Raw genomic sequence first — 55,951 nt, forward strand, 5'->3', positions numbered from 1 at the left:
CGCGGAAATGGACCGCGGTGATCAGTTCGGCGGTGTTGGAGGTGATCGTCACCGACTGCCGCCCCTTGGCCGCGCCCAGCACCTCGATACGATCGGTGAACGGCCGCTCGCCGACCGCCATCTGCGAGACGTTGGTCGCGCGCGCGCCGCCGCCGGCGCCCTTGGCCTCCTTGTTGGCGAAGGCCAGCTTCAGGCCGCCCACCACCAGCATCAGGACGACGGCGGTCAGGGCCACCACGAGGAAGAAGTGCCTACGGATCAAAGAAACGCTCCGGGCGCCGAGCAGAGTCGGCGAAGCTATAAGTGCGGCGAGATATGCACCGCAGCCTAAAGCGGCGTCCAGTGACACACGGATGACGGACTGTTGCAGTCCTGAAACAAGCTAGAGGCGCCGCCACAAGGCCAGCACGACGCCCTGATCGCGAGCGGTTTCGCGGCCCGAGACCGTATCGCGCCATCCACCCTGCACGCTCCAGTCGCCGAATGATCGAACGATCGAGATCTCGCTCTTCAGCCAGCGCGAACGGACCGGGCTGCGATCGGCTTGCCCCGCATAGGTTTGCGCCAGAACCAGCCAGTTCCTGGCCGGCCGCGCGCCCAGGGTCGCGTCCATCCGCGTCTCGTCGGCCAGCCCCTGGCGCTTCAGCCGCGCGACTTGCAGATCGACATAGACCTCGTGGCCCTTCCAGACCCCCGAGCGGCCGAAAAGCACCCGTGCTTCCAGGTCCAGACTGCCTTGGCCCGGCGCGGCGTAACCGGCGTTGCGCCCCGCGCCCGCTTCGCCGGCGCCCAGATAGACGGCAAGCGATGAGCGCTCACCGCGCAGGACCGCCCACCGCAGACCCGCCTCGACGGGTCCCCGGCCCGAGTAGCTGACCCAGCGGTCGTGGCCGCGCGTGACGCCGGCCTTGGCCTGGAGGGTCAGGCGCGGGGTCAGGCCGCGCTCGACGAAGACCGACAGGCTCTCATCGCGGCGTGGGTCGATCTGGACAAGCACGGCGTCGGGATCGTAGCCCTGGTCGGCGGTCGTGCGCTCGTACTTGGCGATCAACTGGGCGCGGCCCGGCTCGAGCGGCCAGGCGCCGGCCAAAGCCGTGGACGCCGGGCACGAAAAAGCCGCCGTGATCGCCAGGACCACGACGGCTGTTCGGACGTCCGAAAGGGCGGCTAGTCCGCGTAGCCCGGCAGCTCGCGATCCAGCCTGCGCAGGCAGCCCGGCCACGCCAGGCCGCCAATCATGCCCATGCCCATGCCAGTCTGACGACGCACCTCTTCCTGGGCCGCGTCGGGCGCCAGGAGGACGTTGTCGCGTCCGATCGACAGAGCCATCACCTGCTGCGCGCACGCCCGCTCCAGGAAGAACATCCCCAACCAGCACTCCGCCGCCGAGGCGCCCACGGACAGGGTGCCGTGGTTGCGCAGCATCATCAGCTTCTTGTCGCCCAGGTCGGCCACCAGCCGCTCCCGCTCGTCCAAGTTGAGCGCAATACCTTCATAGTCGTGATAGGCGACCTGAGGCAAGACGATCAGCGAATGTTGCGTCAGCGGCAGCAGGCCTTCCTTGTGCGCCGACACCGCCGTGCCCTGGTCGCTGTGCAGGTGCATGACGTAGTGGGCGTCGTCGCGCGCGGCGTGGATGGCCGAGTGGATCGTGAAGCCCGCCGGATTGATGAAGTACGGCGTCTTGTCGACGATGGCGCCATCAAGATCGACTTTCACTAAGCACGAGGCGGTCATCTCGCCGAAGAACATGCCGTACGGATTGATCAGGAAGTGATGCTCGGGCCCCGGGATGCGGGCTGAGATGTGCGTGAAGATCATGTCGTCCCAGCCGTGCAGGGCCACAAGACGATAGAGGGCGGCGAGGTCGACCCGCGCCTGCCACTCGGCTTCGCTGACCTTGCCCTTGAGGGACGTGATGGGCATAGCGCCGTCGGCCATGGTGTGCCTCCCGTAGGTTATCATTGTTACCTTGAGGGTCGCGCCGAGGCGGAAAGCCGTCAAGAGGCCCGATTAAGTCGCCCTGCCCGCTTGCCAGCCTCGCGCGGGCGCCGGACCGTCCCTTCGAAGCGTGGGAGAGTCGCGGCGGATGCTGACCCTGTTGGGCGTCTTGGTGATCGTGCTGGGCTTCGCCCTGCGCTTCAATCCGCTGCTGGTCGTGATCGCCGCCGCCCTGACCTCGGGACTGGCCGCGGGCCTTACGCCGCTTGAGGTTCTGGCCGCCTTCGGCAAGGCCTTCAACACCAACCGCTATGTCAGCGTGGTCTGGCTCGTCCTGCCGGCCATTGGCCTCCTGGAGCGCGCCGGCCTGCAGCAGAGAGCCCGCAACGCCATACGCGGGATCCGCGCCGCCAGCGCCGGGCGAATACTTTTAGTCTATCTATTGATGCGCCAATTGACCGCCGCCCTGGGACTGGTCTCGGTCGCTGGCCAGGCCCAGACCGTTCGTCCGCTGGTCGCTCCCATGGCCGAGGCCGCCGCCGAGCCGCTGGACGACGACCAGCGTGAGACGGTCAAGGCGATGACCGCCGCCACCGACAATGTCGGTCTGTTCTTCGGCGAGGACATCTTCCTGGCCATCGGCTCGATCCTGCTGATCGTCGGCTTCCTGGATCAGAGCGGCGTCACGGTGGAGCCGCTGCGTCTGTCCATGTGGGCGATTCCGAGCGCCATCGCCGCGTTCGTCATCCATGGCGCACGCCTGCTGTTGTTCGATCGGCGGCTGAAAGCATGATCGGCCTGCCGCTCGTCTACCTGTTGGCCGGCCTGATGTTCGCGGCCTTCGCCGGGCTCAGCGCGCTCGACCGCGAGAACGCCAAGCGTTGGGGCAATGCTGGCTTCTGGGGCCTGGTCGCGATCAGCTTCCTGTTCGGCGACCGCCTGGGCGACCTTGGCAACGGCGTCCTGGTCCTGGCCCTGGCCGCGATCGCCGGGAGCGGTCGGCTAGGCGTCGGCGCGCCGCAGACCACCTCGCCCGCCGAGCGCGAGCGCCTCGCGGCGACCTACGGCGCACGCCTGTTCGTCCCGGCTCTGGTCATTCCGCTGTTGGTCCTGGCCGGTTCCTTGACCCTCAAGCGCCTTCCGTTCGTCGATCCCAAGCAGGCGACCCTGATCGCCCTGGCCTTCGCAGCCCTGATCGCGGCCATACTGGCCAAGATCATGTTCCACCAACCGGCCTCGGCGCCCTTGCAGGAAGGCCGCCGCCTGATGGATCTGGTCGGCTGGGCGGCGCTGCTGCCGCAGATGCTGGCGGCCTTGGGGGCGGTGTTCGCCCTGGCTGGCGTCGGCAAGACCATCGGCGAGATCGCCATTCAGCTGACCCCCGTCGACAGCCGCTTCGCCGCCATCGCGGCCTACTGCGTCGGCATGGCCGTCTTCACGGTGATGATGGGCAACGCTTTCGCGGCCTTTCCGGTGATGACTGGCGGCATCGCCCTGCCCCTGGTGATCGGCCATTTCGGCGGCGATCCAGCCGTGGTCTGCGCCATCGGCATGCTGTCGGGCTTCTGCGGGACGCTGTTGACGCCGCTGGCGGCCAATTTCAACCTTGTGCCGGCGGCGCTCCTACAGTTGAAGGACCGTTACGCCGTGATCCGCGCCCAGGCGCCGACCGCGGCCCTGATGCTGGTCGTCAACGTGGTCCTGATGAACGCCCTCGCCTTTCACCGATGAGCCTCGCCCGCGCCACCGCCTCGCGCTTCGCCAGGATCGCCCTGGGCCACCTGACCCGTGAGTATCCCAACAAGCTGGATCACGTGATGGCGGGTCCGGACGACGTCCGTTCGCCGCGCGACCTGCATCCGATCTTCTTCGGCAGCTTCGACTGGCACTCGTGCGTCCACGGCTACTGGCTGCTGGCCACCCTGCTGCGCCTGCGCCCGGAGATTCCGGAAGCCGAAGAGATCATCACCCTGTTCGACGACGCCTTCACCCAGGAGAAGGTTGCCGTCGAGGTCGCCTACCTGGCCCGCCCCGAAAGCCGGGGCTTCGAGCGCCCCTACGGCTGGGCCTGGAGCCTGATGCTGCAGGCCGAGCTGCTGCGTCACGACCGTCCCTGGGCCAAAGTTCACGCGCCTCTGGCCGCCACGTTCAAGGCGCGCTTCGAGGCCTTCCTGCCGATCGCCGACTATCCGGTCCGGGCCGGGACCCACTTCAACACCGCCTTCGCCCTGGTCCTGGCCTACGAATACGCCGAGATGACCGACGATCAGGCCTTCTTCGAACTGCTGCAGAACCGCGCTCTGGTCTGGTACGGCCAGGACGCGTCGTGCCCCGCCTGGGAGCCGTCGGGCGACGACTTCCTCTCGCCGGCCCTGATCGAGGCCGAGGCCATGCGCCGCCTCCTGCCCCGCGCCAGTTTCGAGCTGTGGTTCCCGCGCTTCCTGCCCGATCTCGCGCGCAAGCAGCCGGCGACGCTGTTCACGCCGGCCAAGGTCAGCGATCGCAGCGACGGCAAGATCGCCCACCTGGACGGCCTCAACCTGTCCCGCGCCTGGTGCTGGCGAACCCTGGCCGCGGCGATGCCCGAGGCCGATCCGGCCAAGCCGCTCGCGATCAACGCCGCCCTGAACCACTTGGCGGCCGCCATCCCGCACGTCTCGGGCGACTATATGGGCGAGCACTGGCTGGCCACCTTCGCCCTACTGGCGCTGGAGAACGGCTAGCGCCGGGGCGCGTCAGTCGCCCCGGTCGCCCTTCATCAGGCGGGCCTTGTCGCGGGCCCAATCGCGAGCGGCTTCGGTTTCGCGCTTGTCGTGGTTCTTCTTGCCCTTGGCCAGGCCGATCTCGAGCTTGGCCAGGCCCTTGTCGTTCCAATAGAGCTTCAGCGGGATCATGGTCCGGCCGTCGCGCTGCACGGCGCCGATCAGCTTGTCGATCTGCTTGCGATGCAGCAGCAGCTTCCGGTGGCGGCGCGGCTCGTGGTTGAAACGGTTGGCGTGGCCGTAGGGCGGGATGTCGGCGTTGATCAGCTTGATCTCGCGCCCTTCGACCGAAGCGTAGGACTCGGCGATATTGGCCCGGCCGACGCGCAACGACTTCACCTCGGTGCCGGTCAGCATGATACCGGCCTCGAAGACCTCCTCGATGAAGTAGTCGTACCGGGCGCGCCGGTTCTCCGCGATCGGCTTGGTCATTATTCGAGACCAGCCTCGCGCATGGCCTCCAGGATGGTCGGCCGGACGGCTTCGGCGCACGCGGTGATCGGCAGGCGGACGTCTTCCGCGCACAGGCCCAGGTGCGCCAGGGCGAACTTGGTCGGGGCCGGCGAGCTGTCCAGGAACAGGGCCTTGTGCAGGCGCACCAGGCGGTCCTGCCAGTACAGGCCGGTCTCCCACTGGCCGGCCATGCAGGCGTTCATGAAGGCGGCGGTGGCGTCCGGCGCGACATTGGCGGTGACCGAGATCACGCCGTGGCCCCCATGGGCCATGTAGCCCAGGGCCGTCGGATCGTCGCCCGACAGCAGGACCCAGTCCTCGCCGCACATCAGGCGCTGGAAGCTGATCCGGGTCAGGTCGCCGGTGGCGTCCTTGATGCCGATGATGTTCGGGAGCTTGGAGAGGCGCGCTAGGGTCTCGTTGGAGATGTCGACGCCCGAGCGGCCCGGCACGTTGTAGACGAACACCGGCAGCTGGACCGCGTCGTTGATCGCCTTGTAGTGCTGGTACATGCCCTCTTGGCTGGGACGGTTGTAGTACGGCGTGACGACCAGGGCGGCGTCGGCGCCGACGGCCTTGGCGTGCTGGGCCAGTTCGATGGCCTCGTCGGTCGAGTTGCTGCCCGCGCCGGCGATCACCGGCACGCGGCCGGCGGCGGTCTTCACGCACAGCTCGACGACGCGCTTGTGCTCCTCGTGCGACAGGGTCGAGGTCTCGCCGGTGGTGCCAACCGGCACCAGGCCATGAACGCCGCCCGAAATCTGGCGCTCCACCAGGGCCACGAACGCTTTTTCGTCCACCTCACCGTCCCGGAACGGCGTGACGAGGGCCGGAATGACGCCCTTGAACGGAGAATGGACCATGACTTGCAAATTGCCGTGAGGAGACGCCGCTTCGGTTGCGGCAGGATGATGGGGGCGGACAATATGTCGCTGCCCCGCCGTTCCGCAACCGGCGCGCCGACGCGGTTGGTGGGACAGGTGCGGATTTGATGGGGGAAGCCGACGCGGTCAAGCCCCGCCAACCGCTCTTAAACCTATTAGGGCCTGAATCGTCGCATAGGGCGTGGTTCGAGATTCGGATACAAGCTCTTCGAGGCTTGGTTAAGGAGAGTGTCTTGGCTTCAGTGGCGCGTCGGATTCTGCTTGGGGGAGCTTGCATCGTGGCCTTGGTCGTGGGCGCCGCCGACGCCCAGACGACGAGCTACGCGACGCAGCAGCCCGGCCTGATCACCACGCCGCCGACCGCCGCCTCGGCCTCGCTGTCGGACACCGACGCGGCCAACCTGCAGACCGCCCTGGCCGCCGCCAAGCGCGGCGACGTCTCGGGCGCGCGCATGGCCATGGACAGCCTGCAGGACCCGGTCGCCCGCAAGATCGCCCAATGGGCCATGGTCGACAGCAACGCCGAGGCCCTGAGCTTCTTCGAGCTGGACGCCGCCCGTCGCGATCTGGCCGGCTGGCCGCGCGGCGCCCGCCGCGACAACGCCGCCGAAAAGGCCCTCTCGACCTCGGGTCTGGACCCCGCTCGCGTCCTCGCCTGGTTCGGCGGCGCCCCGCCGGCGACCGCCGAGGGCGCCATGACCATGGCCAGCGCCTACCAGGCCCTGGGCCGCAACCAGGACGCCACCAACCTCATCCGCCGCACCTTCCGCGACAAGGTGTTCGAAGCCGACGCCCAGCGCGCCATGATCGCGCGCTTCGGCGCGATGCTGACGCCCGACGACTACAATCGCCGCGCCGATATCCTGCTGTACGGGCAACAGGGTCCGGCCGCCCGCGACATGGTCGCCCTGCTGTCCGACACCCAAGCGGCCGCCGCCCGTGTGCGCATGGCCTATCGCGCCAACTCGGCCAACGCCAACGACCTCTACAACGGCCTGACGCCCGACCTGCAGGCCTCGCCCGGCGTCGTGTTCGAGCGCGCCGCCTATCTGCGTCGCAAGGGCATGGACTCCCTGGCCCTGCCGATGGTCGTCAACTTCCCGGCCCCGCCGACGGAAGAAGCCTCGACCATCATCTGGAAGGAACGCAAGCAGCTGGTCGTGGCGGCCCTGAAGGCCGGCGACAGCGCCGGCGCCTACGCGGCCGCCGACAACGTCCAGGCCCTGGCCCCTGCCGACATCGCCGAGAGCGAGTTCTACGCCGGCTGGATCGCCCTGACCCGCCTGCGCAACCCCGACGCCGCCGCCGCTCACTTCGCCCAGATCGCCGCGGTCGGCGCCTCGCCGATCACCAAGGGCCGCGCCCTCTACTGGCAGGGCCGCGCGGCCCAAGCCCAGGGCGACCCGATCGCCGCCCAGGCCTTCTACGCCGAGGGCGCGCGCTACATCACCACCTTCTACGGCCAGCTTGCCGCCGAAAAGGCCGGGCTGACCGAACTGCGTCTGGATCGTGACCCGGTCATCACCCAGGCCGACCGCGCCCGCTTCTACGGCCGCGAGCAGGTCCGCGCCGCGCGGATCCTGGCCGATATCGGCCAGCGCGACCTGTTCCGCAGCCTGGTGCTCTATATCGACGACACCCTGCCCAACGCCGAGGAGTCAGCCCTGCTGGTCGACCTGGCGCGCGGCTACGGCGACCAGGACCTGGCCATGCGCGCGGTCCGCACCGCCGCCCAGCGCGGCATGACCCTGCCCGAGCGCGGCTACCCGCTGCTGGACCACCACTTCACGCCGGGCCCTGGCGCGGCCGAGACGGCCTTCGTCTATTCGATCTCGCGCCAGGAGAGCAATTTCGACCCGGCCGCCCGCTCTGGCGTCGGCGCGCGCGGCATGATGCAGCTGATGCCCGCCACGGCCTCGCTGGTGGCCCGCAAGCTGGGCGAGAACCACTCGGTCGATCGTCTGACGGACGCCCCGTACAACATGCGCCTGGGCTCGGTTTATCTGGGCGACATGGTCCGTGGGTTCAGCGGCTCGTACATCATGGCCGCCGCGGCCTATAACGCCGGCCCCGGGCGTCCGGCCCAATGGGCGGGTCTGTGCGGCGATCCGCGCGGCGCTCAGACCGACCCGCTCGACTTCATCGAGTGCATCCCGTTCTCCGAGACCCGCAACTACGTGATGCGGACCCTGGAGACGACCATGGTCTACCGGGCCCGCCTGGCTGGCGGCGTCGCCCCGCTGACCCTGTCCAGCGACCTCAAGCGCGGCGGCTACGTCTACACCCCGTCGGTCGCCTCGGCCGACACGGGAACGGTCCAGCCCTAGAGGCGTCGCGCCGCCAGCAAAGGCCCCGCCGACGTCTCGACGATCTCGCCGTCGAGACGGAAGACCTCGTTCAGGATGAAGCGCGACAGGGCTTCGCGCGGCGGGCCCTCGGCGACGATGCGGCCGTGGTCGACGACCAGGATGCGATCGCAGGATCGGGCCGCCAGGCCCAGGTCGTGCAGGGTCACCACCACCGCAGCCCCCGTCTTGCCTCGGCGCGCAGCAGATCCAGCGTCAGCAGCTGAGCGTCGGGATCCAGCCCCGCCACCGGTTCGTCCGCGACCAGCAGCGGCGCGCGGGTGGCCAGCAGGCGCGCCAGCAGCACGCGGGCTCGCTCGCCCCCGGACATGTCCAGCACGCCGCGCTCGGCCAGATCCGCCGCGCCGACACGAGCGAGGCTCTCCAGCGCCAGGGCGTCCGCCGCGTCGTCGGCCAGATCGACCGCGCCCAGCGCCGCGACCATGCGGGCGGGCAGGTTCCAGGCCAGGCGGCGGTCCTGCGGGAGATAGCCGACCAGCCTGGCGCGTTCGTCGGGCTTCAGGGCGGCCAGCGCGCGATCCGACAGCCTCGCCTCGCCGCCCGATAGCGGCAGCAGGCCCAGGCCCGCCCGCAGCAGGCTGGTCTTGCCCGCGCCGTTGGGGCCGACGACGCCCACGACCTCGCCGGCGACCACGGTCAGGGAAGCGGCCTCCAGCACCGTCTTGCGGCCCTGGCGAGCGGCGATCTCGATCAGCGTCCAGGCGCTCATGCCCGCCAACTCCGCGAGGCCCGCCAGGCCAGGACGGCGAAGGCGGGCGCCCCGAATAGGGCCGTGACGACGCCCAGCTTCAGCTCCTGGTCGGTGGGGATCAGGCGGCCGGCCAGATCGGCCAGCACCAGCAGCAGCGCCCCGGCCAGGGCCGAGGGCCACAGGATGCGCTGGGGATCATCCTTGACCAGGGCCCGCACCAGGTGCGGCGCGGCCAGGCCGACGAAGCCGATCACGCCGGCCGCCGCCACGGCCGCCCCGGTCAGCAGGGCCGAGCCCGCGACGGCGTAGACCCTCAAGGCGGACATTGGCAGGCCCGACATCCGCGCCGCCTCCTCGCCCAGGGTCAGCATGCGCAGTCCCCGCCCCGCCCGCAGGCACAGCGCCGCGCCGACGGCCATCGGGATCAGGGCCCGGAGAGCGTCGGTCCAGTCGCGGTTCTCGACCGAGCCCATCAGCCAGGCCAGGATCTCGGCCGTGGCCACCGGCGAGGGTGAGAGGTTGAAAACGAGGGCCGTCAGCGCTCCGCCGAACGCCGACAGCGCCACGCCGAACAGGATCAGCGCCTCGGGCTCGCGGAACCGCGCGGCCAGGGCCACGACCATGGCCCCGGCGACCAGGGCCCCGACCAGGGCCGACAGCTCGATCGCGCCGGGGACGACGGCCAGGCCCGCCGAGATGGCCAGGGCCGCGCCCAGGCCCGACACGGCCGAGACGCCCAGCACGCCGGGGTCGGCCAGCGGATTGCGCAGCAGGCCCTGCATGGCGGCGCCCGCCAGGCCCAGCGCCGCTCCGACCAGGGCCGCCACGGCCACGCGGGGGCCGCGGATCGTCCACAGCACCTCGCCCGGCGGCGAGGCCGGATGGCTCAGGGCCTGGACGTACTGGGACAGCGCGAACGGAGTCTCGCCCAGCGACACGGCCAGGAGCGCCGCGCCCGCCAGGACCAGCAGCATCAGGAGGCAGAGGCGGGACAGGCTCATCGCGCGGCCCTGGCCAGCATTTCGGCGCCCTCGGCGGCGAACCAGCCGGGACAGCCGACCACCGAAGCCGGCAGCGAGGCCGCCGTCCGGGTCTCGACCACCTTGCGCAGGGCCGCGTGGCGACCCGGTCCCCAGCGGTCCGCCCCGGCGCGCAGCGTGTCGAACAGGCCCAGCACCACCGCCGTCGGCGGCGCCATGACCATCCGCTCCAGCGACACCGGTGCGAAGTACGGCGCGGTGTTGGCGTTCGCGTAGCCCGCGCTCTTCAGCATGGCGTCGATCAGGGTCCCCGTCCCCGCCGTATAGCCGCCGGGGGTCAGATAGAGCGCCGGCCGCCCCTTGCCCGTCCCGGCCGCGCGGGTCAGCTGGGCGTCCATGCGCGCGATGATCGCCTCGCCCTCGGCGCGGCGGTCCAGGGCGGCGGCGACCTTGCGGACATTGGCGCGGACGCCGTCGAAATCAGCCGCGTCGTCGAGGGCCACGGTGGCGACGGCCTTCTTCTCCAGCGCCTTGGACAGCCGCGCGTCGCCGCCCCACAGGCGCACGACGACATCGGGCCGCGCGGCGACCAGGCTTTCGAACGTTGCGCGGCGCAGCGGCAGGCCGGCGGCGCGCTCGCGCATATAGCTGTCGCGGGCGATGGCCCGGTGCGAGAGGCCGACGATCGTCTCGCGCGGCGCCAGGGCCAGCACATACTGGTCGGCGCAGGAATCCAGCGACATCACGCGCGGCTGCGGCTCGCCTATGCCTTGCGCGGCTTGAGCCAGTCCCGGGACGAACGCCATCGCCGCCAGAACGGCGCGCAAGGCCTTGGCGGCGCTCATGAAATCAGTCCGTGACCAGGCCGTACAGCAGACCGTCCAGCATGACCTTCATCAACTGGTCGGCGTCCGACCAGCCGCGCTCGGGCTTGGTGATCAGCAGCGAGACCAGGCCATGGCAGCCGCTCCACAGCACCTCGGCCGCCTCCTTGGCCGCCCCCGAGCGCAGGCGGCCCTGGGCGGCGATCTGGTGCACCGGCTCGCTGAACTTCTCGAAGCAGCGGTCGCCCAGCGCCAGGACATCGGCGGTCTTGTCGACCGAGATGTGATCGCCGGTGCTGCAGAACACCAGCTGGTAGGTGTTCGGATTGTCGAGGGCGAACTTCATGTACGCCTCCAGCATGACCCGCACCCGCGAGACGGGGTCGATCGGCTGGGCGGCGATCTGGGTGTTCAGTTCCAGCAGACGCTCGATGGCGTCGTTGCTGATCTCCAGCAGGATCTGGTCCTTGTCGCGAAAGTGCATGTACAGCGCGGTCGACGACACGCCCACCGCGTCGGCGATCTTGCGGATCGTCGCGCCGGAATAGCCTTCGGCGATGAAGATCCTCTCGGCCGCCGCCAGGATCTCGCCCCGGCGCAAGTGCCCGTCGCCCTTGGGCTTTCGCGCGGACTTGTGAGGCTTCTTCAGAACGACCGTCACGGACTTGGCTTCCCCTGCATTTCCCCCGAAGGACACTAAACGGGAATCACCCAGCCGTCGCAAGAACATGCGTCAAAGGACGATTGCGCGCCCACGCGGGGTCGCGCGCGCGAGGCCAGGTCGCAAAACGCGCATTTTTCCATTTGACAGCCTTTGGTTGTGATTCCGTTATTCGCGCCGTTGGGGCGATCGCCAGTTGGGCAAAGGACGGCAGGGGCTTCCATGGCGCGCGAGGAAGGACGGCTGGACCTGGTGTCCACGCCGATGGGCGGACCTGCGTCCATCGAACAGCCGGCGACGCAGGCGAAGGGTGAGCGCGACGGCGCCCACCAGACCCTGTCGACGCCTCAAGCGGCGTTCGTCGCCTTAGCCGGCCTGCTCGCGGCGCTGGGCGTCGCGCTGAAGCCGGACGGCGTCGTCATGGCGATCCATCACCTGTTCTTCGGCGTCTTCCTGCTGGGCGGGCTCACGCGGCTCGCGGCAGCCTGCACGCCCTTGCCGCCGATCTCGGCGCCGCCGCTGGCCGATGAAGACCTGCCGACCTACACGATCATCGCCCCGCTCTATCGCGAGGCCGAGGTCGCGGCCGAGCTCGTCCAGAACCTGACGGCCCTGGACTATCCGCGCGACCGGCTGCAAGCCTTGATCGTGCTGGAGGCCGATGACGAGGCCACCAAGGCGGCGGTGCGGGCCATCGCCCTGCCCGCCTTCGTCCAGGTGTTGATCGCCCCGCCGGGAACGCCCAAGACCAAGCCCCGCGCCTGCAACCACGCGCTGGAGCGAGCGCGGGGCGAGTTGGTGGTGATCTACGACGCCGAGGACATGCCCGATCCCGGACAGCTTCGCGAAGCGGCGGCGCGGTTCGCGGCCGCCGATCCGCGCCTGGCCTGCCTGCAGGCGCCGCTGCGGATCGAGGACCCGGGGTTCTCGCTGTTCCTGCCCTCGCAGTTCCGGCTGGAATACGCCGCGCACTTCGAGGTTCTGCTGCCGGCCCTGGCGCGCTGGGGCCTGGCCTTTCCGCTGGGCGGCACCAGCAACCACTTCAAGACCGCGGCCCTGCGCGCGGTTGGCGGCTGGGATCCCTACAATGTCACCGAGGACGCCGATGTCGGCTTTCGCCTGGCCGCCGCCGGTCATCGGCTGGGCGTGATCAGCCGGCCCACCTGGGAGACCGCCCCCACCACAGCCGGCCAGTGGTTCCCGCAGCGCGCCCGCTGGATCAAGGGCCACATGCAGACCCTGGCGGTGCATGCGCGCGGTCCGGTCCCGCGCCAGCCGCGCAACGCCGCGGCCCTGATCCTGACCCTGGCCCAGTCGGTGGCCTCCTCGCACCTGCACGGCCCCGTGATGGCCGTGGCGATCGCGGCGGCGGCGATCGACTACCTGCCCGACGCGGCGTTCGCCATCCCGCCCTGGGACCTGATGCTCTATACCCTGGGCTGGAGCGCGGCGGCCCTGGCCGGGGCGCGCGGCGTGATGCGGGCCGGCGGCAAACCCAGGTTCCTGCACCTGTTCGGCATGGTCGGCTACTGGCTGCTGCAGAGCGCCGCGGCGACCACGGCGCTGCACCAGTTCGTCACCGCCCCGCATCGCTGGGACAAGACACGACATGTCCCACGCTCTGGACCTTCGGGGGGCTAAGGCGGTATTGGCCGGCGATGGCTCCGAAGATCGCTCCTGCCCCCATCGTCATGCGCACCACCGGCTGGGCGGACTACGCCTTGCTGGACAGCGGCCATGGCAAGAAGCTGGAACGCTACGGCCGCTACACCGTCGTACGCCCCGAACCGCAGTGCTTCTGGGCCCCGCGCCTGGACCAGAAGGTCTGGGACAACGCCGACGCGGTCTTCGATCCCACCGACGAGGACGAGGCCGGCCGCTGGCGTTTCAAGGGCAAGCCGATCGAGAAGTTCGACCTGGGCTGGGGCGAGGCCAGGTTCCACGGCCAGTTCACGCCCTTCCGGCATCTGGCCTTCTTTCCCGAGCAGGCCGCCAACTGGGCCTGGCAGGACGAGCGGGTGCGCGCGCTGCGTCAGGGTTCCGGACCTCAGCCCAAGATCTTGAATCTGTTCGGCTATACCGGCGTGGCCTCACTGGTCTGCGCCGCCGCAGGCGCGGCCGTCACCCACGTGGACGCTTCCAAGAAGTCGGTCGGCTTCGCGCGTGAGAACGCCGCCTTTGCGGGCCTGGCCGACAAGCCGATCCGCTGGATCGTCGAGGACGCCCGCAAGTTCGTGGCCCGCGAGGTCCGACGGGGCAACAAATACGACGGCATCATCCTGGACCCGCCGAAGTTCGGCCGCGGCGCCGACGGCGAGGTCTGGCGCCTGTTCGAGGACCTGGCGGCCCTGACCAAGGACTGCGCCGCCCTGCTCGGCGACGACGCCGCGTTCCTGTTGATGAACGCCTATGCCGCCCGCGTCTCGGGCGCGGCGATGTCGGGGCTGCTGGCCCAGGAGCTGCAGGGGCGCGGCGGCGTCATCGACTGGGGCGAGCTGTCCCTGGTCGAGGAGAAGGGCGACCGCCAGATCGGCCTGTCGTTCTTCGCCCGCTGGTCGTCTGAAGGGTAAGGGCGATGAACACCAAGACCGTCACCTCCCTGACCAACGGCACCGTCAAGGCCGTCCGCGCCCTGCACATGCGCAAGGAGCGGGAAGAGAGCGGCCTGTTCCTGGCCGAGGGCCTGAAGATCGTCATCGAGGCGATCGACTGCGGCCATGCGCCGAAGATCGTCATGTACGGCCCCGACGCGGCCGACCATCCGATGCTGAAGAAGGCCGTCGCCGCATGCGTGAAGGCCGGCGGCGAGGTCATCGAGGTCAATCGCGAGATCCTGGAAAAAGTCTCGCGCCGCGACAATCCCCAAGCCGTCGTGGCCGTCTTCAAGCAGGTGTTCACGCCGCTGTCGGCCATCGCGCCCGAGAGCGCCCCGTGCTGGGTGGCCATGCAGGCCGTCCGCGACCCGGGCAACCTGGGCACCGTGATCCGCACCGCCGACGCGGCCGGCTGCGGCGGGGTGATCCTGGTCGGTGACTGCGTCGATCCCTATTCGGTCGAGGGCGTGCGGGCGACCATGGGCTCGATCTTCGCGGTGAAGATCGCCAAGGCCACGGTGCAGGAATTCCTGGCCTGGCGCGAGACCTGGCCCGGCAGCGTGGTCGGCACGCTGCTGACCGCCACGGTCGACCACAAGAGCGCCGACTACGTGAAGCCGTCGCTGATCCTGATGGGCAACGAACAGCAGGGCCTGCCGCCCGAACTGGCCGCCGCCTGCGACGTCAACGTCAAGATCCCGATGCGCGGCCGCGCCGACAGCCTGAACCTGTCGGTGGCGACGGGGATCATGATCTACACGGTGACGGGGTAGGTTTCAGGACTGGCCCCCACCTGACCGCTCCGCGGTCGTCCGCCCCCGGAGGGGGCGGAAGGTGATCCTTCTTCCCCTCCGGGGGAGAAGGGCCGAAGGCCCGGAGGGGGCAAATGCTATGTCCCCCGCGGCTTCGCCCGCGTCACCGGCAGCGCGTTCGCCGGGTCGTCCGGCCAGACGTGCCTGGGATAGCGGCCCTTCATTTCGATCTTCACGTCGCGCCACGAGCCCTTCCAGAAGCCGGGCAGGTCCCTGGTGATCTGGATCGGGCGGTGGGCGGGCGACAGCAGGGCCAGGGTCAGCGGGACCTTGCCCCCGGCGACGCAGGGATGTTCGGACAGGCCGTAGAGCTCGCCGACCCGCACCTCGACGCGGGGACCGCCCTCGGCCGCGTAGTCGATGGCGAAGGTCGAGCCCGTGGGAGCCTCGAAGCGGGCCGGCAGCAGCGCGTCCATCCGGCGCTGCAGATCCCATGGGACCAAGATCTTCAGCGCGTCGTGCAGCGTCCCCTCGTCCAGGCTGGACAGCGACGAGCGGCCGGCCAGCAGCGGCGCCAGCCATTCGTCCAGGCGCGCGATCAGGGCGGCTTCCGACAGGTCCGGCCAAGCCTCGCCATCGACGTCGCGCAGGAAGGCCACGCGGTCGAGGAAGCCCTTGGCCCGCTCTCCCAGACGCAAGGCCGACAGGCCGTCGGTCCGCACCTGCTCCATCAGGGCGCCGGCGATCAGGGTCGGGTCGGGATTGTCGATCAGCCGCTCTTCCAGCACCAACCGCCCCAGGCGCAACAGGCGCTTGGCGCGGACCTTGCCGCCGGCGGTCTCCAGGCGGTCCTCGGCCACCAGACGGTCGGCGAAGGCCTCGCGCAGGTCGATCTCGTCGACGGCGGCGGCCAGCAGGATGCGATCGCGGGCCTCACCACCGCCCAGTTCGCCGACAGCCAGCCAGGCCTCGCGCGCCAGGGGATCGGTCGGTTCCAGATAGACGCCTCGGCCGCCGGCCAGCTGGAACTCGCCCGGCTTGCCGCGCGCCTTGGCCACCCGCTCGGGATAGGCCTCGGCCAGCATCAGGCCAATCTCCAGTTCCGGCGCCTTGGACGGCCTGCCGGCCGCGCGGCTCCAGCGCTCGACCAGGGCCATGGCGTCGCGGGCGCGCGGTGAGCGGTCGCGGTGCAGGTTTTCAAGCCGCCGACGAAGGTCGACATCCTTGCCGCCCAGCCCCTGCTCGGTCAGCACGGCGGCGATCTCGGCGGCCTCCCGGGCCTGGCCCGAGGCGGCGGCGCGCACGACCATATGGGCCAGACGCGGCGGCAGCGGCATCTCGGCCAAGGCCTTGCCGTGCGGGGTCAGGTCGCCCTGCCCGTCCAGCGCCTGGATGCGGCTCAGTAGGGTCCGCGCCTCGGCGAAGGCGGCCGCTGGCGGCGGGTCCAGGAAGGTCAAGCCCAAGGGATCGCGCGCCCCCCAACGGGCCAGATCCAGGGCCAGGCGCGAGAGGTCGGCCTCCAGGATCTCCGGCCGGGCGAAGGCGGGCAGCGCGCGGGTCTCGGGCTCGTCCCACAGGCGGTAGCAGACGCCAGGCTCGGTGCGGCCGGCGCGGCCTCGGCGCTGGTCGGCGGCGGCGCGGCTGACGCGGACGGTCTCCAGCCGAGTGATGCCCGAGGCCGGGTCGTAGCGCGGCACGCGGGCCAGGCCGGCGTCGATCACCACGCGCACGCCCTCGATGGTCAGGCTCGTCTCGGCGATCGAGGTGGCCAGCACCACCTTGCGGCGACCGGCGGGCGCGGGAGAGATGGCGCGGTCCTGGGCGGCGGGCTCCAGCGCGCCATACAGCGGCGCGATCTCGACGTCCGGCCGGCGCAGACGGTCGTTCAGCCAGCTCTCGGCCCGGCGGATCTCGCCCTGGCCGGGCAGGAAGACCAGGACCGAACCGCCCTCCTCCGCCAGGGCCCGCTCGACGGCGCGGCCCACGCGCTCTTCCAGACGCTGGCGCTCGTCGCGGCCCAGATAGCGGGTGTCGACCGGGAACATGCGGCCCTGGCTCTCGACGATCGGGGCGTCGGCCAGCAGCGAAGAGATCCGGGCCCCATCCAGGGTCGCCGACATCACCAGCAACCGCAGGTCGTCGCGCAGCACGCTCTGGACGTCGCGCGCGAAGGCCAGGCCGAGGTCCGCGTCCAGGCTGCGCTCGTGAAACTCGTCGAACAGCACGGCGGCGACGCCGTCCAGGCCCGGATCGTCGAGAATCATCCGTGTGAAGACGCCTTCGGTGACCACCTCGATGCGTGTCTTGGCCGAAACCTTGGACTGCAGGCGCACGCGGAAGCCGACGGTCTCGCCGACGGATTCGCTCAAGGTGGCGGCCATGCGCGAGGCGGCGGCGCGGGCGGCCAGGCGGCGTGGCTCCAGGACGATGATCTTGCGGCCCTCGACCCACGGCTCCTCAAGCAGGGCCAAGGGAACGGCCGTCGTCTTGCCCGCGCCCGGCGGCGCGACGAGAACGGCGGTCTCCCGGTCGCGCAGGGCGCCTTTCAGCGCGGGAAGGGCCTCGAAAATGGGCAACATCACGCCCGCTTTAGCGGCGCCGCTCCCGATCGCCAAGCAGGGCTGGACTAGCCACCCGCGCGGAGAACATTTACGCGCATCCACCGCTCGACCTTGACCCCATGCTCATAAACGGGTCACGGTCCGCAAAATTTTCCAAAGGCGACCCCTGGGGGGAGTCTTGCCTATCCAGGAGGAACTATGTGGCGCGTAAAATCGCTTGATGCGATCCTAGCGACGGCTGAGAAAAAATCCCTTCACCGTTCGCTCGGCGCCTTCCAGCTGACCATGCTGGGCATCGGCGGGATCATCGGCACCGGTATCTTCGTTCTGACGGCCGAGGCGGCCCAGAAGGCCGGTCCGGGCATGATGCTGGCCTTCGTCATCGCCGGTGTCGTCTGCGCCGTGGCCGCCCTGTGCTACGCCGAACTGGCCTCGATGGTTCCCGTCGCCGGTTCCGCCTACACCTACTCTTACGCCGTGCTGGGCGAATTCGTCGCTTGGCTGGTCGGCTGGGCCCTGATCTTGGAATACGCGGTGGCCGCCTCGGCCGTGGCCGTGGGCTGGTCGGGCTATGTCGTCGGCCTGATCGAGCACTCGCTGCATGTCACCCTGCCGGTGGCCCTGACCTCGGGCCCCTACATCGCGGGCGGCATCGTCAACCTTCCGGCCATCATCATCTCGCTGGCCGTCACCGGCCTGCTGATCCTGGGCACCACCGAGAGCGCCACCGTCAACGCCGTGCTCGTGACCATCAAGGTCGCGGCCCTGGTCGCCTTCATCGCCCTGGCCCTGCCGGTCATCAACGACAAGAACTTCCACCCCTTCGCGCCGCTGGGCACGCCGGGCGTGATCGGCGCCGCCGCCTCGATCTTCTTCGCCTATGTCGGCTTCGACGCCGTCTCCACGGCCGCCGAGGAGACCAAGAACCCGCAGCGCAACATCCCGATCGGCCTGATCGGCTCGCTGGTCATCTGCACCATCTTCTACCTGCTGGTCGCCGCCGGCGCGATCGGCGCCTATGGCGCGCAACCGGTCTTCGGCCCGGCGGGCGAGATCCTGGCGCCCGGCTCCAAGGCCCTGGCCGACCAGTGCTCCACCCTCAGCGCCGCCGGTGACATGCCGCTGGTCTGCTCGCGTGAGGCCCTGGCCCACGTCCTGCGCCAGATCGGCCACCCGGCCGTCGGTAACATGCTCGGCATCGCCGCCGGCATCGCCCTGCCCTCGGTCATACTGATGATGATCTACGGCCAGACCCGCATCTTCTTCGTGATGTCGCGCGACGGCCTGCTGCCGGGCGTCCTCTCGAAGGTCCACCCGAAGTTCAAGACGCCGCACATCGTGACCATGATCACGGGCGTGGGCGTCACCCTGGCCGCCGCCTTCCTACCGGTGGGCAAGCTGGCCGACATCTCTAACTCGGGCACCCTGTTCGCCTTCCTGATGGTGGCGATCGCGGTGATGATCCTGCGCGTCAAGCAGCCGAACCGTCCCCGTCCGTTCAGGACGCCGCTGGTCTGGATCATCGCGCCGATCGCGGCCGCCGGCACGATCGTGCTGTTCATGTTCCTGCCGCATGACGCCAAGGTGCTGTTCCCGATCTGGTCGGCGATCGGCCTGGTCGTCTACTTCTCGTTCGGCTTCTGGAACTCGGGCGTCCGCAAGGGCGTGGACGAGGTCCCCGAGCTCGACCCGAACGCGCCGGCCACCGGTGTTCCGCCGATGCCGGGTGCCCCGGCGCCGGGCTCCAAGGAAGAGCGTTCTTGATCTTCGGCGGATAGCCGTTAGGTCGGAAAGGGCGGGCGCTTCGGCTCCCGCCCTTTCTTTTGCCCGCCCTTTTCTTTGGGAGGTCGCCCCGATGACCCAAGCCCCCTCGCCGATGCCCATCGCCGCCGTGATCGCACCGGTCACCCCGCTGCAGCAGAACTGCACGATCGTCTGGTGCACCAAGACGATGAAGGCCGCGATCATCGATCCGGGCGGCGAGGTCGACCGCCTGCTCAAGGCCATCGCCGACAAGGGCCTGACGCTGGAGAAGATCTGGATCACCCATGGCCACATGGACCACGCCGGCGGCGCGGCCGAGCTGAAGGTCCGCACCGGCGTCCCGATCGAGGGCCCGCACGAGGACGACCAGTTCTGGATCGACCGCATCCAGCAGAGCGGCGAGCAGTACGGCATGCCCGAGGCCCGGATCTTCGTCACCGACCGCTGGCTGAAGGACGGCGACAAGGTCACCCTGGGCGAGACCGAATTCGAAGTGTTCCACTGCCCCGGCCACACGCCCGGCCACGTGGTGTTCTTCCATCGCGAGACCAAGTTCGCCCAGGTCGGCGACGTGCTGTTCCAGGGCTCAATCGGACGGACCGACTTCCCGCTGGGCAACCACCAGGACCTGATCGACTCGATCACCCAGAAGCTTTGGCCCCTGGGCGAGGACGTGCGCTTCGTGCCCGGCCACGGCGCGATGTCGACCTTCGGGGCCGAGCGGCGGAGCAATCCGTTCGTGGGGGACCGCGTGGTCGCGGCGATGCAGGCCCAGGGTTCGGCCTATCAGGCGCCGAAGAACCACTCGCCGGGCTGAGAAAGGCCCCATTCCGGGGTCATCGAGGCCCGATCGGCTCCAGGGGGCTGGAACAGACCGGACCTCACGCCAGCGACCCGCTCGGGTGGGGGAAAGCGGCCCGCCGGTGCGACATCGGATCGCACGACTGGGTTGCGTCGCTGTTTCAGAAGTGAAATCTGACCGTGACGGGGGCGTGACAGGAACATCGAATGGAAAATGTCCAGAACACCGTCCCAGGGACCACGGCCCAAGGCGACCTCGACACCCCGCGCGGCGCGGCTCCGCGTATCCTGATCGTCGATGACGATCCGGGCATCCGCGACGTCGTCTCCGACTTCCTCACGCGCCACGGCTACGCGGTGGAGACCGCCCAGGACGCCCGCACCATGGAGCAGGTCCTGGCGCGCGGCCCGATCGACCTGATCGTGCTGGACGTCATGCTGCCCGGCGAGGACGGCCTGGCCATCTGCCGCCGCCTGTCCGCCGCCAGCGACGGTCCGGCGATCATCATGCTCTCGGCCATGGGCGAGGAAACCGACCGCATCGTCGGCCTGGAGCTGGGCGCCGACGACTACCTGCCCAAGCCCTGCAATCCCCGCGAGCTGCTGGCCCGCGTCCGCGCCGTGCTGCGCCGCCGCCAGGAGCCCCGCGCCGTCGACGACGCCATGGGCGCGGCCTGCGAGTTCGCCGGCTGGCGCCTGGACTTGGTGCGCCGCGAACTGCGCTCGCCCCAGTCGGTGGTCGTCAATCTGTCCAGCGGCGAGTTCTCGTTGCTGCGCGCCTTCGTCGAGCGCCCGCAGCGGGTGCTGACCCGCGACCAGCTGCTGGACCTGGCCCGCGGTCGCGACAGCGACGCCTACGACCGCGCCATAGACGTCCAGATCAGCCGCCTGCGCCGCAAGCTGGACGATGGCGGCGGCAGCGAGCTGATCCGCACGATCCGCAGCGAAGGCTACATGTTCACCGCCAAGGTCGTCCGCACCCCATGACTCCGTTCCGGCGCGGCGCGCCGCTGTTCGTCCAGGCGCTGGGCCTCGTCATCGTCACCCTGGTGGCGGCCCAGCTGATCTCGATCGCGGTCATCTTCAACCTGCCGCCGCCGCCGCCCGAATTCTATCGCGCCAGCGAGATCGCGCGGGCCATCAAGTCGGGCCAGCCGGTGCAGCCGCGCGACGGTCGCCTGCTGGTGGTCAAGCGCCACGGCTCGGTCCGCGCCATCGGTCCCGACAGTCCGCGCCGGACGGATTTCAAGAGCGAGATCAGCCGGGCGATCGACGTCCCCATCGGCCGGGTGGAGCTGCAGATCGACAACGGTCCGCGCTTCTTCGTCCGCCGGACGCCAGTGACGCCGCCGAAAGCGCGCGACGATGGCCCGCGCACCGGGCCGCCGCGCGAACCCTTCGCCCGGGGTCCTGGCGGCCCCGACGGTCCGCCCCGGGGCAAGGACGAGCCGCTGATCTTCGGCGACTTCAAGCTGGGCGTACGCCAGAGCGACGGCCACTGGCTGGTGGTCGAGCCCAAGCCGACCTTCCGCTTCGACAGCTGGCAACAGCGCGTCCTGCTGATCCTCTTGCTTTCGGTCGCCGCCGTCACGCCGCTGGCGTGGCTGTTCGCCCGCCGCCTGGCCCAGCCGATCACGGCCTTCGCCGACGCCGCCGAGCGGCTGGGCAAGGATCCGCGCACGCCGCCGCTGAACATCTCGGGGTCCGGCGAGGTGGTGGCCGCCGCCACCGCCTTCAACAACATGCAGGAACGCCTGCGCCGCTACGTCGAGGACCGCACGGCCATGGTCGGGGCCATCGCCCATGACCTGCGCACGCCGCTGACCCGCCTGAAGTTCCGCATCGAGGCCACGCCCGACGACGTTCGCGCCAAGCTGGCCGCCGACATCGACCAGATGGAGGCGATGATCTCGGCGACCCTGGGTTTCGTGCGCGACACCAGCCGCCCGGCCGAACGCACCCGGCTGGAGCTGTCCTCTCTGCTGGAAAGCGTGATGGACGAAGCGGCGGAAACCGGTCGCGACGCCACCGTCGAACAGGCCGAGAAGGTGATCATCGAGGGCGACCCCATCGGCCTGAAGCGCATGGTCTCCAACCTGGTCGAAAACGCCCTGAAGTACGGCGGCGCGGCGCGTGGCCGGGTCTATGCCGAGGACGGCATGGCGATCGTCGAGATCGACGACAATGGTCCGGGCGTATCCACGGGGGAATTGGAGCGGGTGTTCGAGCCGTTCTATCGCGGCGAGCCCTCGCGCAACCGCGAGACGGGCGGCATCGGCCTGGGCCTGGCGGTCGTCCGCTCGCTGGCCCGCGCCCACGGCGGCGACGTCACGCTGCACAATCTCCCCAGCGGCGGCCTGCGCGCCTGCGTTCGGCTTCCGGCCTGATCCTGGCCGCGAGGCACGCCCGCGATATCCGACGGCAAGCTTCGGGCGGCCATTGCGGCGGAACGGCGGCGATTGTTGCCGCGCCGCAAGGCCCAGGGCCGCGCCTGACATCGCGCGGCAATCCGGCCACGCTTCAAAGCGGGACTGCTTGGAGATCCCCGCGCATGAAACTTCGCTCGCTCGGCCTGACCGCCGTCCTCTCCGCCACCCTCGCCGCCTGCGCCAGCGGGCCGCCGGACGGTCCTGGCGGGCCGGGTGGTCCCGGCGGACACGGCGGTCCTCCGGGCGAGCATGGCCCGGGCGCGATGGGCGGCGGTCCGCAGCTGTTCATCAGTCCCGCCGGCGAGCCGTTCCGCGCCGCGCCGGGCGCGCCCTACCCCGTCCGAGCCTGGTTCGACGGCGCCGACGCCAATCACGACGGCGCGCTGAGCCGCGACGAGTTCGTGGCCGACTCCCTGCGCTTCTTCGCCGTGGTCGACACCGACAAGAACGGCGTCATCGACGGCTTCGAGGTCTCGAACTACGAGACGCGCATCGCGCCCGAGATCATCGGCCTGCCGTCGCCGGGCGGCGCGATGCGGCGCGGCCCGATGGGTCAAGGTCCCGGTGGAGATGGGGGCGACGGTGACGACGCGGCCCCGCGCCGGCGCCAGCAGGTCACCAACGTCCTGCAGGGCGCTGCCCTGTTCGGCCTGATCGCCGAGCCAGAGCCGGTGATGGCCTCGGACGGCAATTTCGACCGCCGCATCACCAAGGACGAGGCGATCAAGGCCGCCAAGACCCGCTTCGCCCTGCTCGACACCGACAAGGACGGGTTTCTGAAGTTCGAGGAGTTGCCCAAGACCCCTGCCCAGACGGGCTTCCGCCCCGGCGGCCAGGGCAAGGGTAAGGGCGGCGGCATGGGTCGCGGACGACGCGGCGGCGGTCACGGCGGCGGGATGGGCGGCGGCCGTCCGGGCTAGGCTAGCCGCCGACCAGGCTGGCGATGATGTTGATGCCCAGCGCCAGGATGGCGGTGTTGTAGAAATAGGCCGTGGCCGCATGGGCGGTGACCAGTCGGCGCAGCTTGGACGTCAGGATGCTGTTGTCGGAGACCTGGAAAGTCGCCCCCACGCTGAACGCCAGATAGGCGAAGTCCATGTAGCTGTTGGGCTGCTCGCCGGGAAACTGGATGCCGCCCTTCCTCTTGCCGTCGCCAAAGTGGCGATGGGCGTAGTGCAGGACGAACACTGACTGCAGCACCAGCCACGACAGCACCAGGGTCACCCCGGCGCAGACGGCGATGAAGGCCTTGGCCTGGCTGCTGGCGCTGCGCGCGAAGATCATGGCGTCGACCACCGCCGCCAAACTGGCGAGGATGGCGGCCAGCACGATCAGCAGCAAAACGGGCACGCCCTCGTCCTCCCGCGCGGCGCGCGAACGGACCTCGGCCTCGTCGGCCTTCAAGAATAGCCGCCACGTGGTCAGCAAATAGACACTCGCGGCGCAGTCCCAGCCCAGCAACAGGTGCGCGCCACGCGGCGCGCCCAAACATTTCGCCGCGATCCAGGCGATGATCCCAGCCGCCAAACCGGCCGCCAGACGCCAATGCGAAGCGGCGCGATCGACCATCTGCTTGGTCTTACGGGTCATTCTCACACGACTCCTCGAAGGCCGGTCTATCCCGGTGCGGCGTAATTAGTGCGATCTCATGGTGAACCGAAAGCGACTTCACTGGTTACTTCACCGGAACGCGCAGGAAACGACGCCAGTGACCGACCCAGACGCCCCGCCGCCGCCCGAGCCCAAACCGCCCGAGTACGAGCCCGGTGTCACGCCCGTCGAGGAGCCCCCTCCCTCGTCGCCGGTCGATCCAGGGGACGACCGTCCCTATGACGCCTGATCTCGCTCGTACCGCTTTGTGACCTGTCCGACTAGGAGCCCCACATGGACATCGATAGCGAACGTCCCCGCGGTCGTCGCGGTTTCGCCGCCATGGACCCGGAACGCCGCCGCGAAATCGCCAGGAAGGGCGGAGCTAGCGTGCCCAGCGAAAAGCGCAGCTTCGCCAAGGATCGCGATTTGGCGGCGAATGCTGGCCGCAAGGGCGGTTCGTCCTCGCGCGGCGGTCGCCCCGGCGATCGCGCCCTTTAGGCGATCAACGGATTAAGATCCGAGAGGCGCGCCGGTCCCGAGGTTTCGGAACCGGCGCGTTTTCGTGTGTGTGCGTGACCGGCCCGGTCAGGCCGTGAGGGCGTAGATCGCGAAGGCCGGATCCTCGCTGACCCAGCGCTGGACCAGCGTCCAGCCGGCCCGCGCGGCGATCGTCTCGAAGGCCTCGGCCGGATACTTGTAAGAGTTCTCGGTGTGGATGGTCTCGCCGGCGGCGAACCGGAAGCCATGATCGCCGACCATGACGATCTGGTCGCGGGTGCTTTCCAGATGCATCTCGACCCGGCTTTCCTGGGCGTTCCATACCGCCTTGTGCGCGAAGGCCATGGGATCGAAGGTCCCGCCCAGTTCGCGGTTGATGTGGACGAGGACGTTGCGGTTGAAGGCCGCCGTCACGCCCTGCGCGTCGTCATAGGCCGGGATCAGCACGGCGGGATCCTTGGCCACGTCCGCGCCGACGATGAACAGCGAGCCCTCGCCCAGCAGGGTCCTGGCCTGACGCAGCAGCGCCTCGGCCTCGTCCGGCGCGAAGTTGCCGATCGTCGAGCCAGGGAAGAAGCCGACGGGCGTGTGGCCCTTGGCGCCTTCGGGCAGCGCGATCGCCTTGGTGAAATCCTCGACCAGCGGCGCGACGGCCAGATCGGGATAGTCCTGGCGCAGGCTGGCGGCGGCCTCGTCCAGCGCCGTCGGGCTGATGTCGATCGGGGCGTAGACGGCGATCTGAGGCGCGGCGTCCAGCACGATGCGGGTCTTGGTGCTGGCCCCGCTGCCGAACTCGACCAAGACCGCGTCGGCGGGAATGCGCTGGGCGATCTCCGGCGCGATCTGGCGCAGCAGCGCCGTCTCGGTGCGGGTCAGGTAGTATTCCGGCAGTTCGCAGATCGCCTCGAACAGGCGCGAGCCCTCGGCGTCGTAGAAGTACTTGGCCGGCAGGGTCTTGGGACTGGCCGACAGGCCGGCGATCACCTCGCCCAGGAAGGTGTTCTCGGGCGTCACCTCGGCCAGGCGGTCGTCGTCCGCGAGTCGCAGGCCGGCGAACATCCAGCGGCTGCCGGGATGGAAGAAGTTGCGATAGGTCGCCCGCGTGTGGCCTGGCGGCGTGGCCTCGCAGCCGCCGCGCAGCGTCATCTGGCTGACCATGAACTTGCCATTGTACTCGCCCAGCGCGCCCGGCCCCGGGCGGAAGCCTGGATAGGCGCCGTAGGCGCTGGCGGTCCATTGCCAGGCCGCGCCATAGAGTTGGCGAAGGGCCGTCATGCCGGTGGCCGTGGCCGCGGCCTCCCACTCCGCCTCGGTCGGCAGGCGGCGGCCCGCCCAGGCGGCGTAGGCGGCGGCCTCGTAATAGCTGAGATGGACGACCGGCGCGTTCGGGTCGACCGGATGGCGACCGCGCAGGGTCATGGTGGTCCACGCGCCGCTTTCGTCACGCCGCCAGTAGCCGGGCGCTTCCCAGCCCTCCTCCTTGACCTTGGCCCAGCCCTCGGAGAGCCAAAGATCGGCGCGGCCATAGCCGCCGGCCTCGATGAAGGCCAGCCACTCGCCGTTGGTCACCAGACGATCAGCCAGGCGGAACGGGGCGACGTAGGTCTTGTGGCGCGGACGCTCGTTGTCGAACGCGAAGATGCTGGCGCAGGCTCCGATCTCGACCAGGCCGCCGGCGAAGCGGTGAAAACGTTGCGGCCCCGCGTCCGGCCGCGGCGCAGCGGCGCCGGGCTGATAGGCCGGGCTCAGCGGCGACTGGGCGAACAGGTGCAGGATGTCCATCAGGATCAGCTCCTGGTGCTGCTCCTCATGCGCCAGCCCCAGGTCCATGCGCTCGCGGATTTCGGGCGTCAGCGGTCCTTCCAGGAGGCGCGCCATGGCCGCGTCGACATGGGCGCGATAGGCGCCCACGTCCTGCGTCGACGGCCGGGTCAGCAGCCCGCGTTGCGGACGCGGCTGCCGAGGACCCACGGCCTCGTAGTACGAGTTGAACAGATAGCCGTAGCTGGCGTCGTAGACCGCGTAGCCCGGCAGAAAGGGCGTCAGCAGGAAGGTCTCGAAGAACCAGGTCGTATGGCCCCGGTGCCATTTGGTCGGACTGGCGTCCGGCATGGACTGGGCCGCCTGGTCCTCGGGCGACAGGGGCGCGGCCAGGACCTCGGTCCGGCGCCGCACGCGGCGATAGCGGTCGGCCAGCGCGTCGACCGACGCGTCCAGGAGTTCCATTACGGGCAGATCGTCCGGGGTCATGGGCCCTCCTGGTCGAGCGGGACCGTGGTTCAGTCCGAGCGACGACAACGTCTCCGGAACTTCGGTGTTCCGATCCCCGGTTGCAAGCCGGGCCGTCACGCCTTGCTGCCACGTTGTGTCAGGAGCCCGCTCGCAAGGTTCGCGATCAAAATAACCCGATTTGAGTTTTCAGGCCCCGTCGCGCTGGAGGGCGGCCGTTCGCGACAACGTCTCACTATCGGAGGACGTCGGTTGCCCCTTACCGCCGACGGGCCTGCCGGTCGGAGAATTGAGCAGCTCCGACCGGCCATCCCACCCTTTTCCAGACCATCCAGGCCTTCAGATCCCCAGCCGCCTAGGCGCGCCATGCGGCGACGACGCTGGTCGCGTCGGTCAGGATCGCGGTGTTCAGGTCCAGCGTCTTCAGCGCCACCGCATGCAGATCGGGCTCATAGGCCGCGCAGGCGTCGACGGCGACGAAGACATGATAGTCGTGGTTGAACGCGTCTCGCGCCGTGCTGTCGACGCAGCACTCGGTGGTCAGGCCCGCCAGCAACAGGGTGTCGACGCCCATCCCCTTCAACACCGCATCGATGTCCGTGTCCCAGAAGGGGCTGTAGCGCGTCTTTCGAAAGACCGGCTCGCCCGGCGCGGGGCGAGGACCGACGAAGGCGCTGCCCGGCGAACCCGCACGACACAGCGCCGGCCCCTCGTCCGGATCGAGGCCTCGGCGACGGCTGCGCTCGTTCCAGACGGCGGAGTCGCTCTCGTCCGTGGTGAGGAGACCCACGAACACCACCGGAACCCCGCCCCCGCGCGCCGCCTCGACGAGCCGCTCGGCCGCCACCAAGGCCGCCGGCACGGTCGAGAGGTCCAGGCCCCATTGGCCGGACAGGCCTTCCGGCGAGGCGAAGTCGACCTGCATGTCGATGATCACAAGCGCCGTGCGCTGGGGCGCGATCCAGGTCTCCAGGCTCACGCGAACACCGACCGCAGCGCCGGCAGGATCTCGTCGCCGAACATCGCCAGGCCTTCCACATAGTCGGGGAAGATCAGCATCAGCCCGTCCAGCTCGCAGTCGGTCATGAACGCCTCGACCTTCTCGCGGCAGGTGGCCGGCGAGCCGACGATCGTCTCGGTCATGAACGCGCCCTGCTTCTCGGCCACGGCCTGCAGACGGTCGGCGGGCACGCCCCAGTTGGCCAGCATGGCCAGTATCGCGCCGATGTCCGCCCCCTCGGCGTAACGGCGCATCAGCGCCTCGGCCCCGGCGTCGCTCTCGGCGTGGACGATCGTGCACATGGCGTAGGTGCGGATCGTCTTGCCCAGGTCACGCGCCAGCGCCTTGGCCCGGCGGGAGGCTTCGCGGTGGTCTTCGCGCGAGCGGCCGCCGATGAAGCAGGCGTCGGCCTCGCGCACCGAAAACTGGAAGCCCCGATCGCTCATGCCCGCGCAGATCAGCTCCGGGCGGGGCCTGGACAGCGGCTTGGGCTTGGACTGGCAGTCCCTCATCGTGAAGTACTTGCCGGCGAAGTCGACGCTGTCCTCGGACCACAGGCGCTTGACGATGGTCGTCCACTCCTCGGCCAGGCCATAGCGGTCGTCGTGGGACAGCGAATCGTCCCAGGCGCTCATCTGGTCGAACTCGGCCTTGTAGGCGCCGGCCACGATGTTCAGCCCCGCCCGGCCGCCGCTGATATGGTCGAGGGTGGCGATCATCTTGGCCGCCACGGCCGGATTCTGCAGCAGCGGGTGCACCGTGGCCCAGATGCGGACGGTCTTGGTCGCTTCGGCGATGGCCGCCATCAGAGTCACCGACTCGAGCGAGGTTCCCCAGTGGTCGGTCTCGCCGCCGAAACCCCGGAACTTGCCCATCGACATCACGAAATCCATGCCGACCTGGTCGGCCTTGATCGCCGCCGCGCGGTTCTGGGCGTAGAGGCCATCCAGCGTGGGCGTGGTCCTGGAAACGATCCAGCCGCCGTTGGCCACGGGCAGAAAGACGCCGAAATCCTTGTGTTGCGAGGGTCTGTGGAACATGTCGCGGATCCTATCACGGCGCCAACGCGAGGATCACGCGCTTCGCGTGAGCGGACAACCGCACTTGAAGCGGCGTCAACCACCGCCATCTGCAAGCCACTTATCCGCGCCAGGATCCCGCACCGGAAAACAAAGGCCTTGGGCGAAAGGCGACGTAGGACTATCCATTCCCCAAATGCTCACCCAGACCGATGGCGTCTCCGCCGTCCCCCTCGTTGAAAGCGCCGCGGAACGGGCCCGCAATCGTCGCCGGGCGCCGGTCCGTCGACTGCGCCTGGTCCTGGCCGTCTTCGCGATCGGCATCGGCGTGGCCGTGGTCGGCCAGGCCTCGCTGCGCAGCTTCGCCTCGAACAAGACCCAGACCCAGGCGGCCAACACGCCCCTGCTGCTGAACAAGCCGCGCTTCACCGGCGTGCTGAAGGATGGCCGCGCGTTCCTGATCACCGCCGACAACGCCGAGCGCGACGCCAAGGACCAGAACCTGGTGCGCCTGACCACGCCCGTGCTGGTGCGCGGCTACGGCGCGCCCAATCCCAGCCAGGCGACGGCCAAGACGGGGATCTACCGCGAAGCCGAACACACGCTGCTGTTGACCGACGACGTGAAGATCACCAGCGCCGAGGGCTACGACTTCGACGCCCCCCGGGCCCTGATCGACATGCGCACGGGCGAGGTCAGCGGCGACTCCGGCATCGCGGGCAACGGCCCCAAGGGCAGCACCCAGGCCAACAGCTACAACGTCACCGACAAGGGCGACCGCGTCGTGCTGAACGGCCGCGTCCGCACCCGGCTGGAGCGGCAGCGCTGACGTGGCCGCCGCCAAACGCGTCTGCTTCCTCTATATCGCGCAACACCATCAGGTCTGGCACAGCCTGTCGGTGGCCGTCGCCATGGCTCGACGCTGGCCGGCCATCAAGGTCGAGATCGCCGCGACCACGCCTGAGCTGATCGACTATGTCGCCGGCCTGATCGCCGAGCTGGGCGGCGCGCCGATCACGCTGGTCCTGCTGCCTCCGGCCTGGCTGCGCCGCCTGGGTGGCGGCGGCGCTCCGCCCAAGACGCCGATGCTGATCGCCAACGCGCTGCGCCTGGCGCGTTACGACGCGGTGATCACACCCGAGCGGACCACCGCCCTGCTCCGTCGCATCGGCGTCCGCCATCCGCTGCTGGTCTACACCCAGCACGGCGCCGGCGACCGCGAGGGCCCGTTCGAGCCGCGCCTGAAGCTGTTCGACCTGGTCATGGCCGCCGGCCGCAAGCAGCGCGACCGGATGCTGAGCGAGGGCTGGGTCACCGAAGAGACCTGCGCCATGGTCGGCTACCCCAAGTTCGATCTGGTCGACGAGCTGCCGCCCCGGGCCCTGCCGCGCTTCGAGCGCCCGGGCCCTGTGGTGCTGTACAACCCCCACTTCCACGCCGAGCTCGGCTCCTGGCCCAAGTGGGGCAAGCAGGTGCTGGAGTTCTTCGCGGCCAACGACCGCTACAACCTGATCTTCGCCCCACACATCCGCCTGTTCGAAACCGCCACCATGGACGAACGCGCGGCCTTCAAGGTGTTCGCCGAGAACCCGCGCATCCATGTCGACCTGGGCGGGCCGGCGGCGGCGGACATGACCTATACCAAGGCCGCCGACCTCTATCTGGGCGACGTCTCCAGCCAGGTCTACGAGTTCCTGCGCACGCCCAAGCCGTGCCTCTTCCTCAACGCCAGCGGCGCCCGCTGGCGCGGCGATCCCAGCTTTCACCACTGGCTCTACGGTCCGGTGCTGGAGACGGTCGAAGCGCTGGGCGAAGGGCTGGACGGCGCCTTCGCCACCCATGGTGACTATCGCGAAGCCCAGGCCCAGGGCATCGCCGAAACCTTCGACGTCAGCAACATCCCCGCCTCGGTGCGCGCGGCCCGCGCCATCGTCGACAAGTTGGAAAGCGCGGCATGAGCGACGCCGCGCCGCCAGATCTCGCGCCCCCAGGGACCAAGCCCGTCTCGCCGCTCAAGAAGGTGCTGGCCAACGCCGGCCAACTGCTGAGCGGGCGCGTGGTCAACGCGGTGGTGGGGCTGGCCTATATCGCCCTCACCTACCGCAGCCTGGGCAAGGAAGCCGCCGGCGTGCTGGTGCTGATCAACGCCTTCGCCCAGTTCCTGGGGGAGGCCGCGCACTTCCAGTCGTGGCAGACCCTGATCACCTATGGCGCCGCGCCGCTGCTGGACGACGACAAGCGCCGCTTCCAGCAGGTGCTGCGCCTGTCGATGCTTCTGGACCTGATCAGCGGCGTGCTGGGCGTGATCCTGGGCGTGCTGGGAGCCTGGTTCTTCTGGCAGGAGCTACGCTGGCCCGAGGGCACGAACGGCTACGGCGCGCTGTACGCCCTGTCGATCGGCGTAATGACCTCGGCCACTGGCGTGGGCCTGCTGCGCCTGTTCGATCGCTTCCGTTTCCTGGCCGCCGAACAGGCGATCAGCTCGTTCGTGCGCATGGTCGGCTGCGCGATCTGCGCCTTCACCCACGCGCCCCTGCCCTATTTCCTGCTGGCCTGGGCGGCCGGGACCTTCGCCTCGTTCGCCTATATCGCCGCCATCGCCTTCTGGGACCTCAAGCGGCGCGGGTTGCTGCGGGGCTTCAGCCTGATCGGACCAACCAGCCAGGACCTGCCTGGCGTCTGGCGCTTCGCCCTGGCCACCAATTTCTCCGGCACGCTGGACGTCGGCTTCACCCACGTGCTGACCATGATCGTCGGCGCGATGCTGGGCCCGGCCCAGGCCGCCTCGTGGCGGATCGGCAAGCAAGTGGCCGACGGCATGGCCAAGCCCGCGCGGCTGATGGTGCCCGCCCTCTACCCCGAACTGGCCAAGATGCGCGCCGCCGGCAGCCAGCAGGCGATGAACAAGCTGGCCGTTCAGATCGCCCTGATCGGCGGCGCGGCGGCCGGCGTCCTGCTGCTGGTCAGCCTTCTGGCGGGCTACTGGATCCTGGAAAAGGTTGTCGGTCCGGGGTATGGCGCGGCCGCCGGGGTGATGAACTGGCAGGTCGCCGCCGCCGCCATCGGGGTGATGACCCTGCCGCTCGAACCCATGCTCGTGTCGATGCGCGCGGCGGGATCGGCCTTGACCGTGCGCCTTGTCGTGGTCATCGCCTATCTCGCGGCCCTGGGACCGCTGATCAACACCTTCGGCCTGACCGGCGCGGGCGCCGCGCTGGTCGCGGCCGCTTTGGGAATGGGGATCGGCATGTATTTCATGGCGCGCCGCAGGCTCGCCCGACTCGCGGCGGAGGAAGACTCCGCGCGCACGACCAAAGACGATGAAGGCCCAAGTTATGATCACGCCCACGGCGTCTGACCGCACCGTTCGGTTCGCCGACTTCCCGACCCTGACCCAGGCCCTCGACTTCGCCGCGACAGGCGAGACGGGGATCAACCTCTATTCGCTGCGCGGCGAGCTGGTCGAGGCCATCTCCTACGCCAAGCTGCGCGAGGACGCCCAGGTGCTGGCCCGCCGCCTGCTGGCCACGGGGGCCAAGGTCGGCGACAGCGTGGCCCTGCTGGCCGAGACCGACGGCGACTTCGTCCGCGCCTTCTTCGCCTGCCAGTACGCGGGCCTCTTGCCCGCGCCGCTGGCCCTGCCGACCCCGCTGGGCGGCCGTGCGGCCTATATCGAGCAGATCAAGAACCTGACCACCTCGGCCAAGGCCAGAATTCTGATCGGCCCCGTGGGCCTCAAGGACTGGGTGGCCGAGATCGGCGAGGCCGCGGGCCTGGACTTCGCCGGCGTCCTGGCCGACCTGCCGGAAGACGCCAATGAAAATGGCGGCGCGGCCCTGCCGGCCATCGCGCCGGAAAGCCCCTGTTACCTGCAGTTCTCGTCGGGCAGCACCCGCACGCCGACGGGCGTCCTCGTTTTGCACAAGGCCCTGATGGCCAACTGCGTGGCGATCACGCGCGACGGCCTGCAGGTCGTGCCCAGCGACCGCGCCATCTCGTGGCTGCCGCTCTATCACGACATGGGCCTGATCGGCTTCCTGCTGGCCCCGCTGAGCTGCCAGATGTCGGTCGACCTGCTGCCCACCGGCGCCTTCGTCCGCCGCCCGCTGCTGTGGATCGACCTGATCTCGCGCAACAAGGCCACCACCGCCTACAGCCCCACCTTCGGCTACGAGCTTTGCGCCCGCCGGGTTCAGGGCCAGTCGCTCGAGAGCTACGATCTCAGCCACTGGCGCCAGGCCGGCCTGGGCGGCGACATGATCCGCATGCCGCCGCTGAAGGCCTTCGTCGAGGCGTTCGGCCCGGCCGGCTTCTCGGACAAGGCCTTCGTGGCCAGCTACGGCATGGCCGAGGCGACCCTGGCCCTCTCCATGGCCCCGCTGGGCAAGGGTCTGCGGGCCGAGACCCTGGACGTCGAGCGCCTGGAGCGTGACAATCTGGCCGTCGATGCGCCTGAAGGTTCGGACCGCGCCCGCGACTTCGCCCGCTGCGGCCCGGCCCTGCCCCACCACTTCCTCGACGTGCGCGACGAGAGCGGCGCCGTCCTGCCCGAGCGCGGCGTCGGCCGCATCTTCGCTAAGGGCCCCTCGGTGATGAGCGGCTATTTCGCCAATCCGGAAGAGACGGCCCGCGTGCTGTCGGCCGACGGCTGGCTGGACACCGGCGACATCGGCTTCAAGATCGAGGGCGAGATCGTCATCACCGGCCGCGCCAAGGATCTGATCATCCTGAACGGCCGCAACATCTGGCCGCAAGACCTTGAATGGACGGCGGATCACGAGATCGACGGCCTGCGTAGCGGCGACGTCTGCGCCTTCGCCATCCCCGCCGAGCCGGAAGACCAGATCGTGGTCCTGGTCCAGGCGCGCGGCGGCGACGCCGACAGCCGCGCGGCCTTGGTCGAGCAGGTCACCACCCTGCTGCGCACCCGCCACGGGGTCGAGGCCAAGGTCAAGCTGGTGGGCGCCCACGCCCTGCCGCAGACCTCGTCCGGCAAGCTGAGCCGTTCGAAGGCCAAGACCGCCTATCTGGCCGGGACCTATGGCGACTAGACGGATCGTCGCGGTCACCGGGGCGACGGGCTTCCTGGGTCGTCATCTGGTCCAGGCCCTGGCCCGGGACGGCTGGACGCCCCGCGTCCTGGTGCGCCGCGATCCGATCCATCCCCTCTGGCGCGACCTCGAGGTCGAGGTCGTCACGGGCGATCTGAAGACCCCGGGCGCGCTGGACCGTCTCTGCGGGGGCGCGGAGGTCGTCGTCCATGTGGCCGGCCTGATCAAGGCCGCCTCACTCGAGGGCTTCAACGCCGTCAACCGTGACGGCGCCCGCGCCGCCGCCCTGGCCGCCAAGGCTTCCGAAGCGCGCTTCATCCTGGTCTCCAGCCTCGCCGCCCGCGAGCCGGCGCTCTCGAACTACGCCACCAGCAAGCGCGCCGGCGAGGACGCAACGCGCGAGGCTTTTCCCGAGGCGCTGATCGTGCGGCCGCCGGCCATCTATGGCCCCGGCGACACCGAAACCCTGGCCTTGTTCGAACTGGCGGCAAAAAGCCCGATTCTGCCCGTACTTTCCCCGGACGCGCGGGTCGCTATGATCCACGTCCATGACGCAGCAGCTCAGCTTGCGAACTTGTGCAAAAACCCTGTTTCGGGTCTGGTAGAGTTATCTGATGTGCGGCGCGACGGTTACACTTGGACGGAAATCATGAGCGCCGCTGGCGCGACCATGGGCGCGAAGCCGCGCCTAGTAAGGCTTCCGGACGGCGTCCTGACACTGGCCGGAACCCTAGCGGACGCTTGGTCTTTGGCCTCCCGAACCCCCCTGGTGTTCGGTTCAGGCAAGGCCAGGGAGTTGCTTCACGCGAATTGGTCACTATCTAGCGCTCCGATGTCGGAGGGAGTACCCAGCGTGTTCGGCTTGATCGACGGGTTCGCACATACCGTCGATTGGTATCGGACACAGGGTTGGTTGCCCAAAAATATCGGCGCCTAGTTTGAATATGGCGGAAATCTGACAGACTCGCCGTTACAGTAGTGTCACGGGTGGGGCTCCCCGGAGGTTTGATTTAGAATGGATACGGTGACGGATCTCAGCTTGCGCGAGATCGGGGTGGCTGCGAGCAAGGTTCTGGGACGGCCTGTAGAGGTGCGTTCCGAGTCGCATATCGGCCGTGACCTCGCCGTGGACTCCCTTGCCCTCATGAACATCATCATGGAGCTCGAAGACACCTTCGACATCTCCATACCACTCGATCGCCTCGCTTCCGTCGAAACCGTGGGCGACCTTTCCAAACTGATCAACGATCTCCGGACTAGGGCTTAACTAATGGGGCTGTTTGATAAGCACCTGGCCTATCGCGATGCGTACAAGGCCATCCAAGACGCCGGCGCCGACCCCTTCAAGGTTCGCTTCGACGCCGTGACCTCGCCGACCGAAGGCGTCGTGGAGGGTCGCCCGACCATCCTGCTGGGCACCAACAACTATCTGGGCCTGACCTTCGACGAAGAGGCCATCGCCGCCTCCGTCAAAGCCGTGCAGGAACGTGGCACCGGCACCACCGGTTCCCGCATCGCCAACGGCTCGTTCGAGGCTCACGTCGAGCTCGAACAGGAGCTGGCCAAGTTCTACGGCCGCAAGCACGCTATGGTCTTCACGACCGGCTACCAGGCCAATCTGGGCGTGCTGTCGACCCTGGTCGGTCGCGGCGACCACCTGATCCTCGACGCCGACAGCCACGCCTCGATCTACGACGGCTCGCGTCTCGGCCACGCCGAAGTCATCCGCTTCCGCCACAACGACCCCGAAGACCTGGCCAAGCGCCTGCGCCGCCTGGGCGACGCGCCCGGTGAGCGCCTGATCGTGGTCGAAGGCGTCTATTCGATGATCGGCGACGTCGCGCCGCTGAAGGAAATCGCCGCCGTGAAGCGCGAGCTGGGCGGCTACCTGCTGGTCGACGAGGCCCACTCGATGGGCGTCCTGGGCGCCACGGGCCGCGGCCTGGCCGAAGCGGCCGGCGTGGAAGACGACGTCGACTTCATCGTCGGCACCTTCTCCAAGAGCCTGGGCGCCATCGGCGGCTTCTGCGTCTCGAACCTGGACGACTTCGACGTCATGCGCGTCGTCTGCCGCCCCTACATGTTCACCGCCTCGCTGCCGCCGGCTGTGGTCGCCTCGACCATCACTGCCCTGCGTCGCATGATCGAGCAGCCGCAGCTGCGCGACCGCCTGAACCGCAACGCCAAGCGCCTGTACGACGGCCTGACGGCCATGGGCTTCCACACCGGCCCGACGGCCAGCCCGGTGGTCGCCACGACCATCCCGGACCAGGAACGCGCCATCGCCATGTGGAACGGCCTGCTGCAGGCCGGCGTCTACCTGAACCTGGCCCTGCCGCCCGCCACGCCCGACAGCCGTCCGCTGCTGCGCGCCAGCGTCAGCGCCGCTCACACCGACGAGCAGATCGACGCCGTCCTGGGCGCCTTCGCCGAAATCGGCGCGGCCCTGGGCGTGATCGAGCCGCTCAAGCGCGCCCGCGCCTGATAGCGCTCACTTTTCTGAACGAAGACGCCCGGGCTCATCGCCCGGGCGTTTTGGTTTGTCCGATCCTCGCCCTCTAGGGGGAGGATTGTCGGCGCCGGTTCTTCCAGACCTTCAGCAGCACCGCCGGAGCCGACAGGATCGGGTGCCGCTCGCGCCAGGGCGTGACCTCGACCGGCACGCCGGTATGACGCTCGATCTTCCAGGCCGCGTAGCGGGACGCGCCCTGGAAGGTGAAGGCCGCCTTCATCAGGCGCGCCACGTTCAGCGGCTTGCCCAGCAGCCTGCGCACGCTCCAGGCCTTCTTCAGACGGGCTCGCTCTTCCTCGGTCATGGCCCCGCCCTCGTCGGCCTGGACGGCCTCCATGACGTGGTCGTAGCGCAGCGGGTCGAAGGTCAGGATCGAGACCTCCCTGCCCGCCTTCTCGACGCGCAGTTCAGCCTTGTAGGTCTCGCGGAACAGCGCCGTCCACAGGGCGTGCGGCGAGCCCCTGACGGGGCCCAGGGCGATGGCGAAGCGGCCCGCCGTGCGGCAGGCGTCGGTGACGGCGTCGATCACCGCCTGACGCGCGTCCCGGTCGGCCCAGATGAGCGCGCAGGGCTGGACGAAACGAGCCCAGATGGTGGTGTCCTTGGTCGTCCCGGCGGCGGCGCGTTCGAACTGGCCCAGCGTCATCGAGGCGACCTTGGCCCGCAGGGTCCGCCCCTCGTGCGTCATCTCGTGATAGCTGACGTCCGGCCACAGGATCCGCGTGAAGAATCCCCGCCAGCCGGCCGGCGGCCGTTCGGTCAGCACGTAATAGTCCAGCACCCCCGACAGATCGCCGGTGCGCAGGATCGAGCCATAGAACAGGACGGCCCGCGCGCTTGGAAAGACCGTCGTCAGGTGCTCGGCGAAGGCGGTGATCGGCGCGGGGGTCGACGTGGACAGCTCGGCCGCGACCAGGTCGCGCAGGCGGCTCATCCGACCAGGAACCTCAGGGCCGGCCCGAGACCGATCGTCAGCTCGCCGCCCTCGAACACCTCGCCGTCCAGGACGAACGGCGCGCCGCCGTCCAGGCCAACGACGTTGGGATCGCGCCGGCGATAGCCCAGGCCTTCGAGCTGGGGCTCGGCCTTGCCGCTCAGGACCAGAGGCAGAGCTTTCAGCAGCCGCCGGGGCGGCGCGTCGACGTCCAGGATCTTCAACCCCTCGCGCGGCGGGCCGAACGGCTTGAGGCCGAACGGCAGACGCTTCAGCGCCGTGGCCACGATCGCGAAGCGCTCCTCGCCCGGCTGGGCCTCGCCGTCGAAGGTCAGCCTGGCCGGGACGCCTTCGCGCCACTCGTCGCGGGTTCCGCCGAACAGCGCCCCCAGGGTGGCGGTGGCGATCGTCACGCCGACAGCCAGATTGTGGAAGAAGCCGACCTTGTGGACCTTCTGGGACAGGTTCGTCGCCTTCACCAGCGCGCCCACGCCAAAGAAGAAGCCCTGCAGGCACGGGCGATGGCCGTCGACCCAGCTGATGCGTAGCGGCGGGCGCGACTTGATGCGCGGTTCGGTCCGACGGGCGGCCAGCAGGGCCTCCTCCAGCCGCCAGTCACTGGGCGTGCCCAGATCGATGGCCAGCACGTTGGTCTTGCCCGACGGCAGCACCGCCAGCAGCGGCAGGTCCTCGCCGAAGGTATGGGGCAGCAGGCTGATGACGTCGCGCACCGTGCCGTCGCCGCCGTCGATGACCAGCAGGTCCAGGCCGTCGCGGGCGAACTCTTCCAAGTCGGTCCTCAGGGCGTCGCGTCCGAAGGGCTCAACCAGGCGCACGCCCTCGGGCGGCGGACCAGGCGGGTTGGCCCGGTTGCCATGGCTCTTCGGATTGCGGACGACCCCTATGCGCGTCATTTCGCCAGCCAGGATGTGATGGAGCCCTTGGGCGCGGCCAGGCCCTGCAGGATCTGGACGGCGTGCACGATGAAGCACAGCGCGGTCCAGACCGCCACCAGGGTGAAGCCGACGTCCGGACGTCCCACGAGCACGCAGGCGGTCATCAGGATCAGGTTCGGGTTTCGGCGGGCCGTGATCAGCCGGAAGAAGCTGTCGAACGGCCGCCAGGCGTGCATCTCCAGCTTGAACAGGGACAGGAAGATCCCCTCCTCCACCCGCTGGGCGACATAGCCGCCGATGACGATGGCCAGGCTGAGGCCGGCATAGGGAATCGACTGGCCGACCGCATAGACGCCCATGAACCAGGCCCACCACCAGAACGGCGGATGCAGCAGGTCGATGCCGTGGTCGAAGACGTTGCCCCACTTGGACGAGGTCAGGGTCACGCGGGCCAGCTTGCCATCGACGGTGTCAAGGAAGGTCATGATCCAGGCGCAGACCAGGCCCCAGCCGAACTGGCCCTGCCAGAACAGCCAGGTGGCGGCCAGGGTCAGCAGGAAGCCGATGAAGGTCACCTGGTTCGGCGTCATCCTGGCGATCGCCGCCCAGCGGGTGACGATCCGCGCCGGCGTCGGCCAGACGTATTTGGTGACGAGGTCGGTGACGCCCTTGTACGAGCCCTGGAACAGGCGCGCCTCGACCGCGCGGACGGTTTCCGGCGTCAGGCGTTCCAGCACCGGCGGCTCGCGCTTGCGCAGGGCGCTGTTGTAGGCCGAGCCCAACTCCAGCGCGGTCAGGCGCGTCAGGCGCGGATCCAGGCCCGTCGGGTCCTGGCCGGCCGCCAGGGCCTCGGAAGCGGCATAGGCGATATCGGCCGGAGCGTGCACGGCCACGGCGCGACCGGTCTCGTCGACCAGCACCGCGCCCTGGCGGCCCGCCAGCGCCTTGATCAGCGACTCGTCGAACACCCAGCCGGCGTCGACGGCCACCACGGCGTTCGACAGGTCCACGGCCGGCGTTTCGATCAGGCCCAGGCGCCGATAGATCCGCGAGAGACGCTCGGCGGAGGTCATGCCCCAGATGCGCCCGCCGGCCTGCCCCACGGTCAGGGCCCGCGGCCCCGGCGCGGCTCCAGTTTGTGTTTCAGCGCTCAAAGGAAGATATACCTTTTGAAATCCGAGGCGATTGATAAGCAGCTTCGCCCGTTTCGACCAGAACGACCCGAACCGTCTTGTCCATATATCGCATCGCACACCTTTCGGACCCCCACCTGCCGCCGCCGCCGGGCGCGTTCGGGTGGAAGGACGTCTTCACCAAGCGCCTGCTCAGCCGCATCGCCTGGCGTCGCAAGCGCAAGGTCCATCGGCCCGAGATCTTGGCCGCTCTGGTCGCCGACGTACGGGCCGCCGCCCCCGATCATGTGGTGATCAGCGGCGATCTCACCAACTTTGCTTCGCGTACGGAAATCGCGGCGGCGCGGACCTGGCTGGAATCGTTGGGAAAGCCCGCGGACTTCACCGTCAGTCCCGGAAACCATGACGCCTTGGCCGGCCCGGATGAAGACGAGCGCTTCGCGGTCTGGACGCCCTGGTTGGGCGACACGGACGAGACCCGTTTCCCGCAGGTGCGGGTGCGCGGCCCCGTGGCGATCTTCAATCTGTGCTCGGCCGTTCGCACCGCGCCGCACCTGGCCACCGGCCGGCTGGGCGAGCAGCAACTCCAGCGCCTGGACGCCCTGTTGGCCGATCCCGCCTATGCGGGCCTCTTCCGCCTGATCGTGCTGCACCATCCGCCGCACAAGGGCGCGGTGTCCAAGCGCAAGGCGCTGGAGGACCAGGAGGCCCTGCGGGCCATCCTCGCCAGGCGCGGCGCGGATCTCGTGCTGCACGGCCACGCCCACGAATCGCTGGTCGGCTCCGTGCCTGGCCCCCAGGGGTCGGTCATCCCGGTGCTGGGCGTTCCATCCGCCTCGGCGCGGCCGGGCGGCCATTCACCGGCCCGCTGGCACACCATCGAGATCGAGGACAGGCCCGAGGGCGAGCGTCAGGTCCGAATCGTGGCGCGGGGCCTCGAGCCCGGGCGCGAAGGCATGATGGAACTGGGCCGCTACCGCCTGGCGGACGTCACTTCGTAGGGTAGCGCACCTTGACCCGGATGGTCGTCTCGCCCACCGGCTTGACGCCAAAGCGCACCGCGTCGAACGACGGCGCGCCGAACTTGGTTGGCGCATCGTTCGAGAAGCCATAGCCCTCGATCGGCATGCCCGCCGGGCTGCGATCCAAATCACCATCGCCATCGGCGTCGTGATAGACGACCACCGCATAGGCGTCGGCCGGCGATGGCAGGAAGAAGCAGGCCTGGCTCATCGGGGCCGAGGTCTTGATCTTGGCGCGCGCCAGCTTGCCGCGCGGCGCCATGAAGCGGCTGGGATCGCCGGGATAGACCGTGATCACGACATTGCCGGCGTCGGAGCGCAGGGCGCCGACCTGCACGTTGAGCCGGGTGGCGGTCTTGCGTCCCACGCACTCCTTGTCCGTCAGCGCGCGCGCCGCGCCCTGGGCGTGGGCGGTTCCCGCCATCGCCAGTCCCGCGAACACCATGCCGATCAGGACGGATCGTGCTTCCATGTAAAAGGCCGTATCCCTATTGTTACTGTTCCGCGCAGGCGACATCAGCCTAGAGTTCCGGCTTTCTCATGACCAATCCCACCGCCCTGGCGTTCGGCTATCCCGGTTCCAAGATCGCGGAGACCGATCACTGGCTGATTCTCGTCCGTCCGAAGCAACCGACATTTGGGTCTTTGGTCCTGGTGTGCAAGGAAGCCGTCCAGGCGTTCTCCGAAGTGAGTCCCGCCGCCTTCGCCGACCTGCAGACCGCCGTGTCCGGCGTCGAGCGTCTGCTGAAGGCGCGGGTCGGCTATGAGAAGATCAATTACCTGATGCTGATGATGGTCGACAAAGACGTCCATTTCCATGTGCTACCGCGCTACGAGGGCGCGCGCGAGCATGAAGGCCAGGCCTTCCCCGACGCCGGCTGGCCCGCCGCGCCCGCCCTGGGCTCGGCCGTCGAGCTGGCGCCGGACGCCGTCGAGCGCCTCGCGCGGGATTTCGCGCAAGCCTGGGTCCAAGCGTGAGCGCCAAGGATATGACCGCCGGCCCACTGAGGCTGCTCGACCGCTACCTGCTGCGCCTGCTGTTCTGGCCGCTGGTCGGGTGCCTGGGCGTCACCGTCGTGGCCTTGCTGCTGGAGCGGGTCCTGCGCCTGCTGGACGTGCTGTCCCAAAGCAGCGCCCGCTTCGGCTACGTCACCCAGCTGGCCGCCAACCTGGTGCCGCACTATCTGGGCCTGGCCCTGCCGGTGGCCTTCTTCGTGGCGCTGTTCATCGTCATCGTGAAGCTGTCGGACGGCTCGGAAATCGACGCCCTGCTGGCCACCGGCCAGTCGCTGGAGCGCATCGCCGCGCCGTTCCTGATCGTGGGCGTGCTGCTCAGCGTCTTCAGCGTGGGCGTGTTCGGCTACATGCAGCCCTACAGCCGCTACACCTACCGCGCCGTCATGCACGCGGCGATCAACGCCGGCTGGAACGGACGCCTGGCCGGCGGGGCGTTCATCGACGACAAGGGCTCGCTGCTGACCGCCGACAGCGCCGACATGGCCGGCCAGCGCCTGACCCGGGTCTTCATCCGCCGCCTGGACGCCCACGGCCAGGAAGAGATCATCACCGCCGCGTCGGCCGATCTGAAGATGGATCCCGGCGGCAAGACCATCACCATGGACCTGAAGAACGGCCGCCGCATCGGCCACGACGCCGACGGCTCCTATCGCAACCTGGCCTTTAGCAGCCTGACCACCCAGACGCCGCTGGCCGCCGCCGCGGCGCTGCTGCGCGACCGGGGCAGCGACGAGCGCGAGCTGACCATGGGCGAGCTGGCCAGACAGGCCAAGTCCAGCAATCCCGTCGTGCCGAAGGCGACCCTGCTAAGCGAACTCTACGGCCGCTGGGCGCGGGCGGTCTTCCTGCCGTTCCTGCCACTGCTGGCCTTCCCGCTGGGCCTGGCGTCCAAGCGCGGCAATCGCGCGCCGGGCCTGGTGATGGCGGGCCTGCTGCTGCTGGCCTTCCAGCACTCGCTGCTGCTGGGCCAAGGCCTGGCCAAGGCCGGCAAGATCGCGCCCTTCCCGGCCATCTGGGTTCCTTTCAGCCTGTTCGCGGCCCTCGCCGTCTGGCTGTTCGTCGGCAGCCGCACGCGGCCGGGCGACACGCCGGTCTCGCGCCTGGTGCGCCGGATCAACAATCTGGTCGCGCGCGTGATCCGCGCCCTGCCCCTGCCGAAGAAGCGACAAGCCGCATGAGACTGCAGCTCTATGTCCTGAAGACGGTCGCGACCCGCATTCTCGGCGCGGCCCTGATCCTGATGTCCATCCTGCAGATCCTGGACCTGCTGGACGTGACCACCGACATCCTCGACCGAGGCCTGGGCGTCGCCGGCGTGGCCTACTACGCCGCCCTGCGCCTGCCGCGGCTGTTCGAACAGATCGCGCCGATCGCCGTGCTGGCCGGGGGCCTGTTCGCCTTCTCGCAGCTGGCCCGCGAGAGCGCGGTCGTGGCCATGCGCGCCAGCGGCGTCTCGGGCTATCGCATCGTCGGCATGGCCGTCCCCGCCGCCGTGGCGGTGATGCTGCTGGACGCCCTGTGCGGCCAGGTGCTGGCCCCGCGCGCCGATCCGACCCTGGCCGACTGGTGGAAGAACACCACCCCCGCCGCCGAGCGCAAGGCTCCAGACCCGCGCACCTTCCGCGCTGGCCCGGACCTGGTCATCGGGGCCAACGCCTCGGCGGACGGCCGCCAGATCAACAACATCATCGTCTTCCGACGCGACGCCAAGGGCATCCTGATCGAGAAGGTCGAGGCGCCCATGGCCCGCTACCAAGGCGGCGCCTGGACCCTGGACCAGCCCAAGACGACCCGGCTCACCGGCGACCTGGCCCAGACCTCGACGGCGGCCACCACCACCTGGCCCACCGCGCTGAAGCCGCAGGACGTTCAAGGCCTGTTCGGCGAAGACGCCATGCCCACCGCCGCCTCGGCCCGCCGGGCGCTGGAGAACGGCGGCTCGGACAGGCCCGAGAGCTTCTACGCCACCCACCTGCAGGCGGCCTTCGCCAGCCCGTTCGTGTCGCTGGTCATGCTGCTGCTGAGCGCGCCGGTGGCGCTGGCGAACTTCCGCAGCGGCCAGGGCGCGGTGCTGCTGACCACCGGCCTCGCCGCCGGCCTGCTGTTCCTGGTGGCCAATGGCATGCTGACCGCCCTGGGCGAATCCGGCGCCCTGTCCCCGCTTCTGGCCGTCTGGGCCGCCCCCGCGATCTTCGGCGCCCTCGCCGTCCGCACCTTCTTGGCCCTGGAGGGGTGATGCCTTTCGACTCCACGAACGCCGACCTTCAGGTCATTCCGGTCAAGACGCCGGACGAGCTGAAGCGCTTCATCGCCCTGCCCGCGCGGCTGAACGCCAAGGATCCGAACTGGATCACGCCGCTGTTCATGGAGCGCACCGACGCCCTGACGCCGAAGACCAACCCGTTCTTCGCCCACGCCGAGGTTCAGCTGTTTCTGGCCACGCGCGGCGGCCGCGACGTCGGGCGGATCAGCGCCCAGATCGACCAATTGACGCCGCAGCCCGCGCCCGGCCGCCTGGACGGCCATTTCGGCATGATCGCGGCCGAGGACGACGCGGCCGTGTTCCAGATCCTGTTCCGCACGGCCGAGGACTGGCTGCGCGCTCGCGGCCGCACCCATGCGGTCGGGCCGTTCAACCTGTCGGTCAACGAAGAGCTGGGCCTGCTGGTGCATGGGTTCGACACCCCGCCGATGGTCATGATGGGCCACGACCCGGCCTACGCCGGCAAGCGCGTCGAGGAGCAGGGCTACGCCAAGGCCAAGGACATCTTCGCCTATCGCGCGGACGAGACCGGCGACATCCCCGAGATCGCCCAGCGCCGCGTCAAGCGCGGCCTGCCCGCGGGCGTGGTCCTGCGCCAACTGGACATGAAGCGCTACGACGAGGAGGTCCAGACGCTGACGGACATCCTCAACGACGCCTGGAAGGACAATTGGGGCTTCACCGCCACCACGGAGGCCGAGACCGCCCAACTGGGCAAGGCCCTCAAGCAGGTCATCGACAAGCGCCTGATCTGGTTCGCCGAGATCGACGGCGAGGCCGCCGGCGTGGTGGTCTTCCTGCCCAACGTCAACGAGGCGATCGCCGACCTGAAGGGCAAACTGCTGCCGTTCGGCTGGGCCAAGCTGCTATGGCGCTTGAAGGTCAAGGGCGTGAAGTCGGCCCGCATCCCGCTGATGGGCGTGAAGCGCAAGTTCTCGACCACCCAGCGCGGCCGCATGCTGCCGTTCTGGATGATGAAGGCCAGCCGCGATATGGCGATGAGCCTCGGCTACAATCGCTACGAAATCTCGTGGGTCCTCGAGGACAACAAGGCCATGTGCCACATCGCCGAGAACGTCGGCGGCACGCACTACAAGACCTACCGGATCTACGAGAAGGCGCTTTGACCGCTTTCAAAGCGCTGATCCTTGCGGGCTCGCGCGGCGGCGAGGTCGATCCGGCCGCCGCCTACGCGGGCGTCGGCCACAAGGGCCTGATCGTGCTGCAAGGCCGGACCCTGCTGGCCCGCGTGCTGGGCGCGGTCGAGGCCGCCGGCGCCGAGACGATCGGCGTCTCGGCCAATGACGCGGCGATCCGTTCGGCCTTGGCGGGGTCTCGAGCCGTGATCCTGCCGCCCTCGGCCGGTCCCAGCCAGAGCGTCGCCGATGGCGCGTCCACCCTGGGCTTCCCGCTGATCGTCACCACGGTCGACCACGCCCTGCTGCAGCCCGAGTGGATCACGCGGTTCCTGGCCGACACGCCCGCCTCTGCCGACGTCGCCGTGCTGCTGGCGTCGGAGGATCGCGTGCGGGCCGCCGCGCCGCAGACCAAGCGGACGTATCTCAAGTTCCGCGACGGCCGCTATTCGGGCTGCAACCTCTTCCTGCTGCGCAACGAGAACGCCCTGAAGGTCATCGCCGTCTGGCGCAAGGTCGAGGCCCTGCGCAAGCAACCCTGGAAGATCGCGGCGATGCTGGGGCCCGGCTTCCTGATCCGCTACGCCCTGGGCCTGCTGACCCTGGACCAGGCCGTGGCGCGCCTGGGCCGGCTGGCCGGCGTCGAGGCCGCGGCGGTGCGGGCGCACGACGGCCTGGCGGCCGTGGACGTGGATAAGCCGTCGGACCTGGACCTGGTCAGAGATCTGGTCGGAGAGACCATCCCCCAATAGCGCTCATCCCCGCGAAAGCGGGGACCCAAGCGGCGCGTCAGTATGGGTCCCCGCTTTCGCGGGGATGAGCGGATGAGGGGTTAAGCGGAGATCGCTTCTTTTTCCGCCCACTGCGCCGTCAGCGCGCGGTTGCGGACCAGGTCTTCCGGGAAGTCCATTTCGGCCCAGTCCAGGCCCTGGATCGAGCGCACGCGCACGACGTCGTGGTTCTGGGCGATCTCGTTGATCACGCTGAGGTACCAGCGCTTCAGGCCTTCCGGCGTGCGCATGATCGCTTCCAGGGTCTGCACGAACAGGGCCGAACCCTCCTCGTCGAAGCGCAGGAAGCCGATCGACTCGGCGTCGTACTGCGTGATCGTCTTGCCGATGGCCCGCAGGGCGTCGCCGTCGGTCAGCACCTTCATGTCGTCGCTGTCGTAGACGCCGTCGTCCTTGCGGTCGACCGTCACCGTGATCGGCGCGGCCGGGGCGCTGATCAGGCGTTCGGCGATCGCCGGCTCGAACAGGGTGTCGCCGTTCAGGATCATGAAGGGACCGCCCTTCATCTCCTCACGCGCCAGCCAACAGGTCGCGAGGTTGTCGGTGACGCTGTAGAACGGGTTGTAGAGCGTGCGGATCGTCATGCCCGGCAGCGACAGACCCGCCACCTCGGCCTCGACCAGATCAGCGCGGAAGCCGGTGACCACCACCGCCTCGGTCACGCCCGCCTGGTGCAGGTGGCGCAACTGCCACTCCAGCACCGAGCGTCCGGCCAGTTCGACCAGGCACTTGGGGCGATCGTCGGTCAGCGGCGACAGCCGCTTGCCCTGGCCGGCGCTGAGAATGAGGGTCTTGACCGGCTGCATGACGTTTCGAAATCTCGCTGGGTTCGGGGCGACTTCGCCCCGACTAGGAATCGTTGGACCGCGACCCTGGCGGTCGCGAGCGCATAACTGAGCACGAACCGGCCTCTCGGCAAGTCCGCGTGGACCGTCAAAAGCCGGTCATGACGCCGCGGCGCAAGCCCCCGCCGCGCTTTTTCGACGAGCGCGTCCAATCGGTAACGTCGAGGGCGCGCAAAACTCGGCTGCTCGCCATGGTTCAGCTTGGGTTCAGCTTGACCTGAAGATTGTCCGCCTAACGACCGAGGCGCCCCTTCCGGAAACTGAACCATTCCACCATATGCCCATTGTCATGTGGAGGATTGGGCGGGGGCCTCGGAGTGCAATTTACGGAGGCGTCGTGCAGCTCGCGGAAAGATCCATTCGTCAGCCCGCTGAAGGAAAGCCAGCCGAAGGTCTGCGCCTGGCCTTGTTCTCCGGGAACTACAACTACACCCGCGATGGCTCCAACCAGGCCCTCAATCGCCTGGCGGCGTATCTGATCGACGAAGGCGCCGAGGTCCGCGTCTATTCGCCCACGACCGACACGCCGGCCTTCGAGCCCGCGGGAGACCTCGTCTCGGCGCCGTCGATCGCGATCCCCGGCCGCGGCGAGTACCGGCTGGCTCTGGGCCTGACCCGCGCCTTGCGCGCCGACCTCGCCCAGTTCAAGCCGACGGCGGTCCACCTGTCCGCGCCCGACCTGCTGGGCGCGCAAGCCGGCAAGTGGGCGCGCCGTCAGGGCCTGCCGCTGGTCGCCAGCCTGCATACGCGGTTCGAGACCTACCTTTCCTACTACGGCCTCGACTGGCTGCGTCCCAGCGCCGAGCGCTATCTAGACGCCTTCTATCGCCGCTGCGACCGGGTGCTGGCGCCCAACGCCCCGATCGCCGACCTGCTGCGCCAGCAAGGCCTCAGTGGTGAGGGCATGGGCGAGCGGGTCGCGGTCTGGGGCCGGGGCGTCGATCGCGAGCGCTTCTCGCCGGCCCGCCGCGACAGCGCCTGGCGCCAGGCGATGGGGATCGCCGACAACGAGATCGTCGTCGCCTTCCTGGGTCGCCTGGTCATGGAAAAGGGCTTGGACGTCCTGTCAGAAACCATGACCTGCCTGCGCGGCCAGCCGATCCGCCCGCTGATCATCGGCGACGGCCCGGCGCGCGCCTTCGTGGAGGAACGGCTGCCCGAGGCGATCTTCACCGGCCATCTGGACGGCGAGGCCCTGGGCCGCGCGGTGTCCAGCGCGGACATCCTGTTCAATCCCAGTCTGACCGAGGCCTTCGGCAACGCCACGTTGGAAGGCATGGCCGCCGGCCTGGCGGTGCTATGCCCCCGCGCCCCCAGCACCAGCGCCCTGATCGCCGACGGCCAGGACGGGGTTCTGGCCCCTCGGCCTGACGCGGAGGCCTATGCGGCCGGCATCCAGGCGCTGATCAACGAGCCGATGCGCCGTCTGCGCCTGGGTCGCGCCGCCCGCGCGTCCAGCGCCCGCTACGACTGGAGCGCCATCTGCGCCTCGGTGCTGGACGTCTATCGCGACCTCGGCGCGGCTCCGGCCCTGCGGACGCGCTCGGCGGCATGACGGCAGATAGCGGCATGGCGACGGCGGCCGGCGCGAAGCCATCGCCCTGGCGGGGTTGGCTGTTGACGGCCGGCATCGGCCTGCTGGCGGTGTTCCTGGCCACGCACGGGGTCGGCGCCGTGCGCGAGATCGTGGCCCAGGTCGGCTGGCAGGCGGTGCTGGTCGTCCTGGCTCACCTGCCCGTGACCTTCCTGGCCATGGTCGGCTGGCAGGTGCTGCTGCCCCCGGATCGCCGGCCGTCGATGGGTTTCCTGTTCCGCGTCCGCCTGATCAAGGAGGCCGTCAACGCCCTCCTCCCCGTCGCCCAGGTCGGCGGCGATGTGGTGCGGGCCAAGCTGTCGGTCCGCAACGGCCTGACCCTGGCCGAGGCCACCGCCAGCTGCGTCGTCGACGTGCTGACCGGCACGGTCGGCCTGGTCCTGTTCGTCCTGACCAGCCTTGTGGTGGCCATGGTCACGCTGCATGACCCGCGCCTGGCCCAGGCGGGCCTGGCCTTGGTGGGGATCGTCGCGGCCATCGCCGCCGCGCTGTACGTCGCCCACAAGGCGGGCGTCGGCCGTCGGGTCGGCCAGTTCTCGCAGCGCTGGACAGCCATAGCCGGCCGCGTCGGCGAGTTGGGCGACGCCTTCCGGGGCATCGGCCGCCAGCGCGCCAACCTGTTCGCTTCCTGGGCCTGGCACATGGCCGCCTGGATCGCCGGGGCGTTCGAGACCTATGTCTCGATGTGGGCCCTGGGCCTCAACCCCACCCTGATGCAGGCCCTGATCGTCGAGGGCCTGGCCCAGACGGCCAAGGTCGTCGGCTTCGCGATTCCCGGCGCCCTGGGCGTGCAGGAAGGCGGCTACCTGCTGCTGGGCGGGGCCTTGGGCCTGACGCCCGACCAGGCGCTGGCCCTGTCGCTGCTACGGCGCCTGCGCGAACTCACCTTGGGCGCCGTCGGCCTGGTGCTCTGGCGCGCGACGCGGCCCGAACCCGTTACGGCGTCTCCAGAGCCGGCCAAGGCTTAAATCCCATATTGCAGGATATTATCCTGTATTTTGGCATTGAACCCCTCCCCTGGCGGCGCTACCAAGTTCCTCGGACTCTGCACGCGAAAGGGAGGCGGCATGATCCTGGATCGGCGCACGCTGCTGGCTGGCCTGGTTCTCGCGCCCAGCGCCGCGCTCGCCAGGGAGGACGCCCCCGTGTGGGCCTTCGATTTCACCACATCCACGATCGGCCCCTATGACCCGGCCATCGGCCACGGCTTCGAGCCGGGTCCCGGTCGTCTGTTCTCGGTGAAGGTTCCGGAGGGCGACTATCGCGTCACCCTCGACCTGGGTGGCGACAAGGCCTCAGAGACCACGGTCAAGGCCGAGTCCCGGCGGTTGATGCTGGAGACCGTCCGCGTCGGCGCCCGCAAGACCGAGACCCGGACCATCGTCGTCAATGTCCGCCGGCCCGAGCTGGCCCCGCCGCCGGTCAATGCGCCGGGCGGCAAGCGGGTGGCGCTGAACGCTCGCGAAGACGGCGCCTATGACTGGGACGACAAGCTGACCCTGGAGTTCTGCGGCCCGACCGCCGCCGTACGACGGCTGAAGATCGAGCCCGTCACCGTCCCAACCGTGTTCCTGGCCGGCGATTCCACCGTCACCGACCAGCGCTTCGAGCCCGCCGCCGGCTGGGGCCAGATGCTGCCGCGCTTCTTCAAGCCCGACCTGTCGGTGTCCAACGAGGCCGAGTCCGGCGAGACCCTGAAGGCCTTCCTGGTCGAGCGGCGGCTGGACAAGATCCTCAGCCGGATCAAGCGCGGCGACTGGCTGCTGATCCAGTTCGGCCACAACGACCAGAAGGCCAACTGGCCCCAGACCTATGTCGAGGCCGCCACCACCTATCGCGACTATCTGCGCGCCTATGTCGGCGAGGCCCGGCTGCGCGGCGCGACGCCGGTGCTGGTGACCTCCATGCATCGCCGCAAGTTCGACGCGGCCGGCAAGATCGTGAACACCCACGGCGACTATCCGCAGGCCGTGCGCGAGACGGCCCAGGCCCTGGGCGTCCCGCTGATCGACCTGCACGCGATGAGCGCGGCCTTCTACGAGGCCCTCGGCCCCGACAACGCCTGGAAGGCCTTCAACGACGGCGGCAAGGACGCCACCCACCACAACAACTACGGCGCCTATCAGCTGGCGCGATGCGTGGTCGAAGGCATCCGGGCCCATGTCCCCGATCTCGCGGCCCACCTCGCGACCGACCTGCCCCCGTTCGATCCGGCCAAGCCACCCGCGCCCGAGACCTTCGCCGTGCCCGCCAGCGCCGCCTCCAGCCAGGAGATCCCCCGTGGGAACTAGAGTGGAAACCGACCGCCGCGCCCTGCTGGGCCTGGCCGCCGGCCTGATGGCCGCGCCCGCCCTGGCTCGCGCCGCCGAAGCCGCCGCCTCGCCCGTCGAGACGGTCGACCTGTGGCCTGGGGCCGCGCCGGGCGGCGAAAAGGTCACCGTCACCGAGCAGGTCATCCTGCGCACGCCGGGCGGCGATCCCAACGACACCGCCTTCCTGAACGTGACCAAGCCCTGGCTGACCATGCGCCGGCCGGCCAAGCCCAATGGCGCGGCGGTGCTGATGATCCCGGGCGGCGGCTATGTCCGCGTGGCCGTGGGCAAGAACGGCGGGCCGATCGACGCCTGGCTGGCCAGCCTGGGGATCACCGCCTTCGTCATGGACTACCGCCTGCCCGCCGACGGCTGGGCGGCCGGGCCGGACGTCGCCCTGCAGGACGCCCAGCGGGCCATGCGCCTGATCCGCGCCCGCGCCCCGTCCCTGGGCGTCGATCCCGCCAAGGTGGCGGCGATCGGCTTCTCGGCGGGCGGTCACGTCGCGGCGCGCCTCTCCACCCAGTTCGGCCGCGAGACCTACGCGCCGGTGGACGAGGCCGACCAACTGCCGACCCGGCCCTTCGCGGCCGGCCTGTTCTATCCGGTGATCACGGGAACCCTGCCCTATGCGCATGGCCAGTCGGTGAAGCAACTGGTGGGCGCCAACCCAACCGAGGCCCAGCGCCAAGCCGTATCGGCCGAGCAGCACGTGCCCGCCGACACGCCGCCGACCTTCATCGCCGCTGCCGCCGACGACAAGGTCGTGCCGGTCGAGAACAGCGTCCTGATGTGGCAGGCCCTGCGCGCCCGGAAGATCCCGGTCGAGATGCACCTGCAGGAGGTCGGCGGCCACGGATTCGGGCTCAAGGACCGCGAGGGCAATCTGGCTCCATCGATGATCGCCCTGGACGCCTTCTTCAAGCGCCACGGCCTCTACGCGTGACCGAAGCGCTGGCCACCGACGCGATCAACGCCGCCATCGTCCATGCCCACGGACGCGGCGGCGGCGAGGTCGTGCTGCCGGCTGGTCGCCACTTGTCGTTCTCGATCCGCCTGCTCAGCGGCGTGACCCTGCGGCTGGAGGAAGGCTGCGTGCTGGAGGCCGCCGCCCCGGCCATCCACGGCGGCGCCTACGACCCAGCCGAACCCAATCCGCACGACCTCTGGCAGGACTTCGGCCACAGCCATTGGCATAACAGCCTGATCTGGGCCGAAGACGCCGAGGACATCGCCATCGTCGGCCCTGGCCGCATCGATGGCCTTGGCCTGACCCGCGAGGGGCCCGGCTCGCGCTGGAAGAAGCAGGCCGGCGAGTTTCCGCTCAGCATGGCCGGCCTCTCGGCCGAGGCGATGGCCGAGCTGTCGCCTCAGGTGGAGGCCATGGCGGGCCTGGGCAACAAGGCTATCGCCATGAAGCGCGTGAAGCGGGCCCGGATCGAGGGTCTGACCATCTTCCGGGGCGGCCATTTCGCGGTGCTGGCGACGGGATGCGAGGATCTGATCCTGCGCGACCTGATCGTCGATACCAACCGCGACGGCCTGGATATCGACGCCTGCCGCCGGGTGCTGGTCAGCGGCTGCCGGGTGAACACGCCCAATGACGACGCCATCGTGCTGAAAAGCTCCCTGGCCCTGGGCGAACGCATTCCCATTCAGGACGTGACCATCGAGCACTGCGAGGTCAGCGGCTTCGATCCCGGCGCCATGCTGGACGGGACCTTCGGCCGGACCCAGCTGGTCTCGCCCGATCAGGACCGCGTCACCGGCCGCATCAAGCTGGGCACCGAGTCCAATGGCGGCTTCCAGAACGTGACGATCCGCGACTGCCGCTTCGTCCGCTCGCGGGGCCTAGCCCTGGAAGTCGTCGACGGCGGGACGATGGAGAATATCGTCTGCGAGCGGCTGCACCTGTCCGAAGTCACCACCGCTCCAATCTTCCTGCGGGTCGGCGACCGACGTCGGGGGCCGGAAGGCACGCCGCTGGGGGCGATGCGGAACATCGTGCTGCGCGACATCGAGGCCTTCGACATCCTGCCCGACTACGCGGCCACCATCGCGGGCCTGCCGGACTCGCCGATCCAGAACGTGACCCTGGAGAACATCCGCCTGTCCTATCGCGGCGGCGGGCCGGCCGAGTGGGCGGAACGTAGGCCGGGCGACCTGCCCGAGGCCTATCCCGAGCCCAGCATGTTCGGCCCCTCGCCGGTCCACGGCCTGTGGGCGCGGCACGTCGATGGGCTGAAGATCGAAAACCTGACCATCGAGACCACGACGCCGGACGCCCGCCCCGAACGCCTGCTGGAGAACGTCCGCGAGGTCGCCGAATGATCCTGGACCGCCGCGCCCTGCTGGCCGGCCTGGCCGCCACGCCGTTCGCGGGTCAGGGCAAGCGCCTATACGCCGACGACTTCCGCCAGGGCCTGAAGCGCTGGGCGATCGAGGCCGAGAAGCCGGCGGCGGTCATGGCCCGAGATGGCGTGCTGGACATCGTCGCGCCCGCTGGCTTCACCGCCTGGTTCAAGCCGGAGCTGGTCGGCTCCGTGGCCATCACCTACCAGGCCCAGGCGGTCTCGGAAGGCGGAGCGTTCGACCGGGTCAGCGACCTCAACTGCTTCTGGATGGCGCGCGAGGCCGATGGCGGCTCGCCGCTGGACCACCCGCGCTCGGGCGCCTTCGCCGACTACGACACGCTGCGGACCTACTATGTCGGCCAGGGCGGCAACACCAACACCAGCACCCGCTTCCGCCGCTATGTCGGCCGGCCGGGCGACCGGCCGCTGCTGCCGCAACACGACCACGCGGCCGCCGACGAGATGCTGGCGCCCAACCGCTGGACGACCGTGCGGCTGATCGCCGACGGCCAGCGCATCCAATACTGGAACGACGGCCGCCACCTGTTCGAGCACAACGATTCGCAGCCTTATACGCGCGGCTGGTTCGGGCTCCGGACCACGCAGAGCCATCTGCGGATCCGGAACTTCGAAGTGTTCAAGCTAGTCCCAGCTGGCCGGTAGGCTGGCCGGCGCGGCGTCGCCGACCAGGGCCAGCAGCTCGAACAGGTTCAGCGCCCATTGCGACGACTGGTTGGTCGAAACATTGGCCATCTCGTCGATCGGCTTCAACACGGCGTTCCCCGCCACGCGAGTGATCGGCGCGGGGCCGCGCTCCTGGCCGCTCTTGGTCGCGGTCAGGAACTCCTTCCAGGCGCGCTGGGCCAGGGCTGGATCGTTCAGCTTGCGCGCCGCCCAGGCGGTCAGCCGCGCGTGCCAGACGGGATAGCCGAAGTAGCGATCGATGGCCGCCTGGCCCAACGCCGCCTGACGCTCGGCCTGCGGGGCGTTGTAATAGGCGCAGAAGCGGGCCCAGGCCTTGGTCCAGGCCGGATCGTCGATCAGGCCGTCCAGTTCGAACACGAACTCGGCCCCGCCCATGATCGTCACCAGGTGGTAGCTGGTGGTGAAGGCCGTGCCGAGATCATACAGCGTCGCCGTGGCCGGGTCGTAGCCGAACGGCGGGCCGGTGAACATGCCGTGGGACGAGCCGGCGATGGCGTCCAGGCCCTTGACGATCTTGTCGCGCCATTGGGTGTCGCCGGTCCGCTCCCAGGCCACCAGCCAGTTGCTGGCGAAGGCGAACCAGTCCGGGCCCGAACGAGCCTGGGTCGGATAAGTCGTCTTGGCGGCGACTTTGCGCACCGGATTGACGGCGGCCAGAGCGTGGTCGGCGTCCACCAGGCCGGCCATGATGTCGCCGGTCCGCTCGTCGGCGGTCAGATAGTAGTAGTGGCGGCGCAGCAGCGACTGGCTGATCCGGACCTCCTTGGCCCCGTCGCCCCAGTGGCTGACATTGTGGCGCGAGCCCAGCCCCTTGAATGGACCCAGATGGTACTGGTCGACTTCGCCGGTGTGGCGGGTCATCGCCTCGGCCATGCGGAAGATGTCGGCCCGGCCGGTGCGCATGAACGCGGTCCATAGCCACAGGTCCGGCACCAGCTCGCTGTTGTCCCAGGCGTAGCCGCCGACGTCGTAGCGCCAGGCGTGCCGGTCCTGGTCGTAGGTGTGCATCACATCACCGTGGTCCCAGAACCCGTACCAGCGGCGCTGCTCGACCTCGTGCCGGTAGAAGCCCAGCAGGCGCTCGTGCTCGGCCTCCAGCCTGGCCTTCACCGGTGTCGAGCGATCGACCGGCGCCCAGACGCCAAAGGCGCCGCAGCTTTGGTAGTAGGCCGGCGCGGCGACCGGCAGGGCCGGATCGGTCGTGGCCTTGGCCATGCCCGACAGCGCCTCGCGCGCTGGCGTGGCGGCCACCGGCCACAGGAAGACCTGGTTGGTGCGGGCGATCCCCAGCGGCGTCGAGTGCCCTTCCTCGACGTCCTCGTACTGGATCTCCAGGCCGTGGGCGCGGTCGCTGTAGTGGCGCAGGTCCATGGCGCCGGCCTGCGGCGACCACAGCCACAGGGTCACGGTGGCGGCGTCGGTGGTCGCGCCCTTGATCTCCAGGCCGGTCGGATGGCGCTGCCAGAAGTGGCGCAGGCCGAACGCGACGCCGCCCGAAACGCCGCCGACATAACCCAGGCCGGGAGACCGGCCGCCGTGGTCGGCGCGCAGCCAGCTGCTCCTGGTGTTGGTCCGCTTGTCGATCGCGAAGGCGTCGGCGTCGCCCTGGAACAGGCGATAGCCGTCCCAGGCGGGCACGGTCGCCAGCTGGTCGCGGGTCTTGGCGTCCATCGCCGCTAGGTCCGGGACGCGCTCGCCGCGCAACTGGTCCTGGAACTTGCCGGCCAGAGCGAACTTGGCCGGCTGCCAGCCCGGCAGGTTGCGGACCGCCTCGCCCCACATCCCCTCACCTTCGCCGGCGAAGCGGACATGACGGTTATGGAGCTCGTCGGTCAGCGGGACGTCGAAGCGGACGCCCAGGCCGGCGATGAAGTCCTTGTTCCCATCGCCGTCGAACACGAAGCTGTGGGTCAGGGTCAGCCGCCCCTCGGCGTCGACCGCGACGCGCACGGTGAACGGCAGCCAGTCGCGACCGGCGCCGCGATGCTTGCCCTCAAAGCGCACCACCGCCCGCACCGGGCCCCGCTGCTCGACCATGACGGCGTCGATCGCGCCGTCGAAGATCTGGGTCTCACGGGTCCCGAGATCGCCCGGCGGCAGGGTCTGGTTCAGGCAGACGAGCCGCCCGCCGCGCAGGGTCTCGCGACCGGCCAGGCTGACGCTCTCGATGAGGTTGCCGCCCGTTCGCGCGAAGCGGCAGACCAAGTCGCCAGCGGCGACCTCGATCCGCTCCGGCGTTTCGCGCACCTGGACGGACTTGTTGGGTGAGATCGGCTTGCCAGGCCTAACCTGGAAGCCTTTGGGGGCCGGGCCCGCCAGGGCGTGACCCGTCCATTTCAGCGAGCCGTCGGGCCAGTAGGCCAGCGGCCAGGTTTGCAGCGGCAGAGCCTGGCCGTCGGCGCCGACGGCCGTCAGGGCGGTCTTGGCCTTGACCGCCCCGCGCGGCCAAGGCGCGCCCCAGACCGCCGCGCCGGGCGCGGTCGGCGGGAGCTCGCCCAGCCAGTGCAGATCGGCGGAGGCCGGCGCGGGCTTGGCGGCCCGCGCCGCTTCCGAAGCGACGGCCGTAAGCGCGAGGCTCGACACC

52 protein-coding genes and 1 pseudogene (2 of these 53 only partly in view) are annotated in these 55,951 nt (G+C 69.5%); 33 read left to right on the forward strand and 20 right to left on the reverse strand.

Annotated features, from left to right (window positions below; genetic code table 11):
• From MZV50_RS15805 to MZV50_RS15815, 3 genes are all read right to left on the reverse strand, one after another.
• On the reverse strand, window positions 1–262 hold the 5' portion of the coding sequence (locus MZV50_RS15805; RefSeq protein WP_252630240.1) for an efflux RND transporter periplasmic adaptor subunit. Its footprint begins 860 nt before the window's first position; only the first 262 of its 1,122 coding nucleotides appear in the window; the start codon lies at window positions 260–262; the stop codon falls past the left edge of the window.
• A gap of 120 nt (window positions 263–382) precedes the next feature.
• A complete protein-coding gene (locus MZV50_RS15810; RefSeq protein ID WP_354668900.1) occupies window positions 383–1,138 on the reverse strand; it encodes a hypothetical protein in 756 nt (251 codons plus the stop codon).
• Between the two features lie 29 nt (window positions 1,139–1,167).
• The gene (locus MZV50_RS15815) at window positions 1,168–1,941 is read right to left on the reverse strand and encodes a class II aldolase/adducin family protein (RefSeq protein ID WP_252630241.1); all 774 of its coding nucleotides are present in this window, start codon (window positions 1,939–1,941) and stop codon (window positions 1,168–1,170) included.
• Window positions 1,942–2,089: 148 nt separating this feature from the next.
• Between MZV50_RS15815 and MZV50_RS15820 the strand changes: the two genes are divergently transcribed.
• From MZV50_RS15820 to MZV50_RS15830, 3 genes are read left to right on the forward strand one after another with little or no spacing between them, the layout of a single operon-like run.
• Window positions 2,090–2,734, forward strand: coding sequence for a DUF969 domain-containing protein (locus MZV50_RS15820; RefSeq protein WP_252630243.1), 645 nt, complete (start codon window positions 2,090–2,092; stop codon window positions 2,732–2,734).
• Window positions 2,731–3,672: a DUF979 domain-containing protein gene (locus tag MZV50_RS15825; protein WP_252630245.1), complete on the forward strand. Its 942-nt coding sequence runs from the start codon at window positions 2,731–2,733 to the stop codon at window positions 3,670–3,672. Before MZV50_RS15820 ends, MZV50_RS15825 begins: the two co-directional genes overlap by 4 nt.
• Window positions 3,669–4,664 (forward strand): DUF2891 domain-containing protein, encoded by a 996-nt coding sequence (locus MZV50_RS15830; RefSeq protein ID WP_252630246.1) that lies wholly within the window; start codon window positions 3,669–3,671, stop codon window positions 4,662–4,664. The genes MZV50_RS15825 and MZV50_RS15830 overlap by 4 nt, the downstream gene beginning before the upstream one ends.
• Window positions 4,665–4,676: 12 nt before the next feature.
• On the opposite strand, the gene smpB is transcribed toward MZV50_RS15830, so the two are convergent.
• Window positions 4,677–5,135: an SsrA-binding protein SmpB gene (gene smpB / locus MZV50_RS15835; RefSeq protein ID WP_252630248.1), complete on the reverse strand. Its 459-nt coding sequence runs from the start codon at window positions 5,133–5,135 to the stop codon at window positions 4,677–4,679.
• On the reverse strand, window positions 5,135–6,019 hold the full coding sequence (dapA, locus tag MZV50_RS15840) for a 4-hydroxy-tetrahydrodipicolinate synthase (protein ID WP_252630250.1): 885 nt from the start codon (window positions 6,017–6,019) through the stop codon (window positions 5,135–5,137). Before dapA ends, smpB begins: the two co-directional genes overlap by 1 nt.
• A 254-nt stretch (window positions 6,020–6,273) precedes the next feature.
• On the opposite strand from dapA, the gene MZV50_RS15845 reads away from it, so the two are divergent.
• On the forward strand, window positions 6,274–8,367 hold the full coding sequence (locus MZV50_RS15845) for a lytic transglycosylase domain-containing protein (RefSeq protein ID WP_252630252.1): 2,094 nt from the start codon (window positions 6,274–6,276) through the stop codon (window positions 8,365–8,367).
• Here the strand turns inward: MZV50_RS15845 and MZV50_RS15850 are convergent.
• The 4 genes and pseudogenes from MZV50_RS15850 to MZV50_RS15865 all read right to left on the reverse strand — a co-directional run bounded on the left by MZV50_RS15850 (window position 8,364) and on the right by MZV50_RS15865 (window position 11,562).
• Window positions 8,364–9,115, reverse strand: a pseudogene (locus MZV50_RS15850) (ABC transporter ATP-binding protein). The gene MZV50_RS15845 and the pseudogene MZV50_RS15850 overlap by 4 nt on opposite strands.
• On the reverse strand, window positions 9,112–10,152 hold the full coding sequence (locus tag MZV50_RS15855; RefSeq protein ID WP_252635256.1) for a FecCD family ABC transporter permease: 1,041 nt from the start codon (window positions 10,150–10,152) through the stop codon (window positions 9,112–9,114). The pseudogene MZV50_RS15850 and the gene MZV50_RS15855 overlap by 4 nt, the downstream one beginning before the upstream one ends.
• Window positions 10,095–10,922: an ABC transporter substrate-binding protein gene (locus MZV50_RS15860; protein ID WP_252630254.1), complete on the reverse strand. Its 828-nt coding sequence runs from the start codon at window positions 10,920–10,922 to the stop codon at window positions 10,095–10,097. Before MZV50_RS15860 ends, MZV50_RS15855 begins: the two co-directional genes overlap by 58 nt.
• Window positions 10,923–10,926: 4 nt before the next feature.
• A complete protein-coding gene (locus tag MZV50_RS15865; RefSeq protein WP_252630255.1) occupies window positions 10,927–11,562 on the reverse strand; it encodes a TetR/AcrR family transcriptional regulator in 636 nt (211 codons plus the stop codon).
• A 222-nt stretch (window positions 11,563–11,784) separates the two neighbouring features.
• Here MZV50_RS15865 and MZV50_RS15870 point away from each other — a divergent pair, with 222 nt between their 5' ends.
• The 3 genes from MZV50_RS15870 to MZV50_RS15880 are packed head-to-tail and all read left to right on the forward strand — an operon-like array spanning window position 11,785 to window position 14,929.
• Window positions 11,785–13,203 (forward strand): glycosyltransferase, encoded by a 1,419-nt coding sequence (locus tag MZV50_RS15870; RefSeq protein ID WP_252630257.1) that lies wholly within the window; start codon window positions 11,785–11,787, stop codon window positions 13,201–13,203.
• A gap of 17 nt (window positions 13,204–13,220) precedes the next feature.
• Window positions 13,221–14,132 (forward strand): class I SAM-dependent methyltransferase, encoded by a 912-nt coding sequence (locus tag MZV50_RS15875; protein WP_252630258.1) that lies wholly within the window; start codon window positions 13,221–13,223, stop codon window positions 14,130–14,132.
• A 5-nt stretch (window positions 14,133–14,137) separates the two neighbouring features.
• Window positions 14,138–14,929 carry a TrmH family RNA methyltransferase gene (locus MZV50_RS15880; protein ID WP_252630260.1) on the forward strand — a complete coding sequence of 264 codons (792 nt, stop codon included), beginning with the start codon at window positions 14,138–14,140 and terminating at the stop codon, window positions 14,927–14,929.
• Window positions 14,930–15,045: 116 nt separating this feature from the next.
• Here the strand turns inward: MZV50_RS15880 and hrpB are convergent, their stop codons facing one another.
• The gene (hrpB, locus tag MZV50_RS15885) at window positions 15,046–17,487 is read right to left on the reverse strand and encodes an ATP-dependent helicase HrpB (RefSeq protein ID WP_252630262.1); all 2,442 of its coding nucleotides are present in this window, start codon (window positions 17,485–17,487) and stop codon (window positions 15,046–15,048) included.
• Between the two features lie 180 nt (window positions 17,488–17,667).
• Here hrpB and MZV50_RS15890 point away from each other — a divergent pair, with 180 nt between their 5' ends.
• From MZV50_RS15890 to MZV50_RS15910, 5 genes are all read left to right on the forward strand, one after another.
• Complete coding sequence (locus tag MZV50_RS15890; RefSeq protein WP_252630263.1) at window positions 17,668–19,233, forward strand: amino acid permease; 1,566 nt, start codon at window positions 17,668–17,670, stop codon at window positions 19,231–19,233.
• Between the two features lie 91 nt (window positions 19,234–19,324).
• Window positions 19,325–20,050 (forward strand): MBL fold metallo-hydrolase, encoded by a 726-nt coding sequence (locus tag MZV50_RS15895; RefSeq protein ID WP_252630264.1) that lies wholly within the window; start codon window positions 19,325–19,327, stop codon window positions 20,048–20,050.
• A 191-nt stretch (window positions 20,051–20,241) separates the two neighbouring features.
• The gene (locus MZV50_RS15900) at window positions 20,242–21,021 is read left to right on the forward strand and encodes a response regulator (RefSeq protein WP_252630265.1); all 780 of its coding nucleotides are present in this window, start codon (window positions 20,242–20,244) and stop codon (window positions 21,019–21,021) included.
• Window positions 21,018–22,421: an ATP-binding protein gene (locus tag MZV50_RS15905; protein ID WP_252630267.1), complete on the forward strand. Its 1,404-nt coding sequence runs from the start codon at window positions 21,018–21,020 to the stop codon at window positions 22,419–22,421. Before MZV50_RS15900 ends, MZV50_RS15905 begins: the two co-directional genes overlap by 4 nt.
• 164 nt (window positions 22,422–22,585) lie before the next feature.
• The gene (locus MZV50_RS15910) at window positions 22,586–23,383 is read left to right on the forward strand and encodes a hypothetical protein (protein ID WP_252630268.1); all 798 of its coding nucleotides are present in this window, start codon (window positions 22,586–22,588) and stop codon (window positions 23,381–23,383) included.
• A 1-nt stretch (window position 23,384) separates the two neighbouring features.
• On the opposite strand, the gene MZV50_RS15915 is transcribed toward MZV50_RS15910, so the two are convergent.
• A complete protein-coding gene (locus MZV50_RS15915) occupies window positions 23,385–24,053 on the reverse strand; it encodes a DUF1345 domain-containing protein (protein ID WP_252630269.1) in 669 nt (222 codons plus the stop codon).
• 118 nt (window positions 24,054–24,171) lie between these two features.
• Between MZV50_RS15915 and MZV50_RS15920 the strand changes: the two genes are divergently transcribed.
• A complete protein-coding gene (locus MZV50_RS15920) occupies window positions 24,172–24,303 on the forward strand; it encodes a hypothetical protein (protein ID WP_252630271.1) in 132 nt (43 codons plus the stop codon).
• 44 nt (window positions 24,304–24,347) lie between these two features.
• On the forward strand, window positions 24,348–24,554 hold the full coding sequence (locus MZV50_RS15925) for a general stress protein (RefSeq protein ID WP_223390477.1): 207 nt from the start codon (window positions 24,348–24,350) through the stop codon (window positions 24,552–24,554).
• Window positions 24,555–24,641: 87 nt separating this feature from the next.
• Here the strand turns inward: MZV50_RS15925 and egtB are convergent, their stop codons facing one another.
• The 3 genes from egtB to MZV50_RS15940 all read right to left on the reverse strand — a co-directional run bounded on the left by egtB (window position 24,642) and on the right by MZV50_RS15940 (window position 28,823).
• Window positions 24,642–26,804: an ergothioneine biosynthesis protein EgtB gene (gene egtB, locus MZV50_RS15930; RefSeq protein ID WP_252630273.1), complete on the reverse strand. Its 2,163-nt coding sequence runs from the start codon at window positions 26,802–26,804 to the stop codon at window positions 24,642–24,644.
• A 334-nt stretch (window positions 26,805–27,138) separates the two neighbouring features.
• Window positions 27,139–27,762, reverse strand: coding sequence for a cysteine hydrolase family protein (locus tag MZV50_RS15935; RefSeq protein ID WP_252630275.1), 624 nt, complete (start codon window positions 27,760–27,762; stop codon window positions 27,139–27,141).
• Window positions 27,759–28,823 carry an LLM class flavin-dependent oxidoreductase gene (locus MZV50_RS15940; RefSeq protein WP_252630276.1) on the reverse strand — a complete coding sequence of 355 codons (1,065 nt, stop codon included), beginning with the start codon at window positions 28,821–28,823 and terminating at the stop codon, window positions 27,759–27,761. The genes MZV50_RS15935 and MZV50_RS15940 overlap by 4 nt, the downstream gene beginning before the upstream one ends.
• A 175-nt stretch (window positions 28,824–28,998) precedes the next feature.
• Here MZV50_RS15940 and lptC point away from each other — a divergent pair, with 175 nt between their 5' ends.
• The 7 genes from lptC to spt all read left to right on the forward strand — a co-directional run bounded on the left by lptC (window position 28,999) and on the right by spt (window position 36,338).
• Complete coding sequence (lptC, locus tag MZV50_RS15945; RefSeq protein ID WP_252630278.1) at window positions 28,999–29,631, forward strand: LPS export ABC transporter periplasmic protein LptC; 633 nt, start codon at window positions 28,999–29,001, stop codon at window positions 29,629–29,631.
• A 1-nt stretch (window position 29,632) separates the two neighbouring features.
• Window positions 29,633–30,760: a glycerophosphotransferase gene (locus MZV50_RS15950; protein WP_252630279.1), complete on the forward strand. Its 1,128-nt coding sequence runs from the start codon at window positions 29,633–29,635 to the stop codon at window positions 30,758–30,760.
• On the forward strand, window positions 30,757–32,160 hold the full coding sequence (locus MZV50_RS15955) for a lipopolysaccharide biosynthesis protein (RefSeq protein ID WP_252630281.1): 1,404 nt from the start codon (window positions 30,757–30,759) through the stop codon (window positions 32,158–32,160). Before MZV50_RS15950 ends, MZV50_RS15955 begins: the two co-directional genes overlap by 4 nt.
• A complete protein-coding gene (locus MZV50_RS15960) occupies window positions 32,123–33,853 on the forward strand; it encodes a fatty acyl-AMP ligase (protein ID WP_252630282.1) in 1,731 nt (576 codons plus the stop codon). Before MZV50_RS15955 ends, MZV50_RS15960 begins: the two co-directional genes overlap by 38 nt.
• Window positions 33,843–34,790, forward strand: a complete 948-nt coding sequence (cerR, locus tag MZV50_RS15965; RefSeq protein ID WP_252630284.1) for a ceramide reductase — start codon at window positions 33,843–33,845, stop codon at window positions 34,788–34,790. Before MZV50_RS15960 ends, cerR begins: the two co-directional genes overlap by 11 nt.
• 78 nt (window positions 34,791–34,868) lie before the next feature.
• Entirely contained in the window at window positions 34,869–35,120 is a 252-nt protein-coding gene (locus MZV50_RS15970; RefSeq protein ID WP_252630285.1) for an acyl carrier protein, read from the forward strand.
• 3 nt (window positions 35,121–35,123) lie between these two features.
• Window positions 35,124–36,338: a serine palmitoyltransferase gene (gene spt, locus MZV50_RS15975; RefSeq protein ID WP_223390487.1), complete on the forward strand. Its 1,215-nt coding sequence runs from the start codon at window positions 35,124–35,126 to the stop codon at window positions 36,336–36,338.
• A 73-nt stretch (window positions 36,339–36,411) separates the two neighbouring features.
• Here spt and MZV50_RS15980 read toward each other — a convergent pair whose 3' ends face one another.
• From MZV50_RS15980 to MZV50_RS15990, 3 genes are read right to left on the reverse strand one after another with little or no spacing between them, the layout of a single operon-like run.
• Window positions 36,412–37,299, reverse strand: a complete 888-nt coding sequence (locus MZV50_RS15980; RefSeq protein ID WP_252630286.1) for a hypothetical protein — start codon at window positions 37,297–37,299, stop codon at window positions 36,412–36,414.
• On the reverse strand, window positions 37,296–38,291 hold the full coding sequence (locus tag MZV50_RS15985; RefSeq protein ID WP_252630288.1) for a diacylglycerol/lipid kinase family protein: 996 nt from the start codon (window positions 38,289–38,291) through the stop codon (window positions 37,296–37,298). Before MZV50_RS15985 ends, MZV50_RS15980 begins: the two co-directional genes overlap by 4 nt.
• The gene (locus MZV50_RS15990) at window positions 38,210–39,268 is read right to left on the reverse strand and encodes a CDP-alcohol phosphatidyltransferase family protein (RefSeq protein WP_252630289.1); all 1,059 of its coding nucleotides are present in this window, start codon (window positions 39,266–39,268) and stop codon (window positions 38,210–38,212) included. Before MZV50_RS15990 ends, MZV50_RS15985 begins: the two co-directional genes overlap by 82 nt.
• 158 nt (window positions 39,269–39,426) lie before the next feature.
• On the opposite strand from MZV50_RS15990, the gene MZV50_RS15995 reads away from it, so the two are divergent.
• Entirely contained in the window at window positions 39,427–40,329 is a 903-nt protein-coding gene (locus MZV50_RS15995) for a metallophosphoesterase family protein (protein ID WP_252630291.1), read from the forward strand.
• Here MZV50_RS15995 and MZV50_RS16000 read toward each other — a convergent pair.
• Window positions 40,319–40,822: a DUF2141 domain-containing protein gene (locus tag MZV50_RS16000; protein ID WP_252630292.1), complete on the reverse strand. Its 504-nt coding sequence runs from the start codon at window positions 40,820–40,822 to the stop codon at window positions 40,319–40,321. The genes MZV50_RS15995 and MZV50_RS16000 overlap by 11 nt on opposite strands.
• Before the next feature lie 68 nt (window positions 40,823–40,890).
• Here MZV50_RS16000 and MZV50_RS16005 point away from each other — a divergent pair, with 68 nt between their 5' ends.
• From MZV50_RS16005 to MZV50_RS16025, 5 genes are read left to right on the forward strand one after another with little or no spacing between them, the layout of a single operon-like run.
• Complete coding sequence (locus MZV50_RS16005) at window positions 40,891–41,328, forward strand: HIT family protein (protein WP_252630294.1); 438 nt, start codon at window positions 40,891–40,893, stop codon at window positions 41,326–41,328.
• Window positions 41,325–42,545 carry an LptF/LptG family permease gene (locus MZV50_RS16010; protein ID WP_252630295.1) on the forward strand — a complete coding sequence of 407 codons (1,221 nt, stop codon included), beginning with the start codon at window positions 41,325–41,327 and terminating at the stop codon, window positions 42,543–42,545. Before MZV50_RS16005 ends, MZV50_RS16010 begins: the two co-directional genes overlap by 4 nt.
• Window positions 42,542–43,603, forward strand: a complete 1,062-nt coding sequence (locus tag MZV50_RS16015) for an LptF/LptG family permease (protein ID WP_252630296.1) — start codon at window positions 42,542–42,544, stop codon at window positions 43,601–43,603. The genes MZV50_RS16010 and MZV50_RS16015 overlap by 4 nt, the downstream gene beginning before the upstream one ends.
• Window positions 43,603–44,757 carry a ceramide synthase gene (bcerS, locus tag MZV50_RS16020; RefSeq protein WP_252630298.1) on the forward strand — a complete coding sequence of 385 codons (1,155 nt, stop codon included), beginning with the start codon at window positions 43,603–43,605 and terminating at the stop codon, window positions 44,755–44,757. The genes MZV50_RS16015 and bcerS overlap by 1 nt, the downstream gene beginning before the upstream one ends.
• Window positions 44,661–45,518, forward strand: coding sequence for a nucleotidyltransferase family protein (locus MZV50_RS16025; RefSeq protein ID WP_252630300.1), 858 nt, complete (start codon window positions 44,661–44,663; stop codon window positions 45,516–45,518). The genes bcerS and MZV50_RS16025 overlap by 97 nt, the downstream gene beginning before the upstream one ends.
• A gap of 80 nt (window positions 45,519–45,598) precedes the next feature.
• On the opposite strand, the gene MZV50_RS16030 is transcribed toward MZV50_RS16025, so the two are convergent.
• Window positions 45,599–46,363, reverse strand: coding sequence for a phosphocholine cytidylyltransferase family protein (locus MZV50_RS16030; protein WP_252630301.1), 765 nt, complete (start codon window positions 46,361–46,363; stop codon window positions 45,599–45,601).
• Window positions 46,364–46,808: 445 nt separating this feature from the next.
• Here MZV50_RS16030 and MZV50_RS16035 point away from each other — a divergent pair, with 445 nt between their 5' ends.
• The 6 genes from MZV50_RS16035 (at window position 46,809) to MZV50_RS16060 (ending at window position 53,325) form a co-directional block, all read left to right on the forward strand.
• Window positions 46,809–47,957: a glycosyltransferase family 4 protein gene (locus tag MZV50_RS16035; RefSeq protein ID WP_252630303.1), complete on the forward strand. Its 1,149-nt coding sequence runs from the start codon at window positions 46,809–46,811 to the stop codon at window positions 47,955–47,957.
• Window positions 47,954–48,964, forward strand: coding sequence for a flippase-like domain-containing protein (locus MZV50_RS16040; RefSeq protein ID WP_252630305.1), 1,011 nt, complete (start codon window positions 47,954–47,956; stop codon window positions 48,962–48,964). The genes MZV50_RS16035 and MZV50_RS16040 overlap by 4 nt, the downstream gene beginning before the upstream one ends.
• A gap of 99 nt (window positions 48,965–49,063) precedes the next feature.
• On the forward strand, window positions 49,064–50,287 hold the full coding sequence (locus tag MZV50_RS16045; protein WP_252630307.1) for a rhamnogalacturonan acetylesterase: 1,224 nt from the start codon (window positions 49,064–49,066) through the stop codon (window positions 50,285–50,287).
• Window positions 50,277–51,254: an alpha/beta hydrolase gene (locus MZV50_RS16050; RefSeq protein ID WP_252630308.1), complete on the forward strand. Its 978-nt coding sequence runs from the start codon at window positions 50,277–50,279 to the stop codon at window positions 51,252–51,254. The genes MZV50_RS16045 and MZV50_RS16050 overlap by 11 nt, the downstream gene beginning before the upstream one ends.
• A complete protein-coding gene (locus MZV50_RS16055) occupies window positions 51,251–52,639 on the forward strand; it encodes a rhamnogalacturonidase (RefSeq protein WP_252630309.1) in 1,389 nt (462 codons plus the stop codon). The genes MZV50_RS16050 and MZV50_RS16055 overlap by 4 nt, the downstream gene beginning before the upstream one ends.
• Window positions 52,636–53,325, forward strand: a complete 690-nt coding sequence (locus MZV50_RS16060; protein WP_252630310.1) for a DUF6250 domain-containing protein — start codon at window positions 52,636–52,638, stop codon at window positions 53,323–53,325. Before MZV50_RS16055 ends, MZV50_RS16060 begins: the two co-directional genes overlap by 4 nt.
• On the opposite strand, the gene MZV50_RS16065 is transcribed toward MZV50_RS16060, so the two are convergent.
• Window positions 53,305–55,951, reverse strand: partial view of an exo-rhamnogalacturonan lyase family protein gene (locus tag MZV50_RS16065; RefSeq protein ID WP_252630311.1) — the 3' portion only. 32 nt of this gene lie beyond the right edge of the window; 2,647 of the gene's 2,679 nt are visible here — the last part of the coding sequence; its start codon lies beyond the right edge, outside the window; it ends in the stop codon at window positions 53,305–53,307. The two genes, MZV50_RS16060 and MZV50_RS16065, sit on opposite strands and share 21 nt — an antisense overlap.

It is taken from the genome of Caulobacter segnis (assembly GCF_023935105.1).
GTDB lineage: Bacteria > Pseudomonadota > Alphaproteobacteria > Caulobacterales > Caulobacteraceae > Caulobacter > Caulobacter segnis_B.

Excerpts from the sequence above, each read along its gene's own strand:
- MZV50_RS15815 (WP_252630241.1), bottom strand. The coding sequence starts at position 1,941 with ATGGCCGACGGCGCTATGCCCATCACGTCCCTCAAGGGCAAGGTCAGC.
- MZV50_RS15820 (WP_252630243.1), top strand. The coding sequence starts at position 2,090 with ATGCTGACCCTGTTGGGCGTCTTGGTGATCGTGCTGGGCTTCGCCCTG.
- MZV50_RS15825 (WP_252630245.1), top strand. The coding sequence starts at position 2,731 with ATGATCGGCCTGCCGCTCGTCTACCTGTTGGCCGGCCTGATGTTCGCG.
- MZV50_RS15830 (WP_252630246.1), top strand. The coding sequence starts at position 3,669 with ATGAGCCTCGCCCGCGCCACCGCCTCGCGCTTCGCCAGGATCGCCCTG.
- smpB (WP_252630248.1), bottom strand. The coding sequence starts at position 5,135 with ATGACCAAGCCGATCGCGGAGAACCGGCGCGCCCGGTACGACTACTTC.
- dapA (WP_252630250.1), bottom strand. The coding sequence starts at position 6,019 with ATGGTCCATTCTCCGTTCAAGGGCGTCATTCCGGCCCTCGTCACGCCG.
- MZV50_RS15860 (WP_252630254.1), bottom strand. The coding sequence starts at position 10,922 with ATGAGCGCCGCCAAGGCCTTGCGCGCCGTTCTGGCGGCGATGGCGTTC.
- MZV50_RS15870 (WP_252630257.1), top strand. The coding sequence starts at position 11,785 with ATGGCGCGCGAGGAAGGACGGCTGGACCTGGTGTCCACGCCGATGGGC.
- MZV50_RS15875 (WP_252630258.1), top strand. The coding sequence starts at position 13,221 with ATGGCTCCGAAGATCGCTCCTGCCCCCATCGTCATGCGCACCACCGGC.
- MZV50_RS15880 (WP_252630260.1), top strand. The coding sequence starts at position 14,138 with ATGAACACCAAGACCGTCACCTCCCTGACCAACGGCACCGTCAAGGCC.
- hrpB (WP_252630262.1), bottom strand. The coding sequence starts at position 17,487 with ATGTTGCCCATTTTCGAGGCCCTTCCCGCGCTGAAAGGCGCCCTGCGC.
- MZV50_RS15890 (WP_252630263.1), top strand. The coding sequence starts at position 17,668 with ATGTGGCGCGTAAAATCGCTTGATGCGATCCTAGCGACGGCTGAGAAA.
- MZV50_RS15895 (WP_252630264.1), top strand. The coding sequence starts at position 19,325 with ATGACCCAAGCCCCCTCGCCGATGCCCATCGCCGCCGTGATCGCACCG.
- MZV50_RS15900 (WP_252630265.1), top strand. The coding sequence starts at position 20,242 with ATGGAAAATGTCCAGAACACCGTCCCAGGGACCACGGCCCAAGGCGAC.
- MZV50_RS15905 (WP_252630267.1), top strand. The coding sequence starts at position 21,018 with ATGACTCCGTTCCGGCGCGGCGCGCCGCTGTTCGTCCAGGCGCTGGGC.
- MZV50_RS15910 (WP_252630268.1), top strand. The coding sequence starts at position 22,586 with ATGAAACTTCGCTCGCTCGGCCTGACCGCCGTCCTCTCCGCCACCCTC.
- MZV50_RS15915 (WP_252630269.1), bottom strand. The coding sequence starts at position 24,053 with ATGACCCGTAAGACCAAGCAGATGGTCGATCGCGCCGCTTCGCATTGG.
- MZV50_RS15925 (WP_223390477.1), top strand. The coding sequence starts at position 24,348 with ATGGACATCGATAGCGAACGTCCCCGCGGTCGTCGCGGTTTCGCCGCC.
- egtB (WP_252630273.1), bottom strand. The coding sequence starts at position 26,804 with ATGACCCCGGACGATCTGCCCGTAATGGAACTCCTGGACGCGTCGGTC.
- MZV50_RS15940 (WP_252630276.1), bottom strand. The coding sequence starts at position 28,823 with ATGTTCCACAGACCCTCGCAACACAAGGATTTCGGCGTCTTTCTGCCC.
- lptC (WP_252630278.1), top strand. The coding sequence starts at position 28,999 with ATGCTCACCCAGACCGATGGCGTCTCCGCCGTCCCCCTCGTTGAAAGC.
- MZV50_RS15955 (WP_252630281.1), top strand. The coding sequence starts at position 30,757 with ATGAGCGACGCCGCGCCGCCAGATCTCGCGCCCCCAGGGACCAAGCCC.
- MZV50_RS15960 (WP_252630282.1), top strand. The coding sequence starts at position 32,123 with ATGAAGGCCCAAGTTATGATCACGCCCACGGCGTCTGACCGCACCGTT.
- cerR (WP_252630284.1), top strand. The coding sequence starts at position 33,843 with ATGGCGACTAGACGGATCGTCGCGGTCACCGGGGCGACGGGCTTCCTG.
- MZV50_RS15970 (WP_252630285.1), top strand. The coding sequence starts at position 34,869 with ATGGATACGGTGACGGATCTCAGCTTGCGCGAGATCGGGGTGGCTGCG.
- spt (WP_223390487.1), top strand. The coding sequence starts at position 35,124 with ATGGGGCTGTTTGATAAGCACCTGGCCTATCGCGATGCGTACAAGGCC.
- MZV50_RS15980 (WP_252630286.1), bottom strand. The coding sequence starts at position 37,299 with ATGAGCCGCCTGCGCGACCTGGTCGCGGCCGAGCTGTCCACGTCGACC.
- MZV50_RS15990 (WP_252630289.1), bottom strand. The coding sequence starts at position 39,268 with ATGACCTCCGCCGAGCGTCTCTCGCGGATCTATCGGCGCCTGGGCCTG.
- MZV50_RS16000 (WP_252630292.1), bottom strand. The coding sequence starts at position 40,822 with ATGGAAGCACGATCCGTCCTGATCGGCATGGTGTTCGCGGGACTGGCG.
- MZV50_RS16005 (WP_252630294.1), top strand. The coding sequence starts at position 40,891 with ATGACCAATCCCACCGCCCTGGCGTTCGGCTATCCCGGTTCCAAGATC.
- MZV50_RS16015 (WP_252630296.1), top strand. The coding sequence starts at position 42,542 with ATGAGACTGCAGCTCTATGTCCTGAAGACGGTCGCGACCCGCATTCTC.
- bcerS (WP_252630298.1), top strand. The coding sequence starts at position 43,603 with ATGCCTTTCGACTCCACGAACGCCGACCTTCAGGTCATTCCGGTCAAG.
- MZV50_RS16030 (WP_252630301.1), bottom strand. The coding sequence starts at position 46,363 with ATGCAGCCGGTCAAGACCCTCATTCTCAGCGCCGGCCAGGGCAAGCGG.
- MZV50_RS16040 (WP_252630305.1), top strand. The coding sequence starts at position 47,954 with ATGACGGCAGATAGCGGCATGGCGACGGCGGCCGGCGCGAAGCCATCG.
- MZV50_RS16045 (WP_252630307.1), top strand. The coding sequence starts at position 49,064 with ATGATCCTGGATCGGCGCACGCTGCTGGCTGGCCTGGTTCTCGCGCCC.
- MZV50_RS16060 (WP_252630310.1), top strand. The coding sequence starts at position 52,636 with ATGATCCTGGACCGCCGCGCCCTGCTGGCCGGCCTGGCCGCCACGCCG.